General features: G+C 39.3%; 57 protein-coding genes. 19 read left to right on the top strand and 38 right to left on the bottom strand.

Going from position 1 to position 57671, the window contains the following annotated elements; translation table 11 throughout:
• Positions 1 to 124 precede the first annotated feature (124 nt).
• The 7 genes from LRP81_RS03920 to LRP81_RS03890 form a co-directional block, all read right to left on the bottom strand.
• Positions 125 to 2167 (bottom strand): catalase, encoded by a 2043-nt coding sequence (locus LRP81_RS03920; RefSeq protein ID WP_230499947.1) that lies wholly within the window; start codon positions 2165 to 2167, stop codon positions 125 to 127.
• Positions 2168 to 2337: 170 nt separating this feature from the next.
• Positions 2338 to 3252 carry an N-acetylmuramic acid 6-phosphate etherase gene (gene murQ / locus LRP81_RS03915; protein ID WP_230499946.1) on the bottom strand — a complete coding sequence of 305 codons (915 nt, stop codon included), beginning with the start codon at positions 3250 to 3252 and terminating at the stop codon, positions 2338 to 2340.
• A 131-nt stretch (positions 3253 to 3383) separates the two neighbouring features.
• Positions 3384 to 4208: a carbohydrate ABC transporter permease gene (locus LRP81_RS03910; RefSeq protein WP_399207070.1), complete on the bottom strand. Its 825-nt coding sequence runs from the start codon at positions 4206 to 4208 to the stop codon at positions 3384 to 3386.
• Positions 4209 to 4217: 9 nt separating this feature from the next.
• Positions 4218 to 5168: a carbohydrate ABC transporter permease gene (locus LRP81_RS03905; RefSeq protein WP_230500124.1), complete on the bottom strand. Its 951-nt coding sequence runs from the start codon at positions 5166 to 5168 to the stop codon at positions 4218 to 4220.
• Between the two features lie 39 nt (positions 5169 to 5207).
• Entirely contained in the window at positions 5208 to 6485 is a 1278-nt protein-coding gene (locus tag LRP81_RS03900; RefSeq protein ID WP_230499945.1) for an ABC transporter substrate-binding protein, read from the bottom strand.
• Positions 6486 to 6515: 30 nt separating this feature from the next.
• Entirely contained in the window at positions 6516 to 7541 is a 1026-nt protein-coding gene (locus tag LRP81_RS03895) for a serine hydrolase domain-containing protein (protein WP_230499944.1), read from the bottom strand.
• Positions 7534 to 8394 (bottom strand): MurR/RpiR family transcriptional regulator, encoded by an 861-nt coding sequence (locus tag LRP81_RS03890; RefSeq protein ID WP_230499943.1) that lies wholly within the window; start codon positions 8392 to 8394, stop codon positions 7534 to 7536. The genes LRP81_RS03895 and LRP81_RS03890 overlap by 8 nt, the downstream gene beginning before the upstream one ends.
• 458 nt (positions 8395 to 8852) lie before the next feature.
• On the opposite strand from LRP81_RS03890, the gene LRP81_RS03885 reads away from it, so the two are divergent.
• A complete protein-coding gene (locus LRP81_RS03885) occupies positions 8853 to 9857 on the top strand; it encodes a DUF3231 family protein (RefSeq protein WP_230499942.1) in 1005 nt (334 codons plus the stop codon).
• 236 nt (positions 9858 to 10093) lie between these two features.
• On the opposite strand, the gene LRP81_RS03880 is transcribed toward LRP81_RS03885, so the two are convergent.
• From LRP81_RS03880 to LRP81_RS03820, 13 genes are all read right to left on the bottom strand, one after another.
• A complete protein-coding gene (locus LRP81_RS03880) occupies positions 10094 to 10294 on the bottom strand; it encodes a helix-turn-helix domain-containing protein (RefSeq protein ID WP_230499941.1) in 201 nt (66 codons plus the stop codon).
• Positions 10295 to 10418: 124 nt separating this feature from the next.
• Positions 10419 to 11066, bottom strand: a complete 648-nt coding sequence (gene deoC, locus LRP81_RS03875; RefSeq protein WP_230500123.1) for a deoxyribose-phosphate aldolase — start codon at positions 11064 to 11066, stop codon at positions 10419 to 10421.
• A gap of 177 nt (positions 11067 to 11243) precedes the next feature.
• Complete coding sequence (locus tag LRP81_RS03870; protein ID WP_230499940.1) at positions 11244 to 11507, bottom strand: EutN/CcmL family microcompartment protein; 264 nt, start codon at positions 11505 to 11507, stop codon at positions 11244 to 11246.
• Positions 11504 to 11779 carry a BMC domain-containing protein gene (locus LRP81_RS03865; RefSeq protein WP_152446230.1) on the bottom strand — a complete coding sequence of 92 codons (276 nt, stop codon included), beginning with the start codon at positions 11777 to 11779 and terminating at the stop codon, positions 11504 to 11506. The genes LRP81_RS03870 and LRP81_RS03865 overlap by 4 nt, the downstream gene beginning before the upstream one ends.
• Complete coding sequence (locus LRP81_RS03860) at positions 11780 to 12064, bottom strand: EutN/CcmL family microcompartment protein (RefSeq protein WP_230499939.1); 285 nt, start codon at positions 12062 to 12064, stop codon at positions 11780 to 11782.
• Between the two features lie 15 nt (positions 12065 to 12079).
• Positions 12080 to 12535, bottom strand: coding sequence for an RpiB/LacA/LacB family sugar-phosphate isomerase (locus LRP81_RS03855; protein ID WP_230499938.1), 456 nt, complete (start codon positions 12533 to 12535; stop codon positions 12080 to 12082).
• 3 nt (positions 12536 to 12538) lie between these two features.
• Positions 12539 to 13375 carry a triose-phosphate isomerase gene (gene tpiA / locus LRP81_RS03850; protein ID WP_230499937.1) on the bottom strand — a complete coding sequence of 279 codons (837 nt, stop codon included), beginning with the start codon at positions 13373 to 13375 and terminating at the stop codon, positions 12539 to 12541.
• Positions 13376 to 13385: 10 nt separating this feature from the next.
• Positions 13386 to 13664: a BMC domain-containing protein gene (locus tag LRP81_RS03845; RefSeq protein WP_230500122.1), complete on the bottom strand. Its 279-nt coding sequence runs from the start codon at positions 13662 to 13664 to the stop codon at positions 13386 to 13388.
• Positions 13665 to 13791: 127 nt separating this feature from the next.
• A complete protein-coding gene (locus LRP81_RS03840; RefSeq protein WP_230499936.1) occupies positions 13792 to 15219 on the bottom strand; it encodes an aldehyde dehydrogenase family protein in 1428 nt (475 codons plus the stop codon).
• A 2-nt stretch (positions 15220 to 15221) separates the two neighbouring features.
• Entirely contained in the window at positions 15222 to 15521 is a 300-nt protein-coding gene (locus tag LRP81_RS03835; RefSeq protein WP_230499935.1) for a EutN/CcmL family microcompartment protein, read from the bottom strand.
• Between the two features lie 15 nt (positions 15522 to 15536).
• Positions 15537 to 16268, bottom strand: coding sequence for a hypothetical protein (locus LRP81_RS03830; protein ID WP_230499934.1), 732 nt, complete (start codon positions 16266 to 16268; stop codon positions 15537 to 15539).
• Positions 16246 to 16935: a phosphate propanoyltransferase gene (locus tag LRP81_RS03825; RefSeq protein ID WP_230499933.1), complete on the bottom strand. Its 690-nt coding sequence runs from the start codon at positions 16933 to 16935 to the stop codon at positions 16246 to 16248. The genes LRP81_RS03830 and LRP81_RS03825 overlap by 23 nt, the downstream gene beginning before the upstream one ends.
• Positions 16889 to 17887, bottom strand: coding sequence for a sugar-binding transcriptional regulator (locus LRP81_RS03820; RefSeq protein WP_230499932.1), 999 nt, complete (start codon positions 17885 to 17887; stop codon positions 16889 to 16891). Before LRP81_RS03820 ends, LRP81_RS03825 begins: the two co-directional genes overlap by 47 nt.
• Before the next feature lie 428 nt (positions 17888 to 18315).
• Here LRP81_RS03820 and LRP81_RS03815 point away from each other — a divergent pair, with 428 nt between their 5' ends.
• Positions 18316 to 18918: a GNAT family N-acetyltransferase gene (locus tag LRP81_RS03815; protein ID WP_230499931.1), complete on the top strand. Its 603-nt coding sequence runs from the start codon at positions 18316 to 18318 to the stop codon at positions 18916 to 18918.
• Between the two features lie 176 nt (positions 18919 to 19094).
• Here the strand turns inward: LRP81_RS03815 and LRP81_RS03810 are convergent, their stop codons facing one another.
• The 4 genes from LRP81_RS03810 to LRP81_RS03795 all read right to left on the bottom strand — a co-directional run bounded on the left by LRP81_RS03810 (position 19095) and on the right by LRP81_RS03795 (position 23904).
• Complete coding sequence (locus LRP81_RS03810) at positions 19095 to 20048, bottom strand: ABC transporter permease (RefSeq protein WP_230499930.1); 954 nt, start codon at positions 20046 to 20048, stop codon at positions 19095 to 19097.
• 3 nt (positions 20049 to 20051) lie between these two features.
• Complete coding sequence (locus LRP81_RS03805; protein WP_230499929.1) at positions 20052 to 21137, bottom strand: ABC transporter permease; 1086 nt, start codon at positions 21135 to 21137, stop codon at positions 20052 to 20054.
• The gene (locus LRP81_RS03800) at positions 21134 to 22657 is read right to left on the bottom strand and encodes an ABC transporter ATP-binding protein (protein ID WP_230499928.1); all 1524 of its coding nucleotides are present in this window, start codon (positions 22655 to 22657) and stop codon (positions 21134 to 21136) included. Before LRP81_RS03800 ends, LRP81_RS03805 begins: the two co-directional genes overlap by 4 nt.
• A 128-nt stretch (positions 22658 to 22785) precedes the next feature.
• Entirely contained in the window at positions 22786 to 23904 is a 1119-nt protein-coding gene (locus LRP81_RS03795; RefSeq protein WP_230499927.1) for a BMP family lipoprotein, read from the bottom strand.
• Between the two features lie 332 nt (positions 23905 to 24236).
• Here LRP81_RS03795 and rluF point away from each other — a divergent pair, with 332 nt between their 5' ends.
• The 16 genes from rluF to LRP81_RS03715 all read left to right on the top strand — a co-directional run bounded on the left by rluF (position 24237) and on the right by LRP81_RS03715 (position 40838).
• The gene (rluF, locus tag LRP81_RS03790) at positions 24237 to 24953 is read left to right on the top strand and encodes a 23S rRNA pseudouridine(2604) synthase RluF (protein ID WP_230499926.1); all 717 of its coding nucleotides are present in this window, start codon (positions 24237 to 24239) and stop codon (positions 24951 to 24953) included.
• 653 nt (positions 24954 to 25606) lie between these two features.
• Complete coding sequence (locus tag LRP81_RS03785; RefSeq protein WP_230499925.1) at positions 25607 to 26713, top strand: ABC transporter ATP-binding protein; 1107 nt, start codon at positions 25607 to 25609, stop codon at positions 26711 to 26713.
• On the top strand, positions 26703 to 27506 hold the full coding sequence (locus LRP81_RS03780; protein ID WP_230500121.1) for an ABC transporter permease: 804 nt from the start codon (positions 26703 to 26705) through the stop codon (positions 27504 to 27506). Before LRP81_RS03785 ends, LRP81_RS03780 begins: the two co-directional genes overlap by 11 nt.
• The gene (locus tag LRP81_RS03775) at positions 27507 to 28310 is read left to right on the top strand and encodes an ABC transporter permease (protein ID WP_230499924.1); all 804 of its coding nucleotides are present in this window, start codon (positions 27507 to 27509) and stop codon (positions 28308 to 28310) included.
• On the top strand, positions 28307 to 29380 hold the full coding sequence (locus LRP81_RS03770) for an ABC transporter substrate-binding protein (protein WP_230499923.1): 1074 nt from the start codon (positions 28307 to 28309) through the stop codon (positions 29378 to 29380). The genes LRP81_RS03775 and LRP81_RS03770 overlap by 4 nt, the downstream gene beginning before the upstream one ends.
• 404 nt (positions 29381 to 29784) lie before the next feature.
• Entirely contained in the window at positions 29785 to 30483 is a 699-nt protein-coding gene (locus tag LRP81_RS03765; protein ID WP_230499922.1) for a response regulator transcription factor, read from the top strand.
• Positions 30476 to 31480, top strand: coding sequence for a sensor histidine kinase (locus LRP81_RS03760; RefSeq protein WP_230499921.1), 1005 nt, complete (start codon positions 30476 to 30478; stop codon positions 31478 to 31480). The genes LRP81_RS03765 and LRP81_RS03760 overlap by 8 nt, the downstream gene beginning before the upstream one ends.
• A gap of 96 nt (positions 31481 to 31576) precedes the next feature.
• Complete coding sequence (locus tag LRP81_RS03755) at positions 31577 to 32341, top strand: ABC transporter ATP-binding protein (protein WP_230499920.1); 765 nt, start codon at positions 31577 to 31579, stop codon at positions 32339 to 32341.
• A complete protein-coding gene (locus LRP81_RS03750; RefSeq protein WP_230499919.1) occupies positions 32331 to 34253 on the top strand; it encodes an ABC transporter permease in 1923 nt (640 codons plus the stop codon). Before LRP81_RS03755 ends, LRP81_RS03750 begins: the two co-directional genes overlap by 11 nt.
• Positions 34254 to 34391: 138 nt before the next feature.
• Positions 34392 to 35021 (top strand): DUF4004 family protein, encoded by a 630-nt coding sequence (locus tag LRP81_RS03745; RefSeq protein WP_230499918.1) that lies wholly within the window; start codon positions 34392 to 34394, stop codon positions 35019 to 35021.
• A 1-nt stretch (position 35022) separates the two neighbouring features.
• The gene (locus tag LRP81_RS03740; RefSeq protein ID WP_230499917.1) at positions 35023 to 35679 is read left to right on the top strand and encodes a hypothetical protein; all 657 of its coding nucleotides are present in this window, start codon (positions 35023 to 35025) and stop codon (positions 35677 to 35679) included.
• Between the two features lie 16 nt (positions 35680 to 35695).
• Positions 35696 to 36406: a polymer-forming cytoskeletal protein gene (locus tag LRP81_RS03735; RefSeq protein ID WP_230499916.1), complete on the top strand. Its 711-nt coding sequence runs from the start codon at positions 35696 to 35698 to the stop codon at positions 36404 to 36406.
• Between the two features lie 556 nt (positions 36407 to 36962).
• Positions 36963 to 37808: an ABC transporter ATP-binding protein gene (locus LRP81_RS03730; protein ID WP_230499915.1), complete on the top strand. Its 846-nt coding sequence runs from the start codon at positions 36963 to 36965 to the stop codon at positions 37806 to 37808.
• Positions 37759 to 38688 (top strand): iron-hydroxamate ABC transporter substrate-binding protein, encoded by a 930-nt coding sequence (locus LRP81_RS03725; RefSeq protein WP_230499914.1) that lies wholly within the window; start codon positions 37759 to 37761, stop codon positions 38686 to 38688. The genes LRP81_RS03730 and LRP81_RS03725 overlap by 50 nt, the downstream gene beginning before the upstream one ends.
• Positions 38689 to 38823: 135 nt before the next feature.
• On the top strand, positions 38824 to 39837 hold the full coding sequence (locus LRP81_RS03720) for a FecCD family ABC transporter permease (RefSeq protein ID WP_230499913.1): 1014 nt from the start codon (positions 38824 to 38826) through the stop codon (positions 39835 to 39837).
• On the top strand, positions 39834 to 40838 hold the full coding sequence (locus LRP81_RS03715; protein WP_230499912.1) for a FecCD family ABC transporter permease: 1005 nt from the start codon (positions 39834 to 39836) through the stop codon (positions 40836 to 40838). Before LRP81_RS03720 ends, LRP81_RS03715 begins: the two co-directional genes overlap by 4 nt.
• Before the next feature lie 197 nt (positions 40839 to 41035).
• Here LRP81_RS03715 and LRP81_RS03710 read toward each other — a convergent pair whose 3' ends face one another.
• The 13 genes from LRP81_RS03710 to LRP81_RS03650 all read right to left on the bottom strand — a co-directional run bounded on the left by LRP81_RS03710 (position 41036) and on the right by LRP81_RS03650 (position 56036).
• On the bottom strand, positions 41036 to 41713 hold the full coding sequence (locus tag LRP81_RS03710; protein ID WP_230499911.1) for an ABC transporter ATP-binding protein: 678 nt from the start codon (positions 41711 to 41713) through the stop codon (positions 41036 to 41038).
• Positions 41713 to 43353 (bottom strand): ABC transporter permease, encoded by a 1641-nt coding sequence (locus tag LRP81_RS03705; RefSeq protein WP_230499910.1) that lies wholly within the window; start codon positions 43351 to 43353, stop codon positions 41713 to 41715. Before LRP81_RS03705 ends, LRP81_RS03710 begins: the two co-directional genes overlap by 1 nt.
• Before the next feature lie 453 nt (positions 43354 to 43806).
• Complete coding sequence (locus LRP81_RS03700; RefSeq protein WP_230499909.1) at positions 43807 to 44913, bottom strand: Fe(3+) ABC transporter substrate-binding protein; 1107 nt, start codon at positions 44911 to 44913, stop codon at positions 43807 to 43809.
• A gap of 156 nt (positions 44914 to 45069) precedes the next feature.
• Positions 45070 to 45996, bottom strand: coding sequence for a D-2-hydroxyacid dehydrogenase (locus LRP81_RS03695; protein ID WP_230499908.1), 927 nt, complete (start codon positions 45994 to 45996; stop codon positions 45070 to 45072).
• 86 nt (positions 45997 to 46082) lie between these two features.
• Entirely contained in the window at positions 46083 to 47027 is a 945-nt protein-coding gene (locus LRP81_RS03690) for a 5-oxoprolinase subunit C family protein (protein WP_230499907.1), read from the bottom strand.
• The gene (locus LRP81_RS03685) at positions 47020 to 47793 is read right to left on the bottom strand and encodes a LamB/YcsF family protein (RefSeq protein ID WP_230499906.1); all 774 of its coding nucleotides are present in this window, start codon (positions 47791 to 47793) and stop codon (positions 47020 to 47022) included. Before LRP81_RS03685 ends, LRP81_RS03690 begins: the two co-directional genes overlap by 8 nt.
• A complete protein-coding gene (pxpB, locus tag LRP81_RS03680; RefSeq protein WP_230499905.1) occupies positions 47780 to 48526 on the bottom strand; it encodes a 5-oxoprolinase subunit PxpB in 747 nt (248 codons plus the stop codon). Before pxpB ends, LRP81_RS03685 begins: the two co-directional genes overlap by 14 nt.
• A 25-nt stretch (positions 48527 to 48551) precedes the next feature.
• Complete coding sequence (locus LRP81_RS03675) at positions 48552 to 49778, bottom strand: NRAMP family divalent metal transporter (RefSeq protein ID WP_230499904.1); 1227 nt, start codon at positions 49776 to 49778, stop codon at positions 48552 to 48554.
• Positions 49779 to 49953: 175 nt separating this feature from the next.
• On the bottom strand, positions 49954 to 51162 hold the full coding sequence (locus LRP81_RS03670) for a putative bifunctional diguanylate cyclase/phosphodiesterase (protein ID WP_263458226.1): 1209 nt from the start codon (positions 51160 to 51162) through the stop codon (positions 49954 to 49956).
• Between the two features lie 27 nt (positions 51163 to 51189).
• Positions 51190 to 52005 (bottom strand): MHYT domain-containing protein, encoded by an 816-nt coding sequence (locus tag LRP81_RS03665; protein ID WP_230499902.1) that lies wholly within the window; start codon positions 52003 to 52005, stop codon positions 51190 to 51192.
• A gap of 187 nt (positions 52006 to 52192) precedes the next feature.
• Positions 52193 to 53041: a pirin family protein gene (locus LRP81_RS03660; protein ID WP_230499901.1), complete on the bottom strand. Its 849-nt coding sequence runs from the start codon at positions 53039 to 53041 to the stop codon at positions 52193 to 52195.
• 140 nt (positions 53042 to 53181) lie between these two features.
• Positions 53182 to 54690 (bottom strand): malate:quinone oxidoreductase, encoded by a 1509-nt coding sequence (locus LRP81_RS03655; protein ID WP_230499900.1) that lies wholly within the window; start codon positions 54688 to 54690, stop codon positions 53182 to 53184.
• A 476-nt stretch (positions 54691 to 55166) separates the two neighbouring features.
• Positions 55167 to 56036, bottom strand: a complete 870-nt coding sequence (locus LRP81_RS03650; protein WP_230499899.1) for a cation diffusion facilitator family transporter — start codon at positions 56034 to 56036, stop codon at positions 55167 to 55169.
• Between the two features lie 289 nt (positions 56037 to 56325).
• On the opposite strand from LRP81_RS03650, the gene LRP81_RS03645 reads away from it, so the two are divergent.
• A complete protein-coding gene (locus LRP81_RS03645) occupies positions 56326 to 57234 on the top strand; it encodes a nuclease-related domain-containing protein (protein WP_230499898.1) in 909 nt (302 codons plus the stop codon).
• Between the two features lie 52 nt (positions 57235 to 57286).
• Here the strand turns inward: LRP81_RS03645 and LRP81_RS03640 are convergent.
• On the bottom strand, positions 57287 to 57671 hold a 385-nt coding region (locus LRP81_RS03640; RefSeq protein ID WP_230499897.1), incomplete at its 5' end, for a hypothetical protein.

Genomic DNA, 57671 nt, shown 5'->3' with positions numbered 1-57671 from the left:
GCTGAACACAGTATAATCTTAAACCTCAAAAAGAGAGCCTGGAATATTCATTCCAGACTCTCTTCTTGTATGCTTTTCCTATAAAAATGCTGAATTACTAAACTTACTAATTCAGGCATCCCTTTTATACAATAGCCCTATCCCAAAATCTATGGCTCGCCACCGCTTCGGAAAATTGTTTTATAAATACATTTTTATCCTGTTCACTCACAATTCCAGGAGCATCCATAATATTCAATTTCTCCAGCCACTGCAAGCCATCATGGGTTCCTCCAATTGGTTTGAAATGGTCGAAGGCTTCTTCGATAAAATACGTGGTCTCTCTGTCAAACTTCTTGTCAGTATCCTTACCTCCAACCACATATAGTGCATCAAATAGAACGGAATCACAGGTCAAGAAAGCATGGTCCGCTTCCAGTTCCAAGCCTCCTGCTCCTTTTACTTTACCGAGGGTTGAGCTAATCAATTCTAGTTGAATACCCTCTTCCTTAACCCCTTCTAAAATGGATGAAACTTCCCTGCAATCAAAGCCATTTGCGATAATGACACCTACTTTTCTTGTTTTCGGGGTTTTAATGGTATTCTCTTGGCTTAAAGCAGGAGAGGATTTTGTCACCTTTTTTGCTTCTCCTTTAGGTGGGTTCACACCAATTGTTTCGGCCACCTCTTTCGCTAATTCTGAGCTTACATTCGCAAACATGTCCACTACCTGTTGTTGTACAGACTTACTTTCAACTTTACCTAGTTCAAAGCTAAATGCTGATTTTATATGTTCTTTTTCTGGGCTGCTCATGCTATTCCAGAACATTATTGCTTGCGTAAAATGGTCCTTAAAGCTATCACTTCGGTTTCTCACTTTTCTGCCATCTATTTTTTCCTGGTAGTGAACATACCCGCCTTCCTCTTCGCTGGCTGGTCTAGGAGTATTAGCGGCTAGGGAGTTTTTATGATAGCTCACAGGTCCTTTATTGATAGTTTGGCGTCCATAGCCATCCCGTTGATTATTGTGAAATGGGCAAACAGGTCTGTTTATCGGAAGCTCATGGAAGTTCGGTCCACCTAAACGAATCAGCTGCGTATCCGTATAGGAAAACAACCGTCCTTGTAATAGGGGGTCATTAGAAAAATCAATGCCCGGCACGACATGCCCCGGATGGAATGCCACTTGTTCTGTCTCTGCAAATACATTGTCAACATTTCGGTTCAATGTAAGTTTCCCAATGATTTTTACTGGGATATCCTCCTCTGGCCATAGCTTGGTAGGATCTAAAATATCAAAATTGAACTTGAATTCATCTTCTTCAGCTAAAAGCTGGACTCCGAGCTCGTATTCAGGATAATCTCCGTTTTCGATGGATTCCCATAAATCACGACGATGAAAGTCTGGGTCATTACCATTAATTTTTTGAGCTTCATCCCACACTAAGGAATGTGTTCCAAGTACAGGTTTCCAGTGGAATTTAACAAAATGTGCTTTTCCTTCCTGATTTACGAAACGGAAAGTATGCACACCAAACCCCTCCATCATCCGAAAACTACGGGGAATGGCTCTATCTGACATTTTCCACATGATCATATGAGCCGATTCTTGGTTATTGGCTACAAAATCCCAAAATGTATCATGTGCTGATGCTGCTTGAGGCATTTCATTATGTGGCTCAGGTTTTACGGCATGAACTAAATCTGGGAATTTCATGGCATCCTGAATAAAAAAGACTGGAATATTGTTACCGACGAGGTCATAGTTCCCTTCCTCGGTGTAGAACTTGGTTGCAAAACCGCGGGCATCGCGGACTGCTTCTGCAGACCCCTTGGACCCGGCAACTGTAGAAAATCGAACAAAAACAGGTGTTTTGACGGAAGGGTCCTGCAAGAACTTCGCTTTTGTATAAGCCCCCATCGATTCATATACTTCGAATTCACCATGAGCTGCAAAGCCGCGGGCATGTACAATTCTTTCTGGAATTCGTTCATGATCGAAGTGCGTCATTTTTTCTCTGAAGTGAAAATCTTCCATGAGGGTTGGTCCACGTTCACCAGCTTTTAACGAAAATTCATCTTCTGAGACCTTCACACCTTGATTGGTAGTCATCGTTTTGCCTTCATCTTCTACCCGATACTGTTCCAATTGTTCTTGTTTGCTTTGTTCATTCACTTTTTTACTCAATTTGCCGCTCCACTCCTTTATCTCCTAGTATGTAAAAAACACATGCCCTTTTTCCGTACCCTGAAAAGAAACAGAAAAAACGGTATTATGAAAATTTGTAACTAATAACCAGGCTCTGCTCCATATAAAAAAGCATGCACTATTTATATAGAAACAGTACATGCTTTCATTTACTTACTTTTATCCAATGCTTGAACAGATCTAGGAAAATGTCCATTGTTTTCATTAATTATTTGGACTGCGTATTTTTCATCTACCCCATACAAAATCATTAAAATTGCTACTCTCGTATCTCCATTTGCTTTTAGATTCATTTCTTTTGCCGTCTCTTCATCGGCACCTGTTATATCTTGAATGATGGAAATGGAACGTTGACGAAGTTTTTCATTCGTTGCTTGAACGTTCACCATTAGATTTCGATAAATTTTTCCTTGCTTTATCATGACAGCTGTTGTAATCATATTAAGGACCATTTTTTGGGCTGTACCTGCTTTTAATCTAGTAGATCCAGTTACCACTTCTGGTCCAACAGGCAATTCAATCGGATAATCCGATATCCTGCATAATTCAGATCCAACGTTACAAGAGATTCCAATTGTAGGAATTCCAAGTTCCTTTGCTTTTTTTATGGCCCCCAAAACGTATGGCGTCCGACCGCTTGATGCAATTCCTACTAATATATCATTGCTAGTTAGCTTAGTTGAAACCTCCTCTGCGCCAGCTTCATCATCATCTTCGGCATTTTCAATGGGGAATCGAATCGCCTGTTCTCCCCCAGCAATCAAACCGTTCACTAACGTACCTGGCACTCCAAAGGTAGGCGGGCATTCAGAGGCATCTAATACACCTAGCCTTCCACTAGTGCCTGCACCAATATAAAATAGTCTCCCTCCACATTCTAACGTATCTGAGATAGCATCTATCGCCGCACCAATTTGCGGTAAAGCATTTTCTACAACAAAGGCAACTTTTTTATCCTCCTGGTTCATCACTTTGATTATTTCCAAGGTAGAAAAATCATGAAGGTTTTCCGAGTACTGATTTTTCATTTCAGTTAAGTGTGTTGCGTTAACATCATTCATCATATACCCCCTTTCCTGTTGGCCGTTTACGTATACTATGTGGCTTCACTGAAATATGAAAAAGACAAGTTTCGATTTTTTCTAAAATACAGCCACATTCTATTCGATTAGAGCCTACTTGATAAACACACAGCTTATTTCACAGCCCCCGCTGTCAGGCCGTCCATAAATTGTTTAGATGCGACAAAAAATAAGATAATCATAGGAAGGGAGGATAAGGTTAAACCTGCGAAAAGTGTCCCCCAGTCCGCAGAATACTCTCCAAAGAGTGATAGCATTCCAACGGGAATCGTCTTTTTCATATCATCTGTTATGAAAATCAATGGAAAGAAAAAGTCATTCCAAGAATTGATAAAGTTAATAATCATTACTGTCCCAAGTGCGGGCCGAATAAGTGGAAGTAAGACACTCCACAAAACCCTTAAATCTGTTGCCCCATCCATCCTGGCAGCTTCTTCAAGCTCTACAGGCATCGTCCGGAAGAACCCTGTCAAAATTAAAATGGATAACGGAATTCCCTGTGCTGCATACATAAAAATTAACGACCATAAAGAATTTAAAAGTCCCATGTCCTTCATAAGGATAAATAATGGAACGATCCCAAGCTTAATTGGAATCATCATTCCCATAAGGAAAAAGAAAAAAAGCATGTTGTTCCACCAAAATGTATATCTCGCTATATAGAAAGCTGCAAGCGAAGTGGTTACAAGAATAAGCAATACCGACACAACACTTACAATGACACTATTATAGAAATAGGTCATGAAAGGTACTTCCTCCATAAGCCGTCGATATGTATCCAAGCTGAAGCTCTTTGGGAAAGAAAGAGGATTCATAAAAATTTCCGCACTCGGTTTAAATGATGACAGAACCATTAACACAATTGGATACAAGCTAATGGTGGCAAATACAAAGGCAATCGTATAGTAAAGCGGTCTCGTCCATAATGTCTGTTTCACCATTTTCACCTACATTTCCACTTGTTTTTTCTGCATCAGTTTAAGTAAAAGCGCGGTACATGTCGCGATAAACAAGAACAATACCACTGCGAGAGCTGATCCTAGGCCAACTGCGGTGGAGTCCCCAGCGCCGCCTCCAAATGCAAGACGATAGAAAAATACCGCTAACGTATCCGTTGAAAAATACGGTTCCCCTTGTGATCCTTGCATGGCATATACTAACTCAAAAGCCTCAAAGGACTGGATAAACGTCAGAACCGTCATAATCATGATGGACGGCACCATTAATGGCAGTATTATCTTCGTCAACATTTTCGGTCCGTTTGCCCCATCTAACGTCGCAGCTTCCAGTAACTCTTTTGGTATGTTTTGCAGCCCTGCTAGGAAAATCAATAAGGCAAAACCAATCCCAAACCAGCAGTTTACTAAAATAATCGCCATAAGTGCTGTTTTCGGATCTCCAAGCCAAGCCTTTTGCAGGTTTTCTAAACCAAACTTTCCTAATAGAACGTTTAACGCACCAAAATTGGGATTTAATATCAGCTTCCAAAGGAAACCTACCACGATTACTGATAGCAACCTTGGCAAGAAGTAGGCAATTTTAAGGAATTCTGCCCCTTTAATCTTTTTATAAATAATAAACGCCAGTAAAAAGGCAATTCCATTTTGGACAATCATTTGTACGACAAAATAAAGAACGTTGTGCTGAGCTGCATTCCAAAACATGCCACTAAACGGTTGCAAGGTAAATAAGTCCTTGAAGTTCTTCAACCCTACAAATGCTCCCCTGCTTATACCGTTCCAATCGTAAAAACTGTAAGACAAAGCCGCAATCAACGGATAAACAATAAAAATACTAAAAATAAGCAGGGCGGGAATGGGGAAAAGATGAATGCCCCATCTTTTCCACTTCCTAGTACTTCTTTGCTTTATGATTGGTGTGCTCGTTTCCGTTTGCATCATTTCCCGCCACCTTACTAAATTTTTGCTTTCTCACTATTATTGGAATGGCTCAAACCAGCCATCTGCACTTTCTTGAACCTTTTCCACCACTCCATCAACTGTCTGACTTCCGATATACATCCCTTGTAATTCCGTTTCAATCGTCACTTTCGTCGTTGGATTTCCACCCGCAAAATATACAAGCATCATGTAAGGAGTAGAATAATCGCTAACTGCTGCACTTAAACCATTTACCAACTCATTATCAGATTGGATATCCGGAATCGCACTGATCATATTGAATTCTTTCGTAAAGAGCTCTCCAAATTCTTTCGTCGTTAAGAACTCCAAGAATTTCTTCGCTTCTTCCTTATGCTTAGAATTAGCATTGATACCAAACGACCCATCTACCCATGTAGTAAGGGTAGGCTCGCCACCAACAGCTGAGGGCATTGGGAAGAATCCAATTTCAAGATCGGGATTCATGCCTAGTACCACCTCTATTTCCCAGCTTCCAAGCGGGAACATAGCTGCTTGCTCCGTAAAGAACAATGTACGAATGTCTTCCATGCCAAGACCCTCTGAATTGTTAGGGAAATATTCTTTCAACTCTTCCATCACTTGAATCGATTTAACAAACTCAGGACTAGTGAAGTCTGTATCCCCATTGGCGATTTTATCGACAAAGTCATTTCCACCCCAGTGTGCGGGTCCAAAAATACCGTGCGCAAGAGAAAGTAGCCAGCCTTCTTTTGTTCCAAAAGCAAGCGGAGTGACTCCTTCATCTTCCAGCTTCTCGTTAATCGCTATAAACTCATCCCATGTTTGCGGCTCCTCTAAGCCATGCTCCTCAAAAATTGCTTTGTTATAAAATACTTGTGTTGTACTTAGATTTAACGGAACGCCATATTGTGTCCCATCCTCTCCTCTTGAAGCCTGTAACGTAGAATCTGGGAACGTATCAAGTCCGTTTAATCCATCAATTGGCTCGATATAGCCCGCTTTTGCGAGTTCAAGACCTGGTGCATAAGGTCTTAAGTGGATAATATCCGGACCTTCACCAGCCTGGAGAGACGTATTTAAAATCGTATTATATTCCGTATTTTTGGACGGTTTGAATTCCACTTTAATATCAGGATGCTTTTCATTAAAAGCCTCAATCACTTTTGCATAGTTTGCACCATCTTCTGTACGCCAACTACCGATTGTTAGAGTAACACTGTCCCCATCCGTATTATTATTGCTTCCCTCTGTATTATCGCTTGAACATGCCGATGAAACGACCAGCATTATAGCCATTAAACACAACAACCAAACTTTACCTATCCCCTTCAATGTGAATCCCCCTCATTTTAAAAAATTATTTTATGAAATCTCCCCAAATAGTGAGGAGTAAATCAACGAGTGTAATTCCTTTCTAATCGTCCTTATTTTTAAAGAGCGTCCAAAGTGGACCGCATTTGACAAAAATACAACGACCAATTCATCCTTAGGTGAAACCCAGATGCTTGTTCCCGTAAAACCGGTATGCCCGAAAGATCCCACGGGCCATAATGCCCCACAGGAAAGCGGGTCCCCTTCCCCATTCCATACTTCAAACCCAAGCCCTCGATTTGACTGTACATGCTTGGTTGCCAGTTTGATGAGATCTGACCTGATCGCCTTTTGCTCGTCGGGATAAAGGAAATAACGCGCAAACTGTGCAACATCTGCTGCTGTAGAAAACAACCCAGCACTGCCACTTACTCCTCCAAGGTGAAAGGCTTTTTCATCATGTACTTCCCCTTGAATAAAAGTAGTTTCATATTCTTCCGTTGCTGCAGCAAGCGCTTTCAATTCATCAGAAGGATTAAAATAAGAGTGATTTATTCCCCATGGTGTAAAAAGATGCTCATTAATAAAAGAATCTAGTGATTGGTCACTTACTTGTTCGATTATTTTTCCTAAAAGAATCATACCCAGGTCACTGTAGGCTACAATTTGCCCACGTGGTTGGACAAGCTCTGCCTGATAGATTTCAGACATAACATCCTGATCCTGACTTCTTGCTTTATAGGAAAGATCTGCTGGAAGACCAGAGCGATGTGTAAGCAGATGCTCAACCGTTACTTCCTTATGTTTAAATTTAGGCAAGTAGTACAAAATTTTGCGATTTAAGCTTAATTCTCCCTTTGCCACCAAATACAAGCATGCTGGAAGTGTAACCATCACCTTTGTCAAAGATGCGATGTCAAATAAGGTGTTTTTAGTCATCTGATAAGTTTGGTGATCGGCACCTATATAGCTACCAAAAGCTTCGTGGCAAATAAGCTTCTCACCTTTCTTAATATAAAGTACTGCCCCAGGCAGGTCTTGATTGGTTATCAGCTGATGAAGATACTCCTTATACATGTTGTTTGGATGCCCCCACAGCCTTACGTGTTTTATCCAATGCCTTTATGTTTCGGTCTTGATCCATTTTCATCACCCCAAAAAACAAAATATCTATCACATTCAGTTGAGCAATTCGAGAGCTCGTGGCTCCACTTCGAACATTACGCTCCAGGCTAGTCGTATGAAGCTTTACATCAGCAAGTTCTGATGTAGGGTTATCTCCTGTCCGAGTCAAACTGATAACGTTCGCGCCGTTTGCTTTTGCGACTTTTAACGAATCAATGATGTCCTTTGTCTGGCCACTATAGGAAATGCCAAATGCGACATCCGCCTCCGAAAGATTAGCAGCAATCGTCACCTGTGTATCTTTGTCATATGCGGCTTCACACCAACGATTAATACGTGTGAGCTTTTGCTTGAAGTCCATCGCGATAAGTCCAGACGCGCCAATCCCGTAGACCGCAACGACCCTAGCCTTAGAAATTAGCTCAATTGCCTTTTCTAGCTCCCCTTCATTCAGAACTTCCACTGTGTTTTCGATAGCATGGATATTGTTCATGGATACAGATTGAATCATAGAAGCGATGGAATCATCCCTTGGAATGTCCTCATATCCCTCCAGCTTTTTTTCCGCAATAGACTTGGCAAGATCATAAGCAATTTTAAGCTTTAATTCCTTAAACCCACGGCACTGTAACGAGCGCGATAATCGAATAATGGTCGCCTCACTTACATTAGCGCTTTCTGCAAGTTTTTGGATGGAGATATTCACCACTTCATCCGGATTAGACAAAATATACTCAGCTGCTTTTCGTTCTGAAGGTTTAAAGGTATGTAAACTCTCCTGGATGAATACTAATTCTCTGTTCATTTAAAGTTCCTCATTTTTCAGATATTTCTTACTTCTTATCTTATAAAATAAAGTTTCATAAATCAATGATTATTTTGTAGTTTTGTTTCACAAGGTTGTCCTAGTTGGGGAGCGCTAGATTTCAGAAGGGTAACTTGGATTATTTAAGATATGGACATTCGTAAAACAGTAAATAACGGTCAAGAGCCTAGTTCTATAGGCTTTCTTCGAGCGGGATTTGGAGAAAAAGCAGAAATAGAATGAAAGCGTCATCCATTTTTTCGTCATCGGCGGTATGAGGAGCCTTTTTTCCATCTTCCGATTTTCCGTGCTCTCATCAACTTTATAAAGAATCATTTTGACATTTTTTCTGTTTTTCTTTTTTTTATATCACTTTACTGAAGTAAGTAGAAAAAATGGATAAAGGATATTTTTTAAGGGGAGAATTTATTAAGTGACATATATAGGAGGAATATTCTATGCCAAATAAAATTAGAATGAGTTCAACTGAACTTGGTTCACTTTGGATGACCCACCATAAAAAGACAATGATTATGCGAATATTAGAGTACTTTATCGAAAAATCTGATGATCATAAAGCCAAAAATTTAATGAATGGATTGTGGAAACAACTTAAACCGAAAGTCATTGAATTAGAAACGATGCTACAAAATGAAGGTGCAGCACCTCCCATCGGTTTTACTAAGGAAGATGTCAATTTAGAGGTACCAAGGTTATTTGAGAATGGATTTGATATCATGTTCTGCCGGGTATTAAAAGAAATAAGCATGGGTATGTATGTACTCCATATGACTACCGCGTATCGTGAAGATATTATTAAGTATTATAAGCAGCTTACTGATATAACGCAGACCTATTATTATCATTTCACGCAATATCTTTTGGAAGAAGGGTTCCTTCCTCGACCGACATATGTAAATATGCCGAAATCGGTTAGTTATCTAACTGATAATTCATATTTAAAAGGAACCAATTTATTTGGTCACAAGAGGGGACTAAATACTGTTGAGTTTGGATTATTGTATCACGCCTTTGAGACAAATATTACGGGCATCCAGTTAATGACAGGTTTTGCCCAATGTGCGAAAAATGAAGAAGTGAAAAAATATTTTACCAAAGGAAAAGACCTTTCGAAAGAGATTTTAAAAGAGACCGGAGAGATTTTTCTGGATAATGATATACAATCTCCTGCGACACCAGGTGGAACGGTTACTAGTTCAAAAGAAGCTCCTTTTTCTGATAAGCTGATGATGTTTTGTACATACCTTTTGTGCGGATTCAGTCTCGGAGGTGAAGGATTTAGTACTTCTTTAAATTTACGTAATGATTTAATTACGAAATCTGGTGTATTCGCAAAGGATGTATACGAATTCACTCATGAGGGTATTAAGATTATGATTTCTAATGGTTGGTTGGAGGAACCACCTAGAATGGATATCAATAATTTAAATAATAACAATTAGTCGTCTGATTTTTCTTAGAATTATGGAAGGTCGTTGAACTTAAAGGAAGAGGAATCGAGATTACTCGGTAAGAATTAGTGTAGGTTGTTTATTTTATATGGAGCTTTTATCACTGCTTTAGCAATATATCCTATCAGTCTAGCCTCTTTTTTACTTCTAATTATTATGTATTAAGGCGTTAACTATAAAAAAGCGGAGTCCAATACTCAATCGGACTCCGCTTTTTTATAGTTTTTTTATATGGACATATCCCCAACAGAGAAAGAGCATCTTAATACTTCTGAAAGCTTACGTAAGGTAGAGACTTGCACGTCAATTGTGCCAGATTCGATTGCATGGATGGTATCGGCCGATAATCCAGAAAGGACAGCTAATTGATCTACTTCAATGTCCTGCCTTGTTCGAGCGTTTTTTAGTTGTGTCGCAATATGGTTCATGTAAAAATCCTCCTCCAGTCAATATGTAAGCGATTACATATTATTATAAAAGAATATTCAGATTATTACAATATAAAATAAGAGAACACCGATGAGAAATTTTCACAGGTGTTCTTTATTTATTTTAGTATCCTGTTCCTTTACCACCTGTTACAATGGCAATTCCGGAGCTTGCGCCAATTCGGGTTGCTCCAGCTTGTACAAGTTTTCTTGCAGTATCTAGATCGCGTACACAAGCAGAAGCCTTTACGCCCATATCAGGACCTACAGCTTCTCTCATTAATTTAATGTCTTCGGCTGTTGCGCATCCTGGGCCAAATCCTGTGGACGTTTTCACAAAATCTGCTCCAGCCATTTTAGCTAGGATACAAGCTTTTTTCTTTTCCTCTGTTTCTAATAGCCCTGTTTCAATAATTACTTTTACAGGTGCGTGACTTTTTGCCGCGAGCACTACTGCTTCGATGTCTTTTTTAACGGTTTCAAAATCCCCGGATTTTAATGCTCCGATGTTCATTACCATATCAATTTCCGTTGCTCCGCTAGCAATGGCATCTCTTGTTTCTGAAACTTTGACAAAACTGTTTGTGGCGCCTAGAGGGAAACCAACTACAGTGGTAATTCCGACATTAGATCCTTTTAGTTCTTGGGCTGCTGTTGACACCCAATACGGATTTACACAGACCGTTGCAAAGTTGTACTCTTTTGCTTCTTCACATAGCTTTACTACTTGCTCTTTCGTGCTTTCAGGCTTTAACAGTGTATGATCAATCATTCTAGCTATTGAAGGTCCTGTAATAAGGCTGCTTGACGTGTTGGAGTAGCTTTTCACGTCGCTAGCAGGTGCTGCTGCAATCCCTTCTGCAAGCTTTTGTTTATTCGTTAGTTGTTCCATAATTTGATTCGTAATCTGCTCAACCAATGCTTCCATTTGCATTGTGTTCACCTCGCATTAATGTAATCGGTCGACAATTCCGGCAATAACGGCGTCAAAAGCGCCTTTAGGGTCACCTAAAATTTCTCTTGCCGATCCACCTTCTTCTAGAATAAGCACATAGTCTCCAGCACCGGCCTGAAAACGGTCAAGGGCAATCATTGCATCACCGCATTCTTTTCCATTTGTATCCACCGGGATGACTACCATGAGCTTTTTGTTTTGATGACTTGGTGTTTTAATCGTCGAAACGACATTTCCAACGACTTTTGCTAGTTTCATAGATTGGTAGGGAGGATTTTTTCGATATCGGAATGTGGTCTTGGAATAACATGTACGGACAAGAATTCCCCAACACGTTGAGCTGCATCTGCACCAGCTTCTGTTGCTGCTTTAACTGCTCCAACGTCACCTCGCACTAATACTGTAATTAGTCCGCCGCCAACTTGCACTTTGCCTACTAAAGAAACGTTTGCTGCCTTCATCATTGCATCTGCTGCTTCAATTGCACCTACTAAACCTTTTGTTTCAATCATTCCTAATGCGTTGCTCATTTATAGTTCCTCCATTCGTTTTACGTTATAATAGTCGATAATTCCAAGTATTCCTGCGTCTGATGGGACAAGTTCTTTATTCAATGGCAGGGAAGATTCTCGGCTTTTTGCCAAATAAACGAGATCCCCTTCCCCTGATTGACCGATAGTATCAATAGCAACAAGGGGCTTACCCTTTTCTTGCAGTTGATCATCCACTGGTTGGACGACCAATAGCTTTAATCCCTTTAGGTTCTCGTCTTTATGTGTACAAATCATGTTTCCAATCACCTTTGCTACAAACATCTATCTAACCTGCTTTCAGCGTTTTATAAAACGACTTTCAATCTCCATTACTTTCGTGACACGACGATCATGTCTACCTCCAGCAAAATCCGTTTCCAGCCATGTTTTAACCAGTTGTTTGGCAAGCCCTTCTCCGATAAATTGACCACCTATGGAAAGGACATTTGCATTATTGTGTTCTTTACTATTAATAACAGATGACAAGTCCCAGCATACTGCTCCGCGAACACCCGGAATTTTGTTCAGCACCATTCCGCTTCCGACTCCGACACCATCAAACATAATGCCAACATAGTCAGGGTTGGTTGCTACACACTCTCCCACCAGAAAGGCAATATCCGGATAGTCTACTGATTCGTTATTTTTGCAGCCAAAGTCAAGGTATTCATAGCCAAGCTCTGTTAAATATCCTTTTAACGCTTCTTTTAGTTCGTATCCACCATGGTCACTACCAATTGCAACTTTTTTCATTTCTTAGTCTCCTTTGGCAAATACAGTGATTATTTTTTGAAAAGCATCTACTTTAAGACTTGCACCACCGACAAGGACTCCATCAATGTCAGGCATTAAAGCATATTCTTTTGCATTTGTTTCATTCACAGATCCTCCATATAAAATGGCAATCTGTTCTGCACTTTTTTTATCTATATGAGATAGAACGGCTCTAATATAGTGATGCATTTTTTGTGCTTCCTCCGGTGATGCTGACTCTCCGGTCCCAATGGCCCACACAGGCTCATAGGCGAAAATAACATCTGCTGGATTCACACCTTCAAGTGCAAGGAGAATTTGACTTGTAAGCACTTTTTCTGTTTGTGCTTGATGTTTTTGTTCTAACGTTTCCCCTATACAAACCACTGGTGTTAACCCTTCTTGGAGCGCTCTTTTCACTTTTAAGCTAATGGTTTGGTCATCTTCTTGGAAATATTGTCTTCTTTCAGAGTGACCAATTAGAGTGTATTGGCAGCCGAACTCTTTTACTAGATTTGCGGCTATTTCTCCTGTATAGGCGCCTTTTTCTTCCTGATGGACATTTTGAGCGCCTAAGCTTAGCTTTTTCCCTTCCTGCATGATTTGAGTATGTGCAGGCAATAGAAGCGGGGCAGGAGGACAAATGACTACTTCCACCCCGTCCTCATCCTGAATCTTTTGAAAAAAGCTAAGTGTCTCCTGTAGGTTTTGGTTCATCTTCCAATTAGCAATCACATACTTTTTCCTGCCAATTGAAATGGCTGTTTTACCTTGGCTTAAAGATTGTTCAACAGCCTCTTGTACTAGTTGCTTTATATATGCTTTGATGGGCTGATTCATAAGTTACAGCCTATTTCGCAACTGGTAGAATTCCGTTTACTTCTGAGTTTGGACGTGGAATAACGTGAACAGAAATTAAGTGACCTACACGACCTGCGGCATCCGCTCCTGCTTCTGTCGCTGCTTTTACAGCTCCAACATCTCCACGAACCATTACTGTTACTAGGCCTCCACCAACGAATTCCTTGCCTACTAATGTTACGTTTGCTGCTTTTACCATTGCGTCTGCTGCTTCGATTGCTCCGATAAGACCTTTTGTTTCGATCATTCCTAATGCTTCTTGACTCATTTGAATTCCTCCTTGGATATCTTTCATTTGTTTTGTTTGTTTTTTGGATTTTGTATTCTTTTTAGGTGGTATTGGTTCTTGGCTTTCGTGTAATTGTTTTTCCAAATCTGCCATATGAAGCTCCCTCCTAAATAATTCTAAAGCCATCTACCAATACACAGCGCCTTTGGCGGGTAAAGGTTTTAGCTGAAGTTAACCCTTCTCCAGTTGGACCTGCTATGGTGAGCGTTGTGAATCCTTCACTCTGGTAGCCTAGCCCGGCAACAGAAGGTCCATTTTTAACAAAAATGGTTGCTTGAATTTCCTTTGCCATTTTTGTTAGGTTGGTGATATTTTGTGAATGCATAATAGCGGTATGTCTGTTGCCTTTTTCCGCCTTTACCGCGAGCTCAATGGCTTTATCTACATCACTGACCTTTACGATTGGCAGTATGGGCATTAGCATTTCCGTTGCTACTAACGGATGATTTTCCTTCGTTTCTGCTATTATCAGCTTTACATCAGGAGCTGCCCTGATGCCAGCAGCTTCTAGTAACACGGAAGCATTTTTTCCGATAAAATCACGGTTCGGAAAATAGTTATCCCCTTTTTTCACTAACACTTTTTCCAAAAGCTTATTCAATTGATGCCCTTTTAGCTCGATGGCTCCGTTTTTGGACATCTCGCTCTTTAGTGCATTTGCGACTTTTTCTACTACAAACACTTCTTTTTCAGCTGTGCAAAGTACGTTGTTATCAAAGCTTGCACCTGTAACAATATCTTTTGCTGCTTTTTCAATGATTGCAGTTTCATCCACTACTACTGGCGGGTTACCAGGACCTGCAGCAATAACCTTTTTACCTGCACTCATGGCTGCCTGAACCACCATTCCCCCACCAGTTACTACAAGTGCTCTTACTTTTGGATGCTTCATTACTTCGTTTGAAGTGTTGATATCCGGACTAGCAACAGAAGTAAGGGTGTTTTCAGGACCACCAGCGGCTACTATCGCTTCATTCAGTAGCTGCATCGCTCTGATGGAGACTCTTTTAGCACTAGGGTGTGGGTTGAATACGACAGCATTACCTGCTGCGACTAGCGAAATAGAATTATTAATGATGGTTGCCGCTGGGTTGGTGGAGGGTGTGATTGCTCCATATACACCAACAGGGGAATATTCCACTAAGGTTAATCCCCCGTCTCCTGAATAGGTTGTGGCCACAATATCCTCCACACCAGGTGTTTTATTTGCAGCTAGAAGGTTTTTGGTAATTTTATCTTCCACACGACCAAGACCTGTTTCTTCCACTGCAAGCTTTGCGAGTTCTTCAGCGTGCTGACGGCTAGTATTTCTCATGTTCTCTATCATTTGTTTTCTTATTTCTAGTGAAGTTCCTCGAAGCAATTCCCAAGCTTTTGTTGCAGCATCTGCTGCTTCGTCAACTGCTTGGAATACCCCGTTGCCAAGTGGAACGTCACTTGGTATTTCAGCCGTTAGAGGCTTATCTTGATTACTATCAAGCTGGGCAAGCACTTGGGCAACCATTTGCTTAATATCGCTTTCTTTAATCTGCACGTTTAACTACCTCCTTTTGTAAAGGTGAGTGCCCCTTGTATTTCAATTTGGTCGACAATACCAACTATGGCTGCATCGACTGGTACCCCAGTGGTCACTTCCGTTTGCCTAGCAGAACTTCCACTGACGACAAGTACTACTTCCCCGACACCAGAACCTACAGTGTCAATAGCTACAAGCGGCTTCCCATCTTCTTCGATACTTTTCATATCAAGAGGGGTGACAATGAGAAGCTTTTTCCCAGTCAACTTTTCCGCTTTCGTTGTGGCAACAATGGAGCCGACCACTTTTGCGATGATCATGTTTTATGCCTCCTTTCAAGGAGTGTGTTTAGAATTCTTTTTGATATGTACTTGGAGCGCTCTTGCCATATCTTTTGCAACTGGCGTTATCTTGCTATTTTCTGGTACGATAATTTCATTTCGCCTCTCCCTACTCGCCTTTTCAATATGTTTTGCAAGAATGAGGGGCTGTCTTTCTTGAAATTGCTCATGTTCTTCCTTTGCAACCTTAGCGACTTGCTCTAATGAAACCCACTTTACTTTTTCGGATTGGATGGTACGAATATTTCGCTGAAGTTTCTCCTGAAGGGAGTAAGGAGCAAGAACCTGCTGATATACCCCTAGCTCTACCTCGTCGTTAGCAATAATAATCGGTTTCCCAAGCAATTGAAATTGAATAGCAGTCGTTAATTCTTTGTCATCATCTATCATTAAAGCTAGCTTTGTTACTAGTTGGAAGGAAGCCACAGGGAAGATAAGCAAGTCAGTATTACTCCATAATTGTTGCAAATCTTCATTAGTAGCATTCTTCAATAAGAGGATTTCTTTATTATCGAGTGCACTTGCCCATTCTTTCGACGCGACCACAGTTACTTGAAAAGATTCTTCTATTTCTGCAATCGCTTTCAAAATTTCGTGTTTTTTAGAAGATGAATAGGTTAATAGAACAGTAATAGCAGGTTTGATTTCCTTATTACTAGTTTGTTTTTGCATATGAGCTTCAACGGCTTCTTTCACTAACTTTCTAACTGTTTCCTTTACATCCACAACCACAGCCCCCTTCCGCTGTTTCGGTACAGTAGACGGCGATTAGTTCACCAAGCGTTCCATTACTGATGTTAGCTGCATTGGCTTCATCCAAATCGATATGCATTTCTAGACTGTACTTTTCAGAGACCCTAATTAAAACGTTAGAAAAGGTAGTAGCTCTTTCTCCATTCACTTTAATGTCCACCAAGTTCCCATTCTTGACACCAAGCCGGATGCTATCATCTGGATGCATGTGAATGTGACGTGAAGCGCAGATCAAGCCTTCTTCCAATCGTAGTTGTCCCCTTGGTCCCATAAGCGTAATAGATTCCGATCCCGCAATGTCACCTGATTGTCGAATTGGAGGCTTCACACCAAGCGTATATCCGTCAAAAAGGGAAATTTCCACTTGCGTCGCACCTCTGGCAGGTCCAAGAACCCGAACATTTGCTATTCTTCCTTTGGGACCTATTAGAGTGACGGTTTCTTTTGCTGCAAACTGATTGGGCTGTGAGAGATCCTTTTGTTTCGTTAACTCATATCCTCTGCCGAAAAGCCGTTCCACATGTTCAGGAGACAGATGAACATGACGATTGGAGACTGCGATCGGTATCTGTTTCTCGGGTACTTGGAGGGTGTTACGCACCACTTCTTGGACTAGCGCCTTGATTCTCGCTCGTTCCATCTTTGTCCTCCCCCATTTCTAACAGTGCTTTTGCAGTATATTGATCTGTTATTAATACGTTGGCATACTGTCCATTTAAAGCACCTAGTATTCCATCAATCTTCTTGTTCCCACCTGCCACCAAGATACTGTATTCTTTTTCAGCAAGTTGAGATAGTTCAATTCCAATCGTTCGGTCATTTAGAGATTGATTGCTAATATGCCCATTTTTGTCGATAAATCTCGAACAAATGTCAGCAACCGTTTCATTTCTTTTCAGTATTTCAACATCATTTTCCAAAAAATATCCTGCTCTCATCAACGTTGACTGTTCACCAGCTTCACCTACTGTATATATAGCGATGTTTGCTTTTTTACCTAATTCCAATACTTTATTAATATGCCTGTCCGCAACAATTGCTTGCTTAACTACAGGATGGTCCACAACAGCCGGCACTGGCAGAAAATGTGGAGTAGTATGGAATGCGGCAGCTAGGCCATTAATAATATCAGAAGCATGTGTGTTTAATTCCGAATAACTCACTCCACCATTCAACTGCACTATTTCTACATCATGCACACTTTTAGGACTAAGTTGTTGAGAAAGCTGATAAAGAGTTGTTCCCCAAGTGATTCCGATCGTGTCACCGTTTTGGACAATGCCATATAAATATTCTGCTGCGGCTTCACCAAGCTTACCTTTAATATGACCATCTTCGTAGGTTGGAACAGACGTGACTACACAGTCTTTCAATCTAAACCTTTCTTTTAGTTGCAAAGAAAGTCCATTTACATCTTCTGTAGGGTCACATATTTTGATATGTACTACTCCATCCTGTTTTGCCTGATCGAGCAATCTGGATACAGTAGGACGGGAAACTCCGAGCTTTTTGGCAATTTCCTGTTGACTGTAATTGAATAAATAATACATTTTAGCCACTTCAACTAGCCGCGCGATTTTTTCATTTTGCATATCCATTTCACCTAGTTTTAAAATTATGTTCATTTCACACTTACTAAATTGCCAAAAAAACAGAAGATTCTTGTTGGGGTTTTTGGAAATAAATTTCTGAAAGCGCTTTAATTAAACTTTTGCAATATTCACCTTGAACATTTGTTAACTCCATTATAAACCTACTAAAAATTCTGTCAATGCATTTAATTTTGAATTATTAAATAAAGGATCGTTAGCTTTGGCTGTCTAATTATTGGTTGTGGTGTACTTTTTGTCTAGCGAAGCATTCTGAATTTACTTCTTATGGTATTATACTTACGGAAGTTTTCAGCTTTAGAGGTAAGCTTAGTGAACATTGATTGAAACGCCAATAGGTGAGTCATATATTAAAGAAACTTAATCTATTAGATTTTATCGATATTAATATAGTTTGAAAGGAGATAGTAATGGTAAATTATTTTGGCACACCTCAAATAGAAACTGATAGGTTAATCCTTAGAAAAATGGTGCTGTCTGATGCTAATAAGGCTTATGATCACTGGCTTTCAGACGAAAGGGTATCGGACAATCGGGTCAGTGCGGCACACAAAACCGAATTAGAAACAATTAGGCGGATAGAAAAGATAGTAAGTAATTATCCTAATAAAGATTTTTGTTGGTGGGCTATTGAGCGGGAGGCTGACAACGAATTGATTGGTGAAATCGATTTGTATGACTTCGACAACACTACCGGAAACTGTGAGGTAAGTTATACGGTTGGATTCCATTGGTGGAACCAAGGGTATGGGACCGAAGCATTAATGGCAGTTGTAGAGTTCGGTTTCCTACATATGAACATACACAAAATCGCTGCAGCACATAACATGGATAATCCGGCATCTGGAAAAGTGATGAATAAGGTAGGAATGGTTCAAGAAGGTATCATCAGACATAAAATTCGTAATGCCAAGAATCAATACAAAGACTGTGCTATTTATGGCATACTTCAAGAGGATTATTTTATGAAAAATGAGAAGGACCAAAATTGTATACTATCAATAGCAAAATAAACAGCTAGATAATATTTCTTGCATGAAGAAAATCGAAAAAAGCGAGGCGAAAACTCTTCTGGTTAGTTTCATTTATTTAACCTGGGACCCGGTTAATCTTTACACAACGGACGAGTTGTCTCCTTTTATCTCATGCAAAAGGCACCCGCTTAAAAAGCGAGTGCCTGTAAAAGTCCTTATCGTTTTCCAGAATCAAATGGCTCTCCAACCGCTTTTGGCGCTTGAGAGGATTTGGAGAAAATAACAAGAGCTATCAATGTTACCACATATGGGAACACTTTCAGAATGACTGGCGGTATCACAGCCAATGTCGGGATAACTTGTGAAACGTTTGCGATGGTTGTCGCAAATCCGAAGAATAACGTTGCTGCAAGGACTCCAAGCGGTTTCCACTGACCAAAAATCAAGGAAGCAAGTGCCAAGAATCCAAGACCTGCTACAGTACCTGTGAATTCTCCACCAAACGTTACAATGATAATTGCTCCTCCAAGACCAGCGAAAGCACCAGAGATCATGACACCGATATAGCGCATTTTCTTTACACTGATACCTGCGGCTTCTGCTGCATGTGGATGCTCCCCACATGAGCGAAGACGAAGCCCAAATGGCGTTTTATAAAGTACAAAGGTGCTAATAAGTAAAATCGCCAGGATCACCCAGGTTGTCGCATAGGTTCTAGTGAATAGTAAGTTTCCGATAATCGGTAAGTCCGATAAAAATGGAACATCAAAAGGTTTTAGTCCACTGCTAATACGAATGTTTCCACTGCCTGTAATATTACGAGCCAAGAATACTGTAATGGCTCCTGCTATCATATTGATGGCAGTACCGCTGATGATTTGGTTAGCACTAAGGTTAATACTTGCAAAGGCATGAAGAAGGGAAAATAATAAGCCCACCAAGGTAGCAACAATAAGTCCGATCCAAATTGCTTTTTGCTGACCAGGCATAATCTCCTGCATCTTCAAAATGACAAGTGCGCCTGTAAAGGCCCCAACTACCATTAATCCTTCTAAACCGATATTTACTACACCACTTCGTTCACTAAATAACGCTCCAAGCGCTGTAATCAAAAGAGGGATAGTAAAGAGAATCGCATAAGGAGCTATTTGTTGAATGATAGTCCACATACCTTATTCCTCCTCCTTCTTCTGATCCGTTGTTTGCGTAATGGTTGATTTTCTATTCTTCTTTTTATTATTAAAATAACGAATTAAACGTTCTATTAAGATACTTGTTGCTGCAAAATAAATGATAATTGCAATGATAGAGTCGGCAATTTCAGGCGGGATATCCGTCATAGCATTCATGAATCCACGACCGGAGTAAAGAAGCCCGAAGAATATCGCTGCCAACAACACTCCAATACCGGTGTTTGCTCCAAGAAGCGCCACTGCAATTCCATCAAAACCTTGTGTAGGTAAAATCCCGATTTGAATACTTGTAGCGTTACCGGCATAAAATGCTACTCCTCCAAGACCAGCAAGTCCCCCGGCAATCAGCATAGACGTGATAATACTTCTATTAACGGCAATACCCGCATATTCTGCAGAATCACGGTTGTATCCAACAGCTTTTAACTCATAACCAAGTGTAGTTTTATTAATAATGAAAGAGAAAATGATTACCGCTATTGCTGCAATAAATAATCCCATGTTTATATAAGAACCATCAAACATATCCGTTAAAATCGGCGTACGTAAAGATGCTGCGTCAGGCAATTTTTTGGATTCTGTCTCCAAAAACTCACCTTTAAAATAAGCAGGTACCGCATAATAAACTGTCCAATAGGCAACCCAGTTCATCATAATGGTGGATACTACCTCGTGAACATTGAATTTTGCTTTTAAAAGTCCTGGAATAAACGCCCAAAGTGCTCCTCCAAGGAAACCTGCAACTACCATCGCTAGTAATAATAGCGGTCTAGACAAATCAAAAGTCAGTCCGACAGCCACTGCACAAAAACCACCAAACAGCATTTGTCCGGCTGCTCCGATATTGAACAATCCAGTTCTAAAAGCAAAGGCAACAGAAAGTCCAGTAAATATTAACGGAGTGGCAGTAGCCAAAGTGTTCCCTATCCTTGACAGGTTCTTTAACCCGCCTTCAAACAGAAATTTATAACCCTCAATAGGGTTGTTACCTGTGATTGCCATTAATACCGCACCTGCAATTAAGCCGAAAAGGACAGCAAGTAACGAGATTATGCCATTTCTCATTCTTCTTCCCCCTTCATCACGCCTGCCATCATCAGACCAAGTTCGTTTTCGTTTGTTTCTTTTGCATCCACGATTCCGACTAATTGGCCATTGTTCACAACAGCAATACGATCTGAAACATTGATTACTTCATCTAATTCAAGTGATACAAGCAAGACAGCTTTCCCTTTATCTCGTTGTTCCACTAGTCTTTTGTGGATGTATTCAATAGAACCAACGTCTAATCCACGCGTAGGCTGAACCGCAATCAACACCGTAGGGTCAAGTTCAATTTCCCGACCAATTACTGCTTTTTGCTGGTTACCACCTGATAATGAACGGGCAATGGACTTACCACCTTCACCTGAACGCACATCAAAGCTTTTAATGATATGATCCGCATGTTTTCTAATCGCGGGAAAATTAAGGAATCCGCGTTTGGAGAAAGGCTTTTTATGATACAATTCCAAAACCATATTTTCTTCGATCGTATAATCAAGAACAAGTCCATGTTTATGGCGGTCTTCCGGAATATGGGCAATTCCATTGGCAATTCTTGATCGAACCGGCATTTTCGTAATGTCTTTTCCTTCAAAAAGAATCTTTCCGGAATCAGCCTGCGTTAGGCCGGTAATACTTTCTACGATTTCCGACTGTCCATTTCCATCTACTCCTGCAATACCAAGGATTTCTCCTTTTTTCAGCTCCAAGGACATGTTTTTAAGGGCAACCACATCCTTGCCGCGCTTCACAGAAACGTCCTCCATTTTAAGAACCACTTCACCTGGAGTTGCTTCTGTTTTACTCACTTTAAAGTTAACTTCTCGCCCTACCATCATTTCGGCCATTTTTTCTTTACTTGTTTCGGCCACAGTCACAGTACCAATTGTCTTTCCTCTTCTGATAACGGTGCAACGGTCAGCCATCGCTTTGATTTCTTTTAGCTTGTGCGTGATGATAATAATGGATTTGCCTTCTTTAATTAAGTTCTTCAAAATTTTCCCGAGCTCTTCTATTTCTTGAGGGGTAAGCACCGCGGTAGGCTCATCTAGAATCAAAACATCTGCTTGTCGATAAAGCATTTTCAGAATCTCTACACGCTGCTGCATTCCAACGGAAATATCTTCAATTTTGGCATGAGGATCCACATTCAGCCCATACTTTTTGGATAGCTCTTCTATCCTTTTGCTGGCTGTTTTTTTATCAAGTACGTACAGATTATGCAATTCAGAACCAAGCATAATATTTTCAGTCACCGTAAAGTTACTAACTAATTTAAAGTGCTGATGTACCATACCAATTCCAAGCTTTGTTGCGACGTTCGGGTTGGCAATTTTCTTTTCTTTGCCGTTGATTTTAATGGATCCCCTATCCGGTTGATACATTCCGAACAAAATTGCCATTAGCGTTGATTTCCCAGCACCATTTTCACCAAGTAGGGCATGAATTTCCCCTTGCTTAAGACGAAGTGTAATATCATCATTGGCAACTATTCCAGTAAATTCTTTCCGGATATTGAGCATCTCCACTACATAGTCCATCGAGCGATTCTCCCTTATTTTCGATTTTTATCCTAAGAGGACAGACAACTAACCTCTGACGTTGTAGGCATCAAAAAAGGCGGGACAACCCGCCTTTTTCTATTTATCTATGCCTTGCTTATTTTGAATTACTTAATTAAATCGCCTTGCACACCAGATACAACTACTTCTCCAGACTTAATCAATTCAAAGATCTCGTCCACTTTAGAAGTTGTTTCATCGCTTAGGTTTGGATTTTCTGCTGGAAGTCCAACACCGTCATTTTTCGCATCAAATGTTAAAGTTTCGCCACCTGGGAACTTCCCATCGATTTCCGCTTTAATCATATCAGCTGCTGCATGGTCGATTTTCTTAACCGCTGAAGTCAAGATAACAGATTCCCCGTTGTCCATTTTTCCTTCTTCGTATTGGTCAACGTCTACTCCAACCATCCATACATCATCTCCGCCACCAACGCGAGTTTTCGTTTCGTTGATAGCTCCAACGCCAACTCCACCAGCTGCTGCGAAGATTACATTTACACCACGATCAAACATTGCTGCAGCAATTTGTTGACCTGCTGCCACATCATCAAAAGTACCTTGGTATACTACGTTTTCTGCTTTGATTGATACATTTGTATCTAAGTTTTCATTTGCATATGCAATTCCTTGTTGGAAGCCCCAGTTGAATTTTTGAACTGGAGGAATTTCCATACCACCGATAAATCCAGCTTCTCCTTCTTTAAGCTCAAGAGCCGTTGCAACACCTGCAAGGAATCCAGCTTCGTGCTCAGCAAAGAAGATAGAAACAGTGTTTTCTGCCACTACAGGGTTGAAATCACCATTATGTGGAGATCCATCGATTAATACAAATTTTGCATCTTCATATTGACTTTGTGCTTGAAAAATTGCTGTTTCAAATTTGAATCCAGGGGTTACAATAAATTTAAAGTCTGCATCATACAGGTTTGTAATTTCTTTCATGTAGTCAGCTTCAGTTGTACCAGCTGGCTTTAAGTATTTCTTTGTAATACCGTAATCATTTTCAGCTTGTAAAATCCCATTCCAAGTACCTTCGTTAAAAGATTTATCATCGATTGTACCTGCATCTGTTACCATTCCTACTAACATATCAGATCCGCTTCCATCTCCGGAACCAGAACCATTTGACCCATTAGAACTGTTAGAACCGTTTGTTCCACAACCTACTAGAAAGATCATCGTTGTTAAAACCATGATGATCGTTGCAATTAAACCCTTTTTCATGTCTTAACTCCCCCAAAATTTAAAAATATTAGTAAACTGAAAACCCTTACTATCAATACTATATTCCTAATCTACCAATATTTCAATATATGTTTTTTAAAGATGAACAAATTTTCAACAACAAAAGAACCTAGTTCAAAAAAGTGTCGGAAAATCACAGATAAATCCTAGGTTTCTAATTTAGAGATTGTCAAATATGGTATAAATTTCATGCGATTTCCTCTCTAGACTCCAACGATTTTTTTCACCTCTCCTTTTCTCTTTTCTCAATTTGTAAGGCTCTCTTCTTTTATAGTACTATTAAGTATAATGTAAATTTTTATCGTAAGGACGTGTTTACACTGCGTATCAATAAATTTATTAGTGATTCTGGTGTGGCTTCAAGACGTGGAGCAGATAAGCTAGTTGAAGAAGGTAGAGTGAAAATTAATGGTCGTGTTGCCAAAATCGGTGCACAGGTCCACCCAGGGGACGAAGTGATGGTGAATGGCCAGACCATTCGCATTGCCCGCGACAATGTTTATATCGCACTTAACAAACCTATAGGAATAACTTCCACAAGTGAAAAAAGTGTAAAAGGGAATATTATCGATCTTGTTAATCACCCTCTCCGTTTATCACATATCGGACGTTTGGACAAAGAATCAGAAGGATTAATTCTGTTAACAAATGACGGTGACATTATCAACGAAATACTTCGCCCGGAAAACAAGCATGAAAAGGAATACATTGTATCTGTTGATAAACCAATAACTCCAGAGTTTGTAAAGAGCATGTCTGAGGGGGTTTCTATCCTTGGAACCAAAACCTTACCATGTAAAGTCGATCAATTGTCAAAGTTTGATTTTCAAATAATTCTAACCCAAGGCCTGAATAGGCAAATACGCCGTATGTGCGCAGAACTAGGCTACGAAGTATTGCGTCTCCAACGGACAAGAATTATGAATATCCATTTAGGTAATCTCCCCATGGGACAATGGCGAGACTTAACTAAAAAAGAGAAGCGTCAGCTTTTTGCAGAATTGGACTATGAACCAAAAGAATGGTGAGTACTTTTAAGTAGGCTGCCCTAAAAGTCATCTTTTGATGGCTGATGGGTGGTTTTTTTTGTGGAGGTGCGGACGTGGTTTCTAAAAAATCAAATTAATTATTACGAAATTTAAACCAAGGAAGAACACTTCTTACCGACGAATTGGATTTAACGACAGAAACACCTGGTTTTTGGTGTTGTAGGGGGTTGTTTAGATGGCAACTGGAGTACTTTTGAAAGTGCCTGTAGTTTTATCGACGGTTACGCCTTGCATATCGACGAAAACAACCAACTTATCGACATAAATGGGAGTTTATCGACGAAAACACGCTACTTATCGACGGCACGACACATACCGACAAATTTAGCCACCCCTTTCCTCTCCACCCCCTCTCTGAATTCTTGAATCCCCTTCCATAAATCAATCCTTTCAACCGCCAATTTTCTCCATCCGAATTTTTCCGTAAAAAACAAATGTCGTTTTTTTGACAATTCATGTATAATTGTTCCGAATCACGTATTAATATTCTACTAATCTCTTATTTAAATAGGCTCTTTTCTGATAGATTGACCTTAGCGAGGATGTGCAACAAGTGCTATATTGTTGCAAGCCCCTCACAAATTAAGGAAACAGCCTTTAAACATAATCACATCTTATATAAGGAGGTTGCTATGAGCAGCACAATAATTCAGTTTAAGAATGTTAGTAAACAATACGATAATGATCCGGCAGTGCTGGAGAATGTCAGCTTTGATATTGAGCGTGGGAAATTTTACACTCTTTTAGGACCATCAGGATGTGGAAAAACAACCATTCTTCGATTGATTGCTGGATTTACTGAGGCAAGTGTTGGGGAGATCTTTTTTGATGGAAAAAAAATCAATGAAGTTCCTGCCAACAAGCGTCAGGTAAATACAGTGTTTCAAGATTATGCATTATTTCCTCATCTAAATGTGTTTGAAAATGTCGCGTTCGGTCTTCGGATTAAAAAAATGAACAAAAGTGACATCCAAAAGAAAGTAACGGAAGCTTTAAGCTTTGTTAACCTTCAAGGCTTTGAAACAAGGGAAATCACTGAAATGTCTGGTGGTCAAAGACAACGTGTTGCGATTGCCAGAGCAATTGTTAATGAGCCGGAAGTAATTCTCCTCGATGAACCGCTTTCCGCTTTGGACCTAAAGTTACGTACGGAAATGCAATATGAATTACGCGAATTGCAGCAACGCCTTGGAATCACCTTTATTTTTGTAACGCATGATCAGGAAGAAGCATTGGCTATGTCTGATGAAATCTTCGTACTTAATGAAGGAAAAATAGTTCAAAGCGGAACACCAACTGATATTTATGATGAGCCGATCAACCGCTTTGTAGCAGATTTTATCGGGGAATCCAATATCGTGGAAGGAGCAATGATCCAGGATTATCTAGTGGAATTCGCAGGAAAACAATTTGAATGCGTGGACAAAGGATTAAAGCCGAACGAAACAGTAGAGGTTGTGATTCGCCCTGAGGATCTGGCCATTACGACTCCTGAAAACGGAAAATTGCAAGTGCGTGTGGATTCTCAGCTTTTCAGAGGTGTACACTACGAAATCAGCAGTTATGACCAAGACGGAAATGAATGGTTAGTCCATTCCACTAAAAAGGCCACTGTTGGTAATCAGATCGGTCTATATTTTGACAAAGAAGCAATCCATGTCATGAGGATCGGGGAATCTGAAGAAGAGTTTGACCGTCGTCTCGAAGGATATGCGGACGGAGAGAGCCATGGAAAATAGAGTCACGCGGAATCTATATGTCATCCCATATGCGCTCTGGATCGCATTCTTTGTAATTGCACCAATAGCTCTTGTTCTTTACTATTCATTTTTTAATATCGAGGGTGTTTTGTCCCTTGAAAACTATCAAAAGTTCTTTACTCCCGTCTATTTAAAAATGACACTTAGTTCCTTTTGGTATGCTTTTTTAATCACTGCTTTTACATTGTTGATCGCCTATCCAACTGCTTTGCTTTTAACAAGAACACGCCATAAATACCTATGGCTATTGTTACTAATTGTTCCTTCTTGGATCAATTTATTGTTAAAAGCGTATGCCTTTTTAGGTATTTTCAGTACGTACGGGGTAGCGAACAGCTTTTTAGAGATGATCGGAATCGGCTCCAAGCAAATACTATTTACGGACTTCAGCTTTGTTTTTGTTTCCGTTTATATCTTTATTCCATTTATGATATTGCCAATTTTTAACGCATTGAATGAATTAAATCCTACTCTTGTTGATGCAGCTAGAGACTTAGGCGCCTCAAAATGGACAACCTTCAGGAGAGTCATTCTTCCATTAACGATGGACGGGGTAAAAGTTGGTTGTCAAATTGTCTTTATTCCAGCTCTATCCTTATTCATGCTAACAAGATTAATTGCAGGTAACCGGGTAATTACCCTTGGTACCGCTATTGAGCAGCATTTTCTTGTCACACAGGATTGGGGAATGGGGTCAACCATTGCTGTCTTTTTAATCATCATCATGTTCTTGTTCATGCGTGTAACAAGTAGCAGAAAGCGAGGTATATAGATGGACAAAAGAATATCTCCCTTTTCTAAACTATTTTTAATCATTATTTTTGCTATTTTATATTTACCGATTTTCTTTCTCATCTTTTATTCATTTAACAGCGGTGGTACCATGCATAATTTTGAAAGCTTCACTTTTGATTGGTACTTGGAACTGTTCAGTGATACAAGATTATTGATTATTGTCTTAAATACACTCCTAATCGCTCTGTTATCAGCACTAATATCAACTATCATCGGAGTTATGGGAGCAATCGCTATCTATTCTTTTAAAAATAGAAGAACCAAAAACTCTATCCTATCTTTAAATAATGTTCTGATTGTCAGCCCAGATGTTATCATCGGTGCTTCCTTCTTAATATTATTTACGATGGCTGGCATTAAATTAGGAATGTTTTCTGTACTACTCTCTCATATCGCCTTCTGTATCCCTATTGTGGTATTGATGGTGCTGCCAAAATTACTTGAGATGAGTCCTACCTTAATTGATGCAGCAAGAGATTTAGGTGCAAGTCGTTGGGATGTTACAAGAAAAGTAGTCCTCCCATATATTACACCAGGTATATTTGCGGGGTTCTTCATGGCGTTGACCTATTCGCTAGACGACTTTGCTGTCACATTCTTTGTGACAGGGAACGGATTCACTACGCTTTCCGTTGAAATCTATTCACTAGCAAGAAGAGGAATCGCTCTGAATATAAACGCCCTTTCAACGTTACTATTCTTGTTTACCATCATTTTGGTCATTGCGTACTATTTCATAACAATCCGGAATAAACCAACAGGAATGGGGGTTAGAAGATGAAGAAATTAATTCAAGCCTTCCTTGCCATTTCTTTGATATCTTCCATTTTATGGTACTCTATTATTGAGTTGAATTCTTCACAGGGATATTCCAGTGGTAACACGTTGACGATTTATAACTGGGGTGACTATATCAATATGGATGTGGTCCGTCAGTTCGAAGATGAAACAGGCATCCGAGTGATTTATGAGACATTTGACTCCAATGAAGCAATGAAAACAAAAATTGAACAAGGCGGTACTACCTATGACATCGCCGTTCCATCCGAATATATGATTGATAAAATGATTCAGGAGGATCTCTTAATTCCACTTGATCATTCAATGCTTCCGAATCTAGAAAACATTGATGAACGGTTCATGGATCTGCCATTTGATCCAGAAAATAAATATTCCGTTCCTTATTTCTGGGGTACGGTAGGAATCGTTTATAACCCCTCCATGATTGACGGAAAAGAAATTACTAGCTGGAATGACTTATGGGATGAGGATCTTAAAAATGAAATCCTCTTAGTAGACGGTGCCCGTGAAGTGATGGGAATGGGTCTGAATAGCCTCGGTTATTCCTTGAACGATACGAACAAAGACCATCTTTTAGAGGCGAAAAAGAAGTTGGATTCCTTAACTCCAAACATCAAAGCAATCGTAGGCGATGAGATCAGAATGCTGATTGAAAACGAAGAATCTGCAATTGGACTTGTCTGGTCCGGTGTAGCAGCAGAGCTTATGTGGGAAAACGAAGATTTGGAATACGTCGTCCCAATTGAAGGCTCCAACTTATGGTTTGATAATATGGTCATCCCAAAAACAGCAAGAAACGTGAATGCAGCCCATCAGTTCATCAACTTCATTCTGGACGCTGAGGTTGCAGCAGAAAATACAGACTACGTTAGCTACTCCACACCAAATAAGGCTGCCTTGCCTCTATTGGATGAGGAACTGACAGGGGATGAACGCTTCTACCCTTCTCCTGAACTAACGGAAAAGCTAGAAGTATATGAAAACCTCGGAAAACGTAATCTCGCTTATTATAATGAATTATTTTTAGAATTTAAGATGCATCCGAAATAAAAAGTTGGCGTCATCACATTAGTTGTGGTGGCGCTTTTTCATTGGGGATTCTGCATAGATATATTGGGAGTTATGCTCCAACTTTGCGGGTTCTGCCCACCTTTGATGATTTCACGCGAACCTTTAGTGATTCCCCGGATACCTTTGATGATTTCCCACAAACCTTTGGAGATTTCCCGGAATCCTTTGGTGGTAATCGACATTTCTTTGATGATTGTCCTTCTCCCTTATGAATACCAATAGCTTATAAAGCATTACCCCTGTCATTTCCCCCCTTCTTTGCAGATTCAGCTCATATGTTCTCCCACAAACTTCCCACCAACCCCCAATGCCTCCAGCTTAGCACGCAGCCTTATTTTAAGTTAAAATAGAAGGAAGAATTTTCTTTTGTGGTGGTGGAGAAGATGTTTAAGATATTAGTCATAGAAGATGATGCGACCTTGTTCGGAGAAATAAAGGATAGGTTGTCCCAGTGGTCTTATGAAGTGTATGGTATTGAAAATTTTGATAAAGTACTTGATGCCTTTACGGATATTAATCCTGACCTTGTAATCATTGATATTCAGCTTCCAAAATATGATGGTTTTCATTGGTGTCGGATGATTCGGAATGTATCTAAAGTACCGATCGTTTTCTTATCATCACGAGATCATCCTACAGATATGGTGATGAGTATGCAGCTTGGTGCAGATGATTTTGTTCAGAAGCCCTTTCATTTTGATGTTCTTATTGCGAAAATACAGGCTATCCTTCGACGAGTGTATAACTATAGTACAACTAAACCAACGATAAAAACTTGGTGTGGTGCCACTATCGATTATGAGAAAAACAGTATCTCAAACAGTCTTGGTGTAATTGAATTGACAAAGAATGAATTCTTTATCCTTCAATTGCTTATTGATCAAAAGAATACCATTGTTAGTAGGGATGAGTTGATGGATCGTTTATGGGATGATAAGCGATTTATTAGTGATAATACGCTAACGGTAAATATTAATCGCCTAAGAAAGCAATTAGACAAGCTCGAATTAGGTAAATATATTGAGACAAAGGTCGGGCAAGGATATATTGCATTAGAAAAGGAGCCTTCCTCCTATGATTAAGGTATTTTTGAAAGAGCGATGGAGTTGGATAGCGTTCTTTGTGTTTATGCACTTTTTCATTCTATTAGTAGCCTACTTGGATGTCTCCATTGCTATTTCTTCTATTCTTTATATCATTTTTTTAAATAGCATTCTTTTTTTCTTATTTTTATTTTCCCGGTATCAGCGTGAAGTCGCTTTCTTCAAAGAGCTGGCAGAATTAAATGAAGAGTCGGGTTTTTCGGAGTTGAGCAGCGCATCACGACCTTTTGAAAAAATGGTAGAGATTTCTTTAAATGAATATTCGGACCGACTAAAAAGGAATTATCGTACCCAGTTATCCTATTTAGAAGATGAAAAGGATGAATTGCTTGCTTGGATTCATGAAGTGAAAACGCCTATGACTGCGATGAAGCTGATGATTGATCGAATGGAAGATAAGCAGTTGAAAAAGCAACTCACCTATGAATGGCTGCGAATTCATCTTCTTCTTGACCAGCAGCTTCATCGTAAAAAAATCCCCTCTATCCAAAATGATCTTTTCATGGAAACTGTGGACGTGGAGGAGCTTATTTTTGCTGAGCTAAGAACTCTTCAATCCTGGTGTATACAAAAAGGACTTGGGTTTGAGGTGGAATTAACTGATAAATTAGTGATTAGTGACAAAAAGTGGCTATCTTTTATTCTACGCCAAGTTTTATCTAATGCAGTTAAGTATAGTGAACTAGGGGATATAGAAGTGAAGAGCATCGTTGAAAGCGACCAAATGCAGCTTTCTATAAAAGATAATGGCAGAGGAATAACTCCTCGTGATTTACCACGAATTTTTGATAAAGGCTTTACTTCTACCATTTCAAATCAAACTCCTGCTGCTACAGGAATGGGACTGTTTTTAACCAAAAAAGCTGCAGACGCCCTATCTATTGGTATTAAAGTAGAATCAGCACCAAATGCAGGCTCAACTTTCACACTTATCTTTTCTAAAAAGAATGAATTTACGGGGGTATGGAGCATGTGACAAAAATGTCACACGCTCCTTTATTTTGTAAGATGAATCGAAGGATAAAGGGCTAGTGGCGCTTTATACTAGAATTAACAAAGGAGCGTGAGAGGCATGGCAGTCTTAAAAGCAATCAATATTCGTAAAAGTTACGGTAATAAATTTAATAAACAGGAAGTTTTAAAGGGAATTAATTTAGAGTTGCAAGAAGGAGAATTTATTAGCATTATGGGTGCTTCCGGTTCGGGGAAAACAACGTTATTAAACGTTCTTTCTTCTATAGATAAGGTATCTGACGGAAACATCCAAATTAATGGCACAGAAATTACCTCCTTAAAAGAGAAAAAGTTAGCTGAGTTTCGAAAACACCATCTTGGCTTTATTTTTCAGGAGTATAATTTGCTTGATACACTGACTGTAAAGGAAAATATCCTTCTTCCCTTGTCGGTTGCAAAGGTATCAAAGAATGCGGCTAATCAAACATTTAATAAAGTGGCAGAAGAACTTGGCATATATGATATTAAGGATAAATATCCTAACCAGATTTCTGGAGGACAAAAACAAAGAACCTCTGCAGCGCGAGCTTTCATACATGAGCCTACCATTATTTTTGCTGATGAACCAACAGGTGCTCTTGATTCTAAATCAGCATCAGACCTATTGAATAAACTAAGTGATTTAAATCAAAAACGTAAGGTCTCCATTATTATGGTGACACACGATCCAGTTGCTGCAAGTTTTTGTAGTCGGGTTGTTTTTATAAAAGATGGACAGGAATACACGCAATTGGTGAAAGGAAATGAAAGTAGACAAAACTTTTTTAAGGATATCATTCGTACACAAGAGGTACTGAGTGGGGTGCAGCAGCATGAGCATTAATCGACTCATCTGGCAGAACTTAAAGCAAAACGCTAAAAGTTATTCCTTGTATGTATTTTCATTGATTTTTACCGCTGCCCTCTATTTTACATTTGTCACCTTACAATATGATCCGTCAATGGACGCAACAAAAGGCTCTATTAGAGGTGGCGGAGCTTTAAAAGCAGCTTCCGTTCTATTAATTGGTATAGTGACTGTATTTCTTTTGTATGCAAATACAATTTTTATTAAGCGTAGAAGTAAAGAGATAGGATTATTCCAATTGATTGGTATGACCAAAGGAAAGATCTTTAGAATATTAACGTTGGAAAACTTCATTCTGTATTTTTCTTCTATTGCAGCTGGTATTCTTGTCGGTTTTTCCTTTTCAAAATTAATCTTGCTGATTCTATTCAAGGCAACTCAAGTTGATGATGTAGCCCGGCTAAGCTTTTCAACGGATGCACTGTTCCAAACATTCATTTTATTTACTGGAGTCTATTTTTTAATCATGTTGATGAATTACCTGTTTATTAAAAAACAGACAATTCTATCACTATTTAGAGTTCAATCGACTTCTGAAGGAATAGTAAGGCGAATCTCCTTTTGGGAAATTGTAATTGGTCTCGTCGGCATAGCGCTTGTGAGTTCCGGATATTATGAATCATCCAGATTGTTCAATAAAGACTATTCCACTGACCTAGGGATATTCTTAACAATGCTATATATCTTAGGTTCTGTTATTTTAGGAACATACTTTTTCTATAAAAGCTCTGTGCGTTTAATTTTTCACCTTATTCGCAAGAAAAAAGATGGGTATCTTTCCATTCGAAGCACCCTATCACTATCTTCTATCATGTTTCGAATGAAAACAAATGCGTTTTTACTAACGATTATTACGACTGTTTCAGCACTGGCAATAGGGTTGCTTTCGTTAAGCTATATATCCTATTACTCTGCACAAAGCACCGCACAAAAAAGCGTACCGAATGATTTTGTTTTTTATGAAAACAGCGAATGGGAAACATTCACAGAAGCTTTACGTCATGCTGACATCCCTTATAGCAGTATAGAAATACCTGTTTACAAAGGCTCTGTAAATGCAGAAAATATAACTTCCACAAAAATGGAAGGCATTAATGTTGATATAACTTCTCTTGAATTAGCTATTATTAGTGAAGAGAATGCACCAAACATTTCGTTAAATGATGGAGAGGCTATTTTTGTTAATAAATCACCTATTATGGAAACCCTCTTAACCTTTGACAAACCAGGGGAAATGGAAATGGCTCTGGGAGATACACAAATCCCTTTCATGTACTTAGGGACAGAAGATGAATATTTAATTTCGAATAGATTCACCATAAGTGGTTTTCCCGTTATGGTGGTAGATGAAGCATCATTTGATACTATTGAAAATGTAGCAACACCATCTATGTATTATGGAATTGATATTAATGAGGGTGGTCAGTTACAGGAAGCAAACCAGATTTTCTTTAACTTTGGTTTAGATGATGAGAACAATTCACAGCAAGACTATTTTCAAGAAATGCGAAACTCTCTAGGTCTGACCATGTTTATCGTTGGATACCTTGGACTAGCTTTCCTCATATCTTCAGGATGTATCCTTTACTTTAAGCAAATGGATGAAAGTGAAGAAGAACAGCCAAATTATACGATCTTACGAAAACTAGGATTTACTGAAATGGATTTATTAAAAGGAATTCAGTTTAAACAGCTCTTTAATTTTGGTATTCCGTTATCTTTCGGCTTAATGCACAGCTACTTCGCCGTTAAGTCAGGATGGTTTTTCTTCGGAACGGAAATGTGGACCCCAATGGTTATAGTCATGTTGATCTATACTATTCTCTATTCTATTTTTGGGATGTTATCCATTCTCTACTATAAGAAAATTATTAGAAAAGCACTTTAAATAAAGGCAGACTTAATAAAACAGAGCAGTGAGCCTATAAATTGGTAAGCTGCACTGTTTTTTATTTTTTATGTTTACAAACGTAACAATGTTATGTTACGTTTGTTTTAGCACAAATAAATATTGGAGTGGTATCAAATGGAAGAACAACTTATCTCCAAAAAGGATCTTTTAGACGAAGCAGATATCTCATATGGTCAGTTGTATAGATGGAAACGCAAAGAGCTCATCCCGGAAGATTGGTTTGTCCGCAAATCTACCTTCACTGGACAAGAAACGTTCTTTCCTAAAGAAAAGATTCTGGCCCGTATTAACAAAATCAAAGAACTTAAAAACGACTTATCGCTTGATGACCTTGTGGAAGTCTTTTCACCTCAAAGTAGTCAGCAGTTTGATCGAACACAGCTTTTCAAATGTAACATTGTTACAGAAAGTACTTTATCCCTCTTTCCAGAATTAATTGGAGATAAAGAACTTTTCTCTTTTCACGACATTCTATACCTCTATATCACCCACAAGTCTCTCACTGAAGGAGAGATAGGCATGAATGAAGCAACACTTTTACTCGAAACCATGCAGCAAAAGAATACAAATGAAATTAAAAGTGCTCGGGCGATACTTGCGAGAAAGATGGGAATGGCTATCGTAATCCTTACCGAGAAAGAATCTAATGTTCAGCTTGATAAGCATTCAAAGGTGATCGTGGACATTTCCTTGGAAGATCAAGCTCAGGAAGTGAAAAACCTGTTATTTTTAGGAGGAGTGTAGAATGGCAACTAGTACTCTTAAAGACATAAAGATTATGGGAGAAGGTACATATCCTGGTGGTACCTATAAGAAAGTACGAATCAACGGTCAAGGGAAAATAAACGGAAATCTTGAATGCAACAAGATCAAAATTTTCGGTGATTCTAGATTTAATGGAGATGTAAAGGTACAAGAATTCTCTCTGTTCGGTGCTGGACATGTAAAAGAAAGTCTTGATGGCAGCACATTTGAAATATTCGGAAGCCTTGATGTAGGCAAAAAGGTGACGGGAGATGTTTGTTCTGTAAGAGGTAGTTTATCTTCTGTCGATGCCATTGAGATGGATAAGCTGACTGTAAATGGCGGACTGCGCTCAGAAGGTTTATTAAATGTTGGAGAATTGACTATGAAACTCGGTCATTTCACTAGCCGTGTGAAGGAAATTGGCGGTGAAAAAATAACGATAAAAGGGAAAAGGGTTAACTTGTTCGGGAAACAGCAGGAGTTAGTAGCAGACAGCATTGAAGGAGACCGTATTTATTTGGAGTTTACAACGGCAAAAGTAGTTAGGGGAAATAAAATAACTCTCGGACGCGGTTGTAACATTGATCATTTAGAATATAGGCAACAGTTCAAAGCGCACAAAACTTCTAGTGTAGGGAATGTATCACGCATCTAACAAGGGGGATAACGGTATGGAAGACTTAGTATTGAATGGGAGCAGTAAAATAGGCGGGGGCTCGTTTCATCATGTTGAAATAAATGGTGCTGGAACAGTGGAAGGTGATCTCGAATGTGCACGTCTCGTATGCAATGGAGCTGGAAAAGTATCAGGTGATGTCATAGCAAAGGAAGCTATCTTTAAAGGAAGCACACGAGTATCTGGGGATATGCATTCCAAAGAGGTAGTGATTAATGGACATGGTTCCATTAGTGGTGACTTAATAACCATGCAGCTTGAATGTAATGGAGCTGTCACGGTCAACGGGAATATTAAAGCTGAAAATATACAGTTAAATGGGTTAACAAAAGGTGGAGCAGATATAGAAGGCGAAAATGTGGAGGTAGATGGAGTCCTTCAACTTCAAGGCTTATTAAATGCAGACAACATTAAAATAAACTTAGAAGGCAAATCTTTCGCAAAAGAAATCGGTGGAGGTTCCATCTCTGTCAAAAGAAGAAACTCACTCTCCCTGTTGGAGAAATTAAAGCTTGGGTTCAGTAAAACGTTAGAGGTGGAGCTTATTGAAGCAGATAATATTTATCTTGAGCACACAAAAGTTTCTATTGTCAGGGGGAACAGCATTACGCTTGGACCAGGCTGTGACATTGACATGGTAGAATACCAAAATGAGTTCCAATCCCATAAAGACTCAAAAGTAAAAGAAAATAAGAAGACAGAATAGCAGCCTAAGCTAGCGTTTACCTTACTATCAATGGATGGTGGGGTTTTTTTATGAGTAAATGAACTGATTTTTACCTAGTTGTTGCTGCGATTGATAGGCTGGGATTTATTTTTGTAGGAGTCGGATTAATAATTGATTATTTAGGATGTAATAATGCAGATTCCGGATTTAATATTGCCCATGTCGGATTAATTCCCTTTCCACTACCTATTGAAATGCGAGTGACAACCCTATCTTCTTGCCTTTTGTCATGAGCTTAATTTTCCGCACGAACTAGCCTTGATTTCGCACCAACTGCCCAATTTCAGCACCCACTTCTAGGTTTCCTGCATCCATTCAAAATTTCCACAGCCTACGCGCCTCCCACATTTAATGAAAATGTCCAAAAACCAACCTCAACAAATCTCTCCTCTAGAAGAACAGTACTTGCGGTCATATTTTTAACAAAATATTCATTGACTTTTCAAATAGATGCTCTTATAGTAATACATGTAGCGATATTGATAATCATTATCACTTGATGAAAATAAACTTATTTAGACTTGGGGGGTACATTATGGTTCGCCTACATACGAAAGAACTTAACATTGGCTATGGTGAACGTAACATCATAAAAGACCTTTCTGTAGAAATCCCAGATAAAAAAATCACCACCATTATTGGTTCCAACGGCTGCGGCAAATCTACACTTTTAAAAGCAATTACCCGTATTATTGCGCATCAATCAGGTTCTATAATGTTAGATGGTCAGGAAATTGCAAGAGAAAACACGAAATCACTTGCGAAGAAAATGGCCATTCTACCTCAAACACCTGAAAGTGTAGGTGGATTAACAGTTGGAGAGCTTGTTTCCTATGGTCGTTTTCCCTATCAAAAAGGGTTTGGACGATTAACTAAAAGGGATTATGAAGTAATTGACTGGGCACTTGAAGAAACAGGAACTAGTGAGTTTAAATACCGTTCGGTTGATTCCCTTTCAGGTGGACAGCGGCAGCGTGTATGGATTGCCATGGCTCTTGCTCAGGAGACTGAGATCATTTTCCTTGACGAGCCTACTACGTATCTCGATATGGCCCATCAATTAGAAGTGTTAGAGCTTTTACAACGACTTAATCGCCAGCAGAAGCGCACCATTATTATGGTCCTTCACGATTTAAACCAAGCTGCCCGCTTTGCTGATTACTTAATTGCTTTAAAAGATGGAAATATCGTTAAAGCAGGAAGTTGTGAAGATGTCATCACTCGGAGCGTGCTTAGAGATGTATTCCATATTGATGCCGAAATAGGCCGTGACCCCCGAACAAATAAACCAATGTGTATAACATATAACTTACTTAAAGGAGAAACAAATAATGAAGAAACTTATGATTCCATTCGTATTCCTGCTCTTACTGGTAGTTAGTGCATGCGGGAATTCCAATACAAATGAAGGTAATGAGGGTACAGAAGGTAACAACTCCAATACTGAAACAATTACTTATCAAGCTGAAACTGGAGCTATCGAAGTACCTGCCGATCCACAGAGAGTAGTTGTACTGAATTCATTTGTAGCCGGTAATGTTATGGCCCTTGGTGCAAACATTGTTGGAGTAGATACTTGGGCAAAAGACAACCCTCGCTACCAAGAATATATTGAAAATGCAGAGGTAGTTTCTGATCAGGATTTAGAAAAAATTATTGAATTAGATCCAGACTTAATTATTACTGCTTCTAATACAAATAATCTTGATAAGCTTGGTGAGATTGCGCCAACTGTTGCTTATACGTACGGTAATGTTGATTACTTAACACAACACATCGAAGTTGGAAAGCTACTAAATAAAGAAGAAGAAGCTAAAAATTGGGTAGATGATTTCAAAACTCGTGCTGAGCAAGCAGGTGAAGAAATCCGCGCTAAAATTGGTGAAGATGCTACCGTATCGGTAATAGAAAACTTCGATAAGGAGCTATATGTATTTGGAGACAACTGGGGACGTGGAACCGAAATCCTTTACCAGGAAATGAAATTACAAATGCCTGAAAAGGTGAAGGAAACAGCATTAAAAGATGGTTATTTCGCGTTATCCTTTGAAGTGCTTTCTGATTTTGCCGGAGATTACATGATTTTCAGTAAAAATTCTGAAGGTGATACTTCCTTCCAGGAAACAAATACCTACAAGAACATCCCGGCTGTGAAAAATGGCCAAGTATTTGAAGCAGATGCAAAGGAATTCTATTTCAATGATCCAATTTCCCTAGATTTCCAGCTACAATTCTTTAAAGATAGCTTTTTAGGAAATTGATAAATCTGTAAGGGACCTCTTCTTTTTAAAGGTCCCTATTATTTTATAAAATTTAAATTCCCGTTACTGACTGCTTATTTCCTGCATTTAGTAAAAAAAACGTTAAAAAGATCCTATAAAAAAGAGATGGACATAATGAAAACATTCAATGTGAGCAACATTTCATTTACATATAAGCTTATTGCGGCCACCCTTGTTTTTGCAGGGATGTTTTTTGTCGCCATGATTCTTGGTGCCGCTGATACGACTATTCGTGATGTTTGGTTGGCATTAACTTCTTTTTCCACAAGCAGTGACAAAATCCTAATCCTCCGTGAAATAAGGTTACCGCGTGAGGTTGCTGCCATATTTGTAGGGGCTGGTCTATCTGTTGCCGGAGCAATTATGCAAGGGATGACAAGAAATCCACTTGCAGACCCGGGATTACTCGGTTTGACAGCTGGCGCCAATGCAGCTCTGGCGATTACGCTTGCTTTTTTCCCGTCATTAAATTATTACGGCATCATGGTCGCTTGTTTTATTGGAGCAGCCATTGGCGCAGGAATGGTTTTCGGAATCGGTGCCATGAAAAGAGGCGGCTTCTCCCCTCTTCGGATCGTCCTTGCTGGGGCAGCTGTCTCCGCCTTTCTTTTTGCCATTGCAGAGGGAGTTGCCCTGACTTTTAAACTTTCTAGGGATGTTTCAATGTGGACTGCTGGTGGCATAATTGGTACAACTTGGGGGCAGCTACAACTGATTATTCCCCTTATTTCTGTTGGAATTATCCTATCTATTTACCTTTCCAGGCAGTTAACTATCCTTAGTCTTAGTGAAGAAGTCGCTGTGGGGTTAGGTCAAAAAATAATTGCTGTCAAAATTATTTTATTCATTGTCATTATACTTTTGACAGGTGCTTCTGTGGCTCTAGTCGGGAATATGGCTTTTATTGGATTGATGGTCCCTCATATTGTCCGGGCCATTGTCGGTACAGATTACCGTTTTATACTACCTATGTCGGCTTTAGTAGGCGGTACATTCATGATGCTAGCAGATACTGTTGGACGAACGATCAACGCTCCTTTCGAGACACCTGTTGCTGCCATTGTGGCGATAGTGGGTCTTCCATTCTTCCTGATCATTGTCCGTAAAGGAGGGAAGGCTTTCTCATGATTCATTCGTCCATTATTAAGAAGCAGCGTATTACTCTACTAGCTTTTTCTATTTTAATTATTGTTACCTCTATCATTGGAATAAGTATAGGTCCATCTTCTCTTTCCTTTGACCGCCTTATTCCAACAATCCTAGGTCAAGGTGACTTTAAAGAGGAATTTGTCTTATTTTCTATTAGGCTGCCACGTATCCTCATTACTCTGCTTGCGGGTATGGCACTCGCTTTATCAGGAGCTATTTTGCAGGGAGTTACCCGTAATGACTTAGCGGACCCAGGTATTATTGGGATTAATGCAGGGGCAGGGGTAGCAGTCGCCGTATTCTTTTTATATGTACCTATTAATGCTGGTAACTTTGTTTATGTCCTTCCAATGGTTGCTTTTCTCGGTGCACTTGTTACATCTGTTTGTATTTATCTTGCATCCTATCAGAGAAGTACGGGTCTACAGCCTGTCCGTTTAGTACTGGTTGGGGTCGGTTTTTCAATGGCACTGTCCGGACTCATGATTATTCTCATATCATCTGCTGAAAAAGTGAAAGTGGACTTTATTGCGCAGTGGTTGGCAGGCAACATTTGGGGAACAGATTGGCCGTTTATAATTGCCCTATTGCCTTGGTTGATTGTGCTAGTACCATTTTCGCTTTACAAAGCAAATCGCCTAAATTTACTTGGAATGAGTGAGCCTGTCGCGATTGGAGTAGGCGTATCTATTGAAAAAGAACGAGTCGTGTTGATGCTCACAGCAGTTGCTTTAGCAGCTTCTGCTGTATCGGTGACAGGTGGAATAGCCTTTGTTGGACTGATGGCTCCTCATATGGCAAAAGCATTAGTAGGACCACGAAATCAATTATTTATACCTGTAGCTATATTGATAGGTGGCTGGCTGCTGTTGTTTGCAGATACTTTAGGACGGAACTTACTTGCAGTGGGTATTCCAGCTGGAGTAATGGTCGCATTAATCGGCGCGCCTTATTTTATGTATTTATTGCTGAAAAAATAAAAAAGTCTGATTCCTGCTCGCTTGGTCGAGCTTGGATCAGACTTTTTTGGTTTTCTTTTAAGACAAGAATTAGATGGAATCACGGGCAAAGCTGGCTTCATTAGCTTTATGAGGGCAAAAACAAGTCGAAAACTTGATAAGAAATGTCTTCATAAAATGCACTGGTGGACTTGTCCAAATTGTAATCCCGTTAGAGATTAACTCATCACAAGGTCGCAGGCTCTGTTGACCAGCTGTCCTTCATCAATATAAAGGATACGGTCAGCAATAGCTTTTGCATCTGCGAAATCATGTGTTACAAAAACCGAAGTAATGCCGGTTTTTTTGAGGATTTCCTTTAATTCATCACGAATTTTTTCTTGCAAGTGAGCATCCAGGTTACTAAATGGCTCATCAAGAAGCAGTAAGGAAGGTGACGGAGCGAGAGCACGTGCAAGAGCCACACGTTGTTGCTGTCCGCCACTTAGCTCGTATGGATAACGATGACCATAATCCACTAGGTTAATTAGTGAAAGCATTTCCTCCAAACGATCCTGCTTTTGCTTTCTATTCATTTTTCGCAATCCGTACTTAACATTTTGTGCAACAGTCATGTGAGGAAACAACGCATAATCTTGGAATACAACACCAATTCCCCTTTTTTCAGGAGCGATGAAGGTTTTTTTATCAAAGATTACCTGGCCATTTACGACCATACTCCCACCAGTCGGATCCTCTAATCCTGCAATAATACGTAACAAAGTACTCTTCCCGCTACCACTTTTTCCAAGAATCGAGACAATTTCCCCACGCTCAATATCCACTTGAATATGATCGAGCGTACTTTTATTCGTGTTTTTATATTGGAATTGCAAATCTCTTATTTGAATATACATCAGTTTGCCCCCTTATCTAGTACGCGATGAAAAATGAAAATACATAGCGCACTAATGAAGATAATCATCAGAGAAGCGATGGAAGCTTCTTGGACCCGTTCGTCATTAGCAAATTTAAAAGCCTGTGTGGCAAGTGTAGGAAAATTAAATGGCTGTAAAAATAAAGTTAACGGTAATTCTTTTAGAATATCCACAAATACTAAAATAAATCCGCTGGCAATAGCCCCTCTTAATAAAGGTAGATCGACAAGGAAAAACGTCCTTATAGTGGAGGCACCAAGCATTCTTGACGTTTCAGAATAACGGTTCCCCACCTTTTCAAAACCAGCTTCAATATTATTAAATCCAATCGCTAAAAACCGGATGACATACGCAAAAATTAACATGACGAGCGTTGTCCGTAAGACAAATTCCGGTTTTAAATTGAATTGTGCCAAAATAGACACGATGTATTGATCCAGTGACATAAAAATGGTGATTACGGCAATCGCAATTGCTGCACCTGGAATCGAGTATCCAAGCGTTGTGACTCTTGAGATTACCTTTGTGAACATTCCTGGCTGTAAGCGCGTGTAATTAGAAATAATCAGTGCAATGATAATAATTAAACTTGATGCAATCGTGGCAACCAACACAGAGTTTTTCGCAAGTGTAATGAATTGTGCATTGAATACTTTTTCATATGTCATGAATGCCCAGCGTAATAGCTGCAGCATTGGGATAATAAAAGCAAGTGTAAAAATACCAAAACAATACGCAAATACACCCCAAGCTTTCGCCCCAGTAAGCTTTTTCGGCTGTATCGGACGAATTTTAGAGGAAGGATCATAAAATTTCTTTCTTCCTCTTAGCACTCTCTCTAAAACTAACACAAACATGACAATAATCATGAGTGTGCCGGCAAGCTTCAATGCCGAATCCAAGTCCATCATGCCATACCACGTTCTAAAAATTGCCGTACTTACCGTTTGAATGCCGAAATAGCTCGTCACCCCATAATCATTCAGTACTTCTAAAATTACTAGTGTCACACTACCTACAATAGCAGCCCTTGATATCGGCATTGCCACCCTAAAAAAGGTGTCAATATCATTGCCTCCAAGCAATCTCGCATTCTCTAAAACAGAAGCTGATAGACTTTGGAAAAAGCTTCTTGTAATGGCATACACATACGGAAAAAGTGTAACTGTAAAGATGAAAATTGCTCCATGAATACTCATGATATTGAAATAGGATTGGTTCACCTGAATATCAAAAGAATTACGCAAAGTTGTTTGAATAACACCTGTATAGTTCAAGATGCCATGGAACGTATAGGCAGCAATGTATGGTGGAATGGCTAACGGAAGTATTAATGCCCACTTTAAAAAATTTCTTAACGGGAAATCATAAATCGTAATCAGCCATGCCAAACTTGTTCCGATGAGCATGGTAGCAAGTGCGGTAAATAGAATAATCACCACTGAATTTTGAAGATAGTCCTTTAAAAGGTATTCTTTAATATGCAGCCAATTTTCGTTGCCTTCTGTAAAGAATTCAACAGCAATTAATATATTTGGTATTAAAATAATCGTTATGAAAATAATGCTTGCAAGAGCCCAGCCTTTGTGGCGTACTCTCGACCAATGAAACCGATTCACAGAGGACACATCCTTCATTCGTAAAACCCATCAGTCTAAATTATAACGAAAATCATTCTCAAATGGAATATAGTCTGACAAATTAATAGAACCGAATGCACTATTCAGATGTGCTTCGGTTCATAGCTTGTTCACAAATTATGATGGATTGGCGATTAGTTAGGTTTAACCGTATGCACGATGGCACAGGGGGTAAAACGGAAAGCTGGGTCGGTCGCATATTCAGTCAGAATTTGTCGAGCCGTCGATATCGCCCTCATTTTCGTCGATATTCACAAGGTTACCGTCGATAAATTGCCCGCTTTCGTCGATTTGTTCCCCACTTTCGTCGATAAAAACATCGTTTCCATCGATATCCAGTGTCCAGCGTCAGATCATACTACTAATCGAAGTTTATACGCCGCATCTAAGGCATCTTGCTAAGCAATTCTGACAAGCCGCCATCCGCTTTCCTTATTTCCAGCCTACTTCATTGAAGATTTTGATGGATTCTTGTTGGTTTTTTCCTAAAACAGATAAGTTAATTTCTTGTTCCTTGAATTCACCCCATGATTTGAGGAGTTCGGAGGGTTCTACATTTGCATTAACAGGATACTCTGAGTTTGCTTCTGCGAATTGTCCTTGGGCTTCTTCCCCGCTAAGGAATTCGATAAACTTGATGGCATTTTCCTTGTTTTTAGCATGCTTTGTTACACCCGCACCACTAATGTTGATGTGTGTACCTGTTGTGTCTTGGTTCGGGAAGAAAACTCCCACGTTTTCTGCTACTTTCTTTTCTTCGGCATCTGTTCCATTCAGCATCACGCCAATGTAGTATGTGTTCATAATGGCAACGTCTGCTTCTCCAGCTACTACCGCTTTAGCTTGGTCGCGGTCGCCCCCTTCTGGGTCACGTGCCATGTTATCAGCAATGCCTTGTGCCCATTCTTTTGCTTCATCTCTGCCCATGATGTCAATGAAAGATGCCAATAAAGACATGTTATACATATTCTCGGAAGAACGAACTACTAAACGGTCTTTCCACTCTGGTTGAGTTAATGCTTCATATGTGGAAAGCTCTTCCGGATTCACACGGTCTTTTGCATAGACAATAACACGTGCGCGCTTTGTCAAACCAAACCACTGATTGTCTTCGTCACGAAGCTTTTCAGGAATGTTTGCTCCCAATACGTCACTCTCTACGGCCTGTAATAATTCTCTTTCTTTTGCTTGGTGAAGGTTACCTGCATCTGCAGTAATATAAACGTCCGCTTCTGTTGCATCCCCTTCGATGCTAAGGCGTTCCATTAACTCTTCGCCTTTACCTTCCACTACATTGACTTTAATTCCGGTTTCCTCTTCGAACTTCTTGTAAAGTGCTTGATCTGTTTCGTAGTGACGGCTTGTATATAAATTAACTTCGCCTGCCTCTTGCTCATCTGTTGCTTGATCTTCATCAGTGTTTTCAGTTGGTGTATTTCCACTTGCATTTCCATTTCCGTTATTATTAATGCTACTTATGCAGCCTGTTAACGCTAGCATAAAAGCAAGCATAAGACTTAACAAAGTAAATTTCTTCATTTTTGACACTCCTTATGTAAACCAAAATGATAATCACTCTCAATTACTATTTTAATGATAATCATTATCAAGTCAATGCTTTTTTTAAAGTTTAATAAAATTCATGAAATATTTAGCGTTTCACGTGGAACATTGTAGAAATTTGATTTAACACAATTAGTAGTTTTTCTGTAAGTCCACAGAATTTTTCGGCAATTGTTCGTTTTCTACGTCCTGTAATGTTTGTAAAAAGCACTCAACTGCTTCTTCAGGTGTCGTTATGGCAGATATATGCGGTGTGATGGTAATCTTTGAATGTGTCCATAATGGGCTTTCAGATGGCAAAGGTTCGATTTCAAAAACATCCAGTACAGCCCTTTTAACATATCCTTTTTCCAATGCTCTTAACAAATCTTCTACTTGAACAGACATACCCCTGCCCACATTGATAAATGTCGTATCCCATAATACTTCAAAAAAAGTGCTGTCAAAAAAATGATTCGTCATAGGGGTTAAAGGTAACGTATTAATAACGTAATCCACCTGTTGTAATAAAGCTCGATCTGCCGATTTCATTACCTTACTAAAATGTTTTATAGCTTCACCGCTTATGGAAATGCCATAGACAGTCACATTAAAGAACGAGAGTATTCTTGCGACCTCCTGACCGATTTCACCTGTCCCATAAATGATTACATTAATATCACATAATAATTTTGGCGGCTCAACCTGCCACTTTTTTGTTAGTTGTTGCTGTTGAAACTTCTTGTGGTGTTGAAGATCATGTAGAATATGACTAAGAACAAATTCTCCAATTCTTTGACCAAAAGAGGTAATGGTTCTCGTAAGCAGCACATCTGATTTCCAAGAAGGCAAATCCAAATAACGATCTACACCTGCACCTAGAGAATGGACCCATTTCAAGTTTCCAAAATGGAAATTAGCAGTCGGTTGGAAAGCTACATAGGCATCTGCCCACTCTAGATCTTCAGCTTTTACGTTTTTCTCCGGGAGAAAAAGCATGTTTTTATCTACTCTTTGAGGTATCAACTCTTTTAATTCTTGATAAATCCTACCTGTAACAAGAATGTTTTCTATCTTCATTTTTCCTCATGCCTCCAAACAACCGTACTATTCCAACAAAAAAGGAGCCTGACCATGTAATAAATTACGATGATGCAGGCTCGTCATTATTTGATCTTTTCTAATATACTTAAAAGCTTGTTTTTTTTCAAATAAAGCTGTTGTGCTTCCTCTATTGTTACTTTTTGAAAACGAATTTTTGTACCAGGGGGAGCTTGTGCAAGCAAAGGAATATCAACAGAAATAACGGTTGCTATTCTTGTATAACCGCCTGTGGTCTGTCTGTCTGCCATTAGAATAATTGGTTGTCCATCTGAAGGAACTTGAATTCCCCCAAGAGGGATGGCTTCAGAAATAATATCAGCAGAGGAGTGATGCTCAAGCTTCTTCCCTTTCATTCGGTAGCCCATCCGATCTGACTGCGGCGTTATTTCATACGTGGAAGAGAGAAACGTTTCTAACCCATTGGATGTAAAATCCTCATGGTGAGGGCCTAAGCACACCCTTATTTCCATTTCTTTTAAATAGCTTGGGATTTCTCTAGGATGTAGCGCCCGCCCCGATTTTGCCTCATTGCCGCCGTTTCCATGTAGAATATCATTTTTTTCGAGAGCACGACCGTTAATGCCGCCTACTTTTGCTTTGATATAGGTGGATTTACTTCCCATTACTTCTGGAAGATCGAAACCACCAGCCACACAAATATAGGCTCGTGCACCATCTATTGGTCTACCAAATTCAATCAACTCTCCCTTTTTGACTTGGAAGCTTTTCCACATCGGGACACTCTTCCCATTCACTTTTGGAGACAGATTCCCTCCACAAATAGCAATCACCAGATTGTCTAGTGCTTCCAGTTCTGGTCCCATCAGCGTAACTTCAAGTCCAGCTTCATACCTGTCATTTCCCACAAGTATATTTCCGATTTGGAGGGAAAATATGTCCATTGCTCCCGAGACAACGACACCATACTCTTGCAATCCCATTCTCCCTTTATCTTGAATAGTAGTAAGGAGTCCTGGTTTAAGGACTTTTAGTAATGGTTTAGCCATGAGCATTCTCTCCAAAAGGCTTGATTGTTACTTTTTCAGCTAATAATTTCTCTCTTAACTTTTTTACAAAATCCAGAGCTTTCGGTTCGTCCCCATGTACACAGATGGTATCTGCCTTAATAGCAATGTCTTGCCCATCTACAGCAGTTACTTTCCCTTCGTTTACCATTCTTAACACTCTTTCTACAGCAACATCTTCATCATGGATCATTGCATTTTGTTCGCTTCTAGGGGTAAGTGTTCCATCTGGTTGATAGGTTCTGTCTGCAAAAACTTCAGATGCAACCTGTAAGCCTGCACGTTGTCCTGCCTTAACAAGCTGACTTCCAGCAAGTCCAAACAGAATCAACTCGGGATTGACGTGATAAATGGCTTTGGCAATAGCAGTGGCAATCCGTTCATTTTTTGAAGCAAGATTGTATAGTGCACCATGCGGCTTCACATGGTTTACTTTCGTACCGTGAACCGTCGCAGCCGCTTGAATGGCACCAATTTGATAGACTATTAGGTTATATATTTCACTAGGATGCATATTGAGTTCACGGCGTCCAAAGCCTGCTAGATCTGGAAAACCTGGATGTGCCCCAATGGAAACACCGAGTTCTGTCGCAGCCTTCACTGTGTGAAGTAATACGTTATGATCACCAGCATGATACCCACACGCCACATTTGCAGATGATATATACTTCAACACTTCTTGATCATTTCCGATCGTATATATTCCAAAGCTTTCTCCTAAATCACTGTTTAAATCAACTGATTTCATCAGGCTCTCCCTCCTTGACTACTTTCTTTACTTGGTACTCCCCTTTTTCAACTGCTTCTTTAATTTCGCCAAATTCTTTTTTATCGATTGGAACAAAACGCAGGTAGTTACCTGCTGAGAGCAGAATAGGATCCTCTTTTTCGGGATTGTACAATGGTATGGGAGTCTGCCCGATAATTTGCCATCCACCAGGTGTTTCTAATGGATATACACCTGTTTGTTCTCCTGCTATACCAACAGAACCTGCTTCAATTTTCGACCTTGGATTCTCTCTGCGAGGTGTGGTTAACTTCGGATCCATGCCCCCAAGATAAGGGAAACCTGGCACAAATCCCATCATATAGATAAGATAGTCTGCAGAAGTATGAAGCTTAATCACTTCTTCCTCTGTCAACCCGTTATAACTTGCAACCTCCGCTATATCTGGTCCTACTTCTCCTCCGTACAACGTAGGAATTTCAAATACTGTGTATGATTTTCCAATATCTTCCCATTGAACTGCCTCTTTTATCTTCTCCAATTTATCCACCAATGATTGGTAAGATATTTTTTCAGGAAGATAAAAGATGGTCAATGTTGTATAGGCTGGGACCATTTCCTCGATTCCAGGGATTGCGTTTTTCTTAAGGTAATCTGAAAAAACTCTTATTTGTCTATTTGTTTGTTTCGAAATTTTTGTATCAAAAAGTAATTGTATACCCTTATCTCCTAATGGAGAGTAATTTACCTTCATAGCCGGTTCCTCCTTGAATCATTACTTAAGAGAACAGTTTCGGTACTTGATTCATCAAGGTTACTATAGCCAGATATGCTGTAGCAAGGACTACGATTCCCCCAAAGATAGTCAACCATAAAGGATGCTTATAATCTCCAACAATTGATTTTTTATAGGCTGCAATTAACAAAGTACCTAGTGCAATCGGTAGAATTAAGGCGTTAAAAGCACCTGCTAAAATTAATAGTAAAACTGGCTCCCCAATATACGTGAAAATAATCGTCGATATGATGATAAAACCAATAATAAATTTAGAATTATTGCGTTCAATTGTTTTGGATAATGTCTTTAAAAAGGAAACAGATGTATACGCTGCACCTATTACAGATGTAATACCCGCTGCCCAAAGTACAACACCAAACATTTTATATCCAACCGTACCAGCTGCCTCAAGGAAGACAGAAGCTGTTGGGTTACTAGGGTCTAATTTGAAACCAGTAGATACGACTCCTAAAACTGCTAAAAACAAGAATACTCTCATCACAGATGCAATCATGATACCCGAAACAGAGCTTTGCGTCACTTTACGCAAGTTTTCCTGTCCGCTTATGCCTGCATCCAATAGTCTGTGTCCACCTGCAAATGTGATATATCCGCCCACTGTTCCTCCGACAAGTGTAATAATGGCAAACATATCAATCGTCTCAGGCATAAAGGTACGTAAAGCCGCTTCTGCCATAGGAGGCTCGCTTTTAAAGGCAACATAAATCGTTAAAATTACCATCACTAGCCCTAAAAAACGGACAATTTTATCCATTGCCACTCCTGCTTCTTTGGACATAAATACTCCTACAGCAATAACTGCAGTGATGATAGCTCCTATTCGTACGTCTATTCCAAATATAACATTGATCCCAAGACCTGCTCCGCCAATGTTTCCGATATTAAAGGCCAAGCCTCCTAAAGCTACAGCAAAAGCAAGGAAATATCCAAGGCCAGGTAAGACCATATTGGCAATATCTTGCCCTCTTTTTTTCGATACTGCTATAACTCTCCATATATTTACTTGAACACCTATATCTAAAATGATGGACATTAAAATAACAAATCCAAAGCTTGCTAATAATGTTTCCGTAAAAACAGCTGTCTGAGTTAAAAAGCCTGGGCCAACTGCCGAAATACCCATCAAGAAGGCTGCACCTATGAATGCATTCAAATTACTTTTCGGTTTTTGTAATAAATCTTGGTTGGTGTTTTTCTTTGAAAACATGGTAAACCTCCTTTGTCTTATCATTTATTTCTTTTAAAGCTATTATTCCAATATATTAACTCTATCATAAAAAATCAATAGCTAAAAAATGACGGTTAATTGTTGTAATAATCAAAAAGAGCTGACTCATTCGTTATGGTTTTGTAACAAACCATGAAGTCAACTCTTCTAGCTTTTATATTGTAAATTCAGATAGTTGCTTTTTCAGCCACTCTTCTAATTCCCCTGCTTGGAGTGGTTTAGAATAGTAATAACCTTGTATTTGCAGCTCTTTCTCGATGGATGAAATGAAAGAGATTTGTTCCTCCGTTTCCACCCCTTCGATAATGATAGTTAATTTTAACGAGTGACATAATGTAATGATTGCACTTAATAGCGCTGAAACTTTTTCAGATAATGGGACTTCTTTTACAAAAGACTTATCAATTTTAATCGTATTTATTGGGATCCGTCTTAAATAGGATAACGAAGATAACCCTGTTCCAAAATCGTCTAGTGCAACGGAGAGACCAAGCATCCGGAACTGTTTCACAGCATTTATCGCATTTTCCATATCATGAATCACACTTGTTTCCGTAATTTCAAGCTCTATAAACTGTCCGTCTATATGGTAGCGTTGCATGCTGTGTTGTAAAACCTGCAATAATCGAGCAGATGTTACGTATGTACCAGGGGTATTGATTGACACCTGTGGGACGGACACCCTTCTTTGTTTCCATTCGGCAATTTGAGCACAAACCTTATCAATGACCCAATCTGTCACTTCATGAATTTTTCCGTTCTCTTCTAAAATAGGGATGAAGGTTGCTGGTGAAATGAATCCCTCAGTAGGATGTTTCCAGCGTAATAGCGCTTCTACCCCAGTGATTTGAAGATTTCTGGAATGAACTTTCGGCTGGTAAACTAAAAATAATTCCTCATTCTCCATCGCTTTGGTAATATCTTGTACAATTAGTCTTTCTATACTGAACGTATGGATCGTTGGATTGTATTCTACAAGTTCATGCTGATATCGTATGGAAGGATGTTGGAGGACAGCCATACAATCAGAGAATAAATCAGCAACTGATTTTTTCGTTTTAGTAAAAGAAACGGTACAAACCATTTCCACTTGAATATGATAGCTATCTATATAAACCAGTTTATTATAGGCTGCTAGCACCTTCTCCAAAGATTTTTTTATCTGTTCATCCATATGTTCATCCGTGGTTAAAATAGCAAAGCGATTCCCATCAATCCGATACACTTTTGTATTGTAGGATGGAAGGTGGGCTTCTAACTTCGATCCAATATCCTTAATAATTCTGTCACCAAACATAAAGCCATACATGTTGATCCACTTCTCCATATGATGAATGTGTAATATGGCCAAACTTCCTGTTATCTTTTTCTCTTTTGTATCTTTTTCAAATTATCTCTGATTAGGAAATAACGTCAACGCATCATAGTGGTTTAAGCGATAATCCACATAACGATCTAGCAGGCTTGTGAGACCGGAAATAATAAGTAAACAAAAAATCCCTATCGTCACAATCAAGATTAGTAAAGTCATATCCATCATGTGCATATGATGCAAATGTTCCTCAACAGGAATTTCCGTGTAGAAAACCACGGCAAACATTCCTGTATAATGCATACTTGTAATAGCCAATCCCATCAAAATGGAGGTTAAAATTTTTATCCATTGATTGCCCATATATTCTTGCAAGGTAGAAAAAACAAACAATGCCACATACGAGACCACAATGGCAATGATAATGGACGTAATGAATAGGAGTGGTCTATAAGTGAAGGATGCATCCATCTTCATTGCAGCCATTCCGATATAATGCATCGATGAAATCCCTAACCCCATCACAATCCCAGCAACCATGTACTGCCAATGTGTCGAATTCTCTCTATTTGCCAGATAAAAGGCCAAATAGGAAGCAAATACTGCCGGAAAAACAGAAACTACCGTCAAAAAAACATCATATTTCATCGCAATAGGCAGCATGAAGGCACTCATCCCAATGAAATGCATCGACCATATCCCAAGCCCCATCGCTATAGATGCAAGCAATAACCAAAAGGATTTATGAAAAAAGCTAGACTGTTGCATTCGTTGATTCATAGATAAAGCGGTATAGGCAGCACAACAGGCTATTACGACAGACAATAAGACCATCCAGAAGGAATATTCCCCTTCCATGATGTATATGTTTTCAGATTGTGATAAAAATGACATGTATGTTAACCTCTATATTCGTTTTCTATTGGAAAGGGCAATATTTATTTACCGCTACTAAATTATACAAAATGTTAATTGAAAGTCCTATACAATTAAATGTATAAATACAGAAAAGACCCCGAAGCTTGCAACAATTATTCAAAACTACTACGGGGCAATGTTATTTAGTTAATTTAACTTTTAGTCATTGCGAGGAAGGACCGAACCGTCCCATGCGAAAATCTTGGAATGCCTCTTGGATTTCCTCTTCTGTATTCATTACAAACGGTCCACTGGCGACAACAGGCTCTCCTATTGGTTTTCCAGTATAAATTAGGACTCTCGATCTTTCTTCTGCTGTTATGTGCAAAATATCTGTCTCATCATCGGCAGCATGCCCTTGGTATGAAAGCAAACCGACATCGGTTTTTGTTAATGTCACATCGCCTGTAAATGTCATTTTTCCTTGAAGCATATAGATATGCCCATTATGATTCCGTGGTAGCCTGAGAGAATGACTAGCCCCTTTCTTAAGAAAAAGCTCAAACATATTAATCGGCACTAGAGCATCCATCGGACCCTTCAAATTCTCTGCCTCACCAGAATAAATCCGGATAAAGCCATTATCCAACTCTACCACGGGGGCTTCTTCCAACAGGATATTCTGATAGGAGGATTCGGTTTGTTTTAAAGCTTTCGGTAGATTAAGCCAGAGCTGCAACGTATGAATCAAATCATCTTCCACCGCTTCCTCTGCATGGCGTGCGGCTTTTCCTGCATTCATATACTGGACATCCCCCGCATAAAGAATAGAGTGCCCTCCATTATTATCTGTGTGTTCCAATCTCCCATCTATCACATACGTAATAGTTTGAAATCCTTTATGAGGATGATCGGAAAAAGTTCCTCGTTTAAACCAATCATCGGCCATTAAAATAAATGGATCATACTCCTCCATACGCTCCGGGGGCAATATCCATCCTTGCTGGACATGCGGATAGCCATTTTTATTATATTTCACTTTCCAATGGTCTCGAATATACTTTTTACCCAACCCTATCACTTCCCTTTGTAAGGATACTTTTAGCATACAAAAATGCAAAGAATGTATACAAGTTTCGTGCTTAAAAAGGAAACCTAAATAAAAAACGCATGAAATCAGAGTTTGTACCTGATTTCATGCGTTTTGATTTATTAATGATAGGCCACTTCTTTTTTCGCTGTATATAAGCCAAGCGTTTTAGCAGTGGAATGGTGAAGCTCTTGGAATAGTTCTGGATTCTCTACGAGGGATACCCCATATGAAGGTACCATTTCCTTGATTTTAGCCTGCCATTTGAACATATGTTGTGGGAAGCATTTTTCAAGTACTTCAAGCATCACATGAACAGCAGTGGAAGCCCCAGGTGATGCCCCAAGTAAAGCTGCAATCGAACCATCAGAAGCGCTCACTACCTCGGTTCCAAATTGTAAAGTCCCTTTGCCACCAGCCTCTGTATCTTTTATTACTTGAACCCGTTGACCTGCTAAGATGATTTTCCAATCTTCACTCTTGGCAGCTGGAACAAATTCCCGTAACTCTTCCATTCTTTTTTCTTCCGATAACATAACCTGCTGGATCAAGTATTTCGTTAATGCCATTTCCTTTGCTCCTGCAGCTAGCATAGTTAAGACATTATTCGGTTTCACAGAAGCAAGTAAATCTAGATTTGACCCCGTTTTTAAAAACTTAGGCGAAAAACCAGCAAACGGTCCGAACAGCAAAGATTTTTTATTGTCAATGTATCGTGTATCCAAGTGAGGCACTGACATAGGAGGTGCCCCAACTTTCGCTTTCCCATAAACCTTTGCATGATGCTGCTCTACCACTTCGGGATTATTACATGCTAAAAACAGGCCGCTAACTGGAAACCCTCCAATATTTTTGGATTCAGGAATTCCGGTTTTTTGCAGCAGCGAAAGACTACCTCCGCCGCCGCCGATAAAGACAAATTTTGCTGTGTGATTTTCTGATTTGCCCGTGTTTAAATTTTGTACCTTAACGTTCCAAGAACCGTCACTTGTACGCTTGATATTTTTCACACTATGTTTATAATGAACCTCGACCTTTTGCGTTTTTAAATACTCAAATAACATCCGCGTCAATGCGCCGAAGTTTACATCTGTCCCTGAATCGATTTTCGTTGCTGCAATCGGTTCACTAGAAGTACGGCCTTCCATAATAAGCGGAATCCATTCCTTTAGTTTTTCCGCATTATCCGTATATTCCATTCCATGAAACAAAGGATTGTTTGACAACGCTTCCATTCGCCTTTTCAAAAACGAGACATTTTGCTTCCCTTGGACAAAGCTGATATGAGGAATCGGCATAATAAAATCTTGCGGATTTTTAATTAATTTCGACTTAACAAGATAAGACCAATACTGTCTAGAAAGCTGAAATTGTTCATTTACTTTTACCGCTTTACTAATATCTATCGACCCATCAGGTTTCTCAGACGTATAGTTCAGCTCGCACAATGCTGCATGTCCTGTTCCGGCATTGTTCCACTCGTTGGAGCTCTCCTCTCCGGCGCCGCCAAGCTTCTCAAACACTTTAATATTCCAATCTGGTGCTAACTCTTTCAGTATCGATCCTAATGTCGCACTCATGACCCCGGCACCAATTAAGATAACATCTGTTTTTTTCTGTAAGCTGCTCATTACTTCCACATCCCCTAAATTTATAAAAAAAAGCAGGTATCCCCGCTAACATTTACAAAGCAAGTCGCCACTAAAACTAAAACATACTATTTTTATCTTAATTATAAACTATAATCATTCTTTATAGTGTAAAATATCTATTATTATCTGATAATTATATACTATTTGTAAAAGCTAAAAAAGTGAGAACTACTTCCAAGACGGACTTTTAATGTGCAGTGATCGTAAGAATACAGAAAAGCGCAATGCCTAACATACAAGACACTACATACTTGTCAGATCTCTCATCTTGTCCATTTTTAACTTTTTTTGCTATCGTTACGCAAGTGTTGAAAAAGCCTATACTTGCGACAATTGCTACCACAATAAAAAACATGCCCAAACCCCTTCCTCATACTTAGTTTACCAATGACTGCCTGGATTTTTCAAGGCTGTTTACGAAGAAGGAGAGCGAACATGTTTCTATTTTAAATAATTCAATGTGGCTCTACATGTACATGGACCTCATATATCTCAAAACTTTGTATTAAAGAATTTTCTACATTTGTCGCAATCTCGTGTGCTGCATGGATATCCAAATTAGCATCTACTGTAATGACAAGATCGACCACAATATTATTTCCATAGCTCCGAGCTCTTATTGTTTTAACACCACTTACTCCATCCACTTTATCTGCCATATCTTTATAATCTTCCATTAATTTTTCATCAAATCCATCGGTTAACTGATGCGATGCAACCCGAAAGATTTCCCATGCCGTCTTTACAATAAGCCCACCGACAATAAGTGCGGTAAGAGGATCCAGCCAAGGCAAGTTAAATTGTGACCCTACAATCGCAATCACCGTTCCAATACTTACCCACGCATCTGACAAATTGTCCTTCGCTGCAGCCATCACCGCATGACTTTTAATTTTCAAGGAAAGTTTTTTATTATAGCGATAAACAAAATACATAACAACCGCAGAAAATATGCCCGTCCAAGCAGCAATCATATCAGGAGCCTCTGTCACTCCATTTATCATCGATTGAAAAGCGCTATATAACACTTGGAATCCAATACCGAACATAATAAATGACGCAATTAAAGAAGCAATCATTTCCGACTTCCAATGACCATATGGATGATCAGCATCAGCTGGCTTCTGTGACATCCTCAAACCAACCAATACTGCAATAGATGCCAATATATCTGTCGTATTATTCAACCCATCAGCTCTCAATGCCTCTGAACCACTTATGGACGCAATAATTAATTTTAATGCGGAAAGAATCACATAAGCTATAATGCTTAAGATTGCCCCGCGTTCACCTAATTTTAAATTTGAATATCTCTGTTCTTCCATTCTTTCATGACCCCCTACTCAATGCTTGAATAGTTTACCAAGTAAATATCGTGTGGGTCTACAGCAACCTTTTTATACAAACCCATCTTAATCATAGGGAGGAAAAAGTTTTTACCCAAGGAAAAATTTGAAACACCCATTAAACTTCTGAGAGAATCCTACCAAGTTTGCGTAAACTTTCAAAATAAAAAACGGTTTTTTGAGCTATTTTGCATGGAAAATATAGTTTTACCGATTAGAGGCATTTTCATACAGGTGGTACAATTGGAGTGGAGAAGGAAGGTGAATTATGATTTATAAAGACCGAGATGAACCTCAGGCGTTACATACTCTGAAACTTTTAAATGCGAGAATGAGCTTAACCGAAAAAGACAAGCAAGACATTAATAACCTCGAAAAAGGGACAGATGGCGAATGGATGTTCAATACTATAATGGGTAAACTTACGTGCGACTGCTATATCCTAAACGATTTGCTCCTTAAAATGAATAATAATCTTTTTCAACTAGATTCCATTATCATTACACAAGAAACTATCTTTTTGAATGAAGTAAAGAATTTTGAAGGGGATTTTATTTACGAATTAGACAGATTTTACACACTAAAGAACAAAAGAGAACTTAGTAACCCTTTGCACCAACTGAACAAAAATACTTCCCTGCTACGCCAGCTCCTACAATCATTTGGCTTTCAACTTCCAATCACCTCTAATGTCATTTTTGTTAATCCCGAATTCACGTTATACCAATCACCGAGTAATATCCCATTTATTTTTCCAACCCAAATAAATAGATATTTTAATAAAGTGAATATGACCCCTTCAAAACTAAATTCCAAACATAAAACACTTGCAGAAACATTGGTATCTCGCCATCACACATTCTCCCCATATAACAATTTGCCTACATACGATTTCCTTCTACTAAAGAAAGGAATTATGTGTGTGGGGTGTGGCATACTCTCTCCTACCGTTAAGATACGTAAATGCTTATGCTCAAAATGTGGGTATGAAGAAGAAATATCTAACACCATATTACGAAGTGTAAAAGAGTTCGCGCACCTTTTTCCTAACGAAAAAATTACTACCAGAGTAATATATGAATGGTGTGATAAGCATATTTCAAGAAAAACAATAAGGAATACGTTAAAGAAAAATTACAGGGTCTTTGGAGAACGGCCGTGGGTATACTATGAATAGAGCTTATGGTAAACTTCCTTTTTGGCGGGATATTATCCTTTAAAGAAGGATTTTAGGACTTTTTATATATTTGAAACTCTTGCTTCGGGTTTTCATTTGGCTGTTTTTTTGGGCACTTATTCCTGTGTGCCCGATTTTTCCATTTTGCTGTTTTCCGGGCACTTATTCCTCTTTTATGTGCCCGGTTTTTCCATTTTGCTGTTTTCCAGGCACTTATTCCTCTTTTATGTGCCCGATTTTTCCATTTTGCTGTTTTCCGGGCACTTATTCCTCTTTTATGTGCCCGGTTTTTCCATTTTGCTGTTTTCCAGGCACTTATTTCTCTTTTATGTGCCCGGTTTTTCCATTTTGCTGTTTTCCAGGCACTTATTTCTCTTTTATGTGCCCGATTTTTCCATTTTGCTGTTTTCCGGGCACTTATTCCTCTTTTATGTGCC

It is taken from the genome of Sutcliffiella rhizosphaerae, assembly GCF_917563925.1.
Classification (GTDB): domain Bacteria; phylum Bacillota; class Bacilli; order Bacillales; family Bacillaceae_I; genus Sutcliffiella_A; species Sutcliffiella_A rhizosphaerae.
This window is presented reverse-complemented; position numbering and strand designations above follow the sequence as displayed.

Bases quoted from the DNA above. Each gene is read 5' to 3' on its own strand.
- murQ (WP_230499946.1), bottom strand. From the start codon at position 3,252: ATGATGAATGATGTTAACGCAACACACTTAACTGAAATGAAAAATCAG.
- LRP81_RS03905 (WP_230500124.1), bottom strand. From the start codon at position 5,168: ATGCAAACGGAAACGAGCACACCAATCATAAAGCAAAGAAGTACTAGG.
- LRP81_RS03895 (WP_230499944.1), bottom strand. From the start codon at position 7,541: ATGTATAAGGAGTATCTTCATCAGCTGATAACCAATCAAGACCTGCCT.
- LRP81_RS03890 (WP_230499943.1), bottom strand. From the start codon at position 8,394: ATGAACAGAGAATTAGTATTCATCCAGGAGAGTTTACATACCTTTAAA.
- LRP81_RS03885 (WP_230499942.1), top strand. From the start codon at position 8,853: ATGCCAAATAAAATTAGAATGAGTTCAACTGAACTTGGTTCACTTTGG.
- LRP81_RS03880 (WP_230499941.1), bottom strand. From the start codon at position 10,294: ATGAACCATATTGCGACACAACTAAAAAACGCTCGAACAAGGCAGGAC.
- deoC (WP_230500123.1), bottom strand. From the start codon at position 11,066: ATGATTGATCATACACTGTTAAAGCCTGAAAGCACGAAAGAGCAAGTA.
- LRP81_RS03870 (WP_230499940.1), bottom strand. From the start codon at position 11,507: ATGAAACTAGCAAAAGTCGTTGGAAATGTCGTTTCGACGATTAAAACA.
- LRP81_RS03865 (WP_152446230.1), bottom strand. From the start codon at position 11,779: ATGAGCAACGCATTAGGAATGATTGAAACAAAAGGTTTAGTAGGTGCA.
- LRP81_RS03860 (WP_230499939.1), bottom strand. From the start codon at position 12,064: ATGTTTGTAGCAAAGGTGATTGGAAACATGATTTGTACACATAAAGAC.
- LRP81_RS03855 (WP_230499938.1), bottom strand. From the start codon at position 12,535: ATGAAAAAAGTTGCAATTGGTAGTGACCATGGTGGATACGAACTAAAA.
- tpiA (WP_230499937.1), bottom strand. From the start codon at position 13,375: ATGAATCAGCCCATCAAAGCATATATAAAGCAACTAGTACAAGAGGCT.
- LRP81_RS03845 (WP_230500122.1), bottom strand. From the start codon at position 13,664: ATGAGTCAAGAAGCATTAGGAATGATCGAAACAAAAGGTCTTATCGGA.
- LRP81_RS03835 (WP_230499935.1), bottom strand. From the start codon at position 15,521: ATGATCATCGCAAAAGTGGTCGGCTCCATTGTTGCCACAACGAAAGCG.
- LRP81_RS03825 (WP_230499933.1), bottom strand. From the start codon at position 16,935: ATGGAACGAGCGAGAATCAAGGCGCTAGTCCAAGAAGTGGTGCGTAAC.
- LRP81_RS03820 (WP_230499932.1), bottom strand. From the start codon at position 17,887: ATGCAAAATGAAAAAATCGCGCGGCTAGTTGAAGTGGCTAAAATGTAT.
- LRP81_RS03815 (WP_230499931.1), top strand. From the start codon at position 18,316: ATGGTAAATTATTTTGGCACACCTCAAATAGAAACTGATAGGTTAATC.
- LRP81_RS03810 (WP_230499930.1), bottom strand. From the start codon at position 20,048: ATGTGGACTATCATTCAACAAATAGCTCCTTATGCGATTCTCTTTACT.
- LRP81_RS03805 (WP_230499929.1), bottom strand. From the start codon at position 21,137: ATGAGAAATGGCATAATCTCGTTACTTGCTGTCCTTTTCGGCTTAATT.
- LRP81_RS03800 (WP_230499928.1), bottom strand. From the start codon at position 22,657: ATGGACTATGTAGTGGAGATGCTCAATATCCGGAAAGAATTTACTGGA.
- LRP81_RS03795 (WP_230499927.1), bottom strand. From the start codon at position 23,904: ATGAAAAAGGGTTTAATTGCAACGATCATCATGGTTTTAACAACGATG.
- LRP81_RS03785 (WP_230499925.1), top strand. From the start codon at position 25,607: ATGAGCAGCACAATAATTCAGTTTAAGAATGTTAGTAAACAATACGAT.
- LRP81_RS03780 (WP_230500121.1), top strand. From the start codon at position 26,703: ATGGAAAATAGAGTCACGCGGAATCTATATGTCATCCCATATGCGCTC.
- LRP81_RS03775 (WP_230499924.1), top strand. From the start codon at position 27,507: ATGGACAAAAGAATATCTCCCTTTTCTAAACTATTTTTAATCATTATT.
- LRP81_RS03770 (WP_230499923.1), top strand. From the start codon at position 28,307: ATGAAGAAATTAATTCAAGCCTTCCTTGCCATTTCTTTGATATCTTCC.
- LRP81_RS03765 (WP_230499922.1), top strand. From the start codon at position 29,785: ATGTTTAAGATATTAGTCATAGAAGATGATGCGACCTTGTTCGGAGAA.
- LRP81_RS03760 (WP_230499921.1), top strand. From the start codon at position 30,476: ATGATTAAGGTATTTTTGAAAGAGCGATGGAGTTGGATAGCGTTCTTT.
- LRP81_RS03755 (WP_230499920.1), top strand. From the start codon at position 31,577: ATGGCAGTCTTAAAAGCAATCAATATTCGTAAAAGTTACGGTAATAAA.
- LRP81_RS03750 (WP_230499919.1), top strand. From the start codon at position 32,331: ATGAGCATTAATCGACTCATCTGGCAGAACTTAAAGCAAAACGCTAAA.
- LRP81_RS03745 (WP_230499918.1), top strand. From the start codon at position 34,392: ATGGAAGAACAACTTATCTCCAAAAAGGATCTTTTAGACGAAGCAGAT.
- LRP81_RS03740 (WP_230499917.1), top strand. From the start codon at position 35,023: ATGGCAACTAGTACTCTTAAAGACATAAAGATTATGGGAGAAGGTACA.
- LRP81_RS03735 (WP_230499916.1), top strand. From the start codon at position 35,696: ATGGAAGACTTAGTATTGAATGGGAGCAGTAAAATAGGCGGGGGCTCG.
- LRP81_RS03730 (WP_230499915.1), top strand. From the start codon at position 36,963: ATGGTTCGCCTACATACGAAAGAACTTAACATTGGCTATGGTGAACGT.
- LRP81_RS03725 (WP_230499914.1), top strand. From the start codon at position 37,759: ATGAAGAAACTTATGATTCCATTCGTATTCCTGCTCTTACTGGTAGTT.
- LRP81_RS03720 (WP_230499913.1), top strand. From the start codon at position 38,824: ATGAAAACATTCAATGTGAGCAACATTTCATTTACATATAAGCTTATT.
- LRP81_RS03715 (WP_230499912.1), top strand. From the start codon at position 39,834: ATGATTCATTCGTCCATTATTAAGAAGCAGCGTATTACTCTACTAGCT.
- LRP81_RS03710 (WP_230499911.1), bottom strand. From the start codon at position 41,713: ATGTATATTCAAATAAGAGATTTGCAATTCCAATATAAAAACACGAAT.
- LRP81_RS03700 (WP_230499909.1), bottom strand. From the start codon at position 44,913: ATGAAGAAATTTACTTTGTTAAGTCTTATGCTTGCTTTTATGCTAGCG.
- LRP81_RS03695 (WP_230499908.1), bottom strand. From the start codon at position 45,996: ATGAAGATAGAAAACATTCTTGTTACAGGTAGGATTTATCAAGAATTA.
- LRP81_RS03690 (WP_230499907.1), bottom strand. From the start codon at position 47,027: ATGGCTAAACCATTACTAAAAGTCCTTAAACCAGGACTCCTTACTACT.
- LRP81_RS03685 (WP_230499906.1), bottom strand. From the start codon at position 47,793: ATGAAATCAGTTGATTTAAACAGTGATTTAGGAGAAAGCTTTGGAATA.
- pxpB (WP_230499905.1), bottom strand. From the start codon at position 48,526: ATGAAGGTAAATTACTCTCCATTAGGAGATAAGGGTATACAATTACTT.
- LRP81_RS03675 (WP_230499904.1), bottom strand. From the start codon at position 49,778: ATGTTTTCAAAGAAAAACACCAACCAAGATTTATTACAAAAACCGAAA.
- LRP81_RS03665 (WP_230499902.1), bottom strand. From the start codon at position 52,005: ATGTCATTTTTATCACAATCTGAAAACATATACATCATGGAAGGGGAA.
- LRP81_RS03655 (WP_230499900.1), bottom strand. From the start codon at position 54,690: ATGAGCAGCTTACAGAAAAAAACAGATGTTATCTTAATTGGTGCCGGG.
- LRP81_RS03650 (WP_230499899.1), bottom strand. From the start codon at position 56,036: ATGGAAGAACAGAGATATTCAAATTTAAAATTAGGTGAACGCGGGGCA.
- LRP81_RS03645 (WP_230499898.1), top strand. From the start codon at position 56,326: ATGATTTATAAAGACCGAGATGAACCTCAGGCGTTACATACTCTGAAA.